Raw genomic sequence first — 57,671 nt, 5'->3', positions numbered from 1 at the left:
AAAGAAGCGGAAGGTGACATCAGTGGTCGTGTATCGACGTCAGGCTCACTGACAGATCAAGGCGGTTGGCAAGTTAGCTTACCTGAGCTAGATATTGACGGTATCTTGCGTGGCTATCCATTGCATGTTGAAGGTCAGCTAGAAGCTTCGGATAAGAATGGTAAAGGTGAAGACATCCAGCTTAACACCCAAGGTTTAGTGCTGTCTCATGGCCCGAACCAATTGCGTGCAAAAGGTAACATTAACAAACAGATACTGATGGATGTTGAGGTTAACTTCCCCGACTTGGCAAAAACGGTACCGGATCTTGGCGGTAATATGAAGGGAGCCGTTGCTTTACGTGGCAGCTTGAAAGAGCCAGAAGCTAATCTCGACCTCGTTCTTAACCAACTGAGTTGGCAGAAGCATGCAACAGTGGAGAACATTACCCTGAAAGGTGATGTTACCCCTATGCCGACCCCAGAAGCGAACTTAAGTTTGGTCGCGAAAAACATCACTTATGATGATGTGAAGCTAGACAGTGCGGATCTTGAATTATCCGGTGATGAGAAGTTGCACCAATTGACCCTTGATGTCGTGTCAGATGTGGTGTCTGCGAGTCTAGAGATCGAAGGCTCCTTTAAACAGAAACCAGAAATGATTTGGGATGGCGCACTTCGCCAGTTAACACTGAGTTCACCACAAGGTCCTTGGAAGCTACAAAAATCGACGGCGGTTACCGTCAATATTGATAAGCAAATCGTAGATGTTCAAGCCCATTGTTGGTTACAAGCGAAGTCTAGTGTTTGTTTGACTGAAGATATCCGTGTTGGTAAAAGCGGTGAAGCTAAGTTGGCTATTACTAACTTTGATTTTGACCAAATCAAACCGTTCTTGCCGACAGAAATTAAGTTGCAAGGTTCCGTGAACGCTAATGCTTTCGCTAAATGGGCGTCGGACAACAAACCGGAAGTGACGCTGAATGTTGAGATGCCAAAAGGTCAGGTGGAACAAACGCTAGAGCAACCAATCCAAATTGGGTGGAACAGCGTGAGTCTTAAAGCGACATTGGCTAAAGATAAACTGGATGCAGAGTGGTTGCTCGATGTGACTGACAACGGTGATTTATCCGGAAAGGTGTCGCTCAATGATGTCTCATCAGAGAACCCGACGATAGGTGGCAAGATATCACTATCAACATTTAATTTGGATTTTCTCTCTCCATTGGTTGGGGAGTACAGTTTATTGAAAGCCAATATGAGTACCGACCTTACACTGTCAGGAGATGTGATGCACCCGCAAGTTAATGGTCAGTTCTTGATTGATCAAATGAAACTGCGAGGCGAAGTGACGCCGATTGATGTTGATTCTGGTCGGGTGGCAATTAACTTTACTGGGCACCAAGCTAGTCTAGATGCAGGCATCATGACTCCTGATGGTAAGCTTGAAATCAATGGTGATGCAGATTGGCGCGACCTTGATAATTGGCACACTAAAGCTCGAGTATTTGCAAAAGAGTTGGAAGTCGATATGCCACCAATGATCAGAATGAAAGTTGAACCGGATATGACCATCAATGTCACACCGAAACTTGCTAAAGTGGATGGGAATATCAATTTGCCATGGGCTCGCATTCTGATTGATGAATTACCGCCAAGTGCGGTTGGTGTATCTAAGGATACGGTCATCTTGAATAAAAACATGCAGCCCGTAGACGGGGATGAAACGTTTCCGTTCAATGTTGAGACAGACATCAATATTAAGATCGGTAATGACTTCCAATTATCGGCGTTTGGTCTCAAGGGGGATTTGCAAGGAGACTTGAGGGTTACTCAAAGAGATAAAGGCCCATCTATTGTTGGTGAAGTGAATATCATCGATGGTTCTTACCGTTCTTTCGGCCAAGATTTGCTGATTGAAGAGGGTAAGATCATTATGAGTGGGCCAGTTGATGAGCCGTATGTATCCATTAAAGCGATTCGTAACCCGGATAATACTCAAGATGGTGTGACGGCAGGAGTTCGTGTGACTGGTCCTGCTAGTGATCCTAAGGTGGAAATTTTTTCTGATCCTCCTATGCCTCAAGCGAATGCACTATCTTATTTATTACGCGGGCAAAATATTGATGCGGAATCGGATGGTAATGCCATGACGACAACCCTCATCGGTTTGAGTTTGGCGAAGAGTGGTCGAGTCGTAGGAGAGATCGGTGAAGCCTTTGGTGTACAGGATTTGCAACTCGATACGGCGGGCTCTGGTGATGATTCACAAGTTACCGTGAGCGGTTATATTCTCCCAGGATTACAGGTGAAGTATGGGGTCGGTATCTTTAATTCTTTGGGTGAGTTCACCATACGTTATCGTTTGATGAAAGATCTGTATATTGAAGCCGTGTCAGGGGTGGATAGTGCGGTCGATCTGCTTTATCAGTTTGAATTTGATTGATCATGGTCTGTGATCATCGCTAAGGAGTGATTATGCAGCAGCTAGTGTTTGTGTATGGAACCTTGCGTAACGGAGAGCGCAACCATCATTTTCTGAGTAACGCGGAGTTCCTAGGGCACCATGAAACGGATGCTCAGTTTGCTTTGTATGATCTTGGTCCGTATCCCGCATTATCAATTGGGCACAAGGCGGTGCAAGGTGAGGTGTACTTGATCGACGACAGCACTCTCATGGCGCTAGATAAGCTGGAAGATGTTCCAGTTGAATATCGCAGAGAGACTATCATTACGCCTTTTGGACAAGCTTGGATCTACTTGTATCAGGATACAGAGCAGTTGAGCGAAGAGGTGGCTTCTGGAGATTGGTGTCAGAGGGTGTGAACGATACTGAGAGCAGTAACGACAGCATGCAGTGGCAACAATACGGTATGCAGCGAGCGGAAGCGGGTGACTCAAAACTCTCCATGCAAGAGCTCAATAAAGGCGACGACTTATATATGGCGTACAGTAATGGCTATGAAAGCGGTCGAGCTAATTACTGCGCACAAGACGCTTTCACGCTCGGTGAAAGCAGGCTTTATTAGCGAGGCATTTGTGACGATTTAGATGATCGATTCCGTCGAGAATACGAATTAGGGCGCACATCTAAAGGCAGCAAACGCTATTCATGAGTGAGGAGTAATGATGAGACTATTTGCGATTGGCGCTATGCTGCTTTTTCTCAACGCTTGTGCGCAAACCACACTACCCAGCTCTGTTAACGCGACAGACTGGCAAGCTTTCGGCAAACAAACGGCACTTAATGGCTCTCTTGAGTTGTCTGAAGAGCGTATTGCCAAGTTAGATGACACTAACCGTGCTACTCCTGAACTTATCATGGCCTACCAAACTGGCTACCAAGAGGGTAAGGAAGAGTATTGTCAGCAAAGTGCTTATATTCTCGGAGTACTAGGCACACCTTACTTAGGCATCTGCGATGATCTAGACCCATTTTTCCAATATGATTATGAATCAGGCAGACGGTCGACGGCCGGTGGGTATTAAACAAAGTTATGACAACGAAAAAGCGCTGCCGATTGGCAGCGCTTTTGTTACCTGATACCTGCGATTATTTTTTTTGAGCACGCTGGTAAGACTCAATAATTTCTGCTTTTGCTGCTTCTACATCAGCCCAGCCATCGACCTTTACCCACTTTCCAGATTCAAGCTCTTTGTAGCGCTCAAAGAAATGTGTGATTTGTGCTTTTAATAGCGCTGGAATATCACCCACGTCTTGAATATGTTCGTATTCTTTGGAAACTTTTGAGTGAGGAACGGCAACCACTTTGGCATCTTCACCTGATTCATCGGTCATTTTCAGCACACCGACCGGGCGGCAACGAATCACCGATCCAGGGATCAATGGATAAGGGGTTGGAACCAATACATCAACAGGGTCACCATCGAGAGAAAGCGTGTCGTTTACGTAACCGTAGTTGCATGGGTAGAACATTGGTGCTGACATGAAGCGATCGACAAATACCGCACCAGACTCTTTATCGACTTCGTACTTGATGGGGTCTGCATTTGCAGGAATTTCGATGACGACATAAATATCGTCAGGAAGGGATTTACCAGCGGGTACGTTGTTTAAGCTCATTTGAATATTCCTTTTCATTGAAGGCTAAGTATAATCTGGCTAATATTTACGCAATTTACTTTAGCGATAAAAACACGGCGGGTAAAGGCCTGCCGTGTTGGGAGTATTCGATCCTCAGCGATAAAATTAGACTTCGTCGCGATTTAGCTCAAGAAATTCTTCGACTTTTCTTACCATATTTTTTGAACCAACGAAGAATGGCACACGTTGGTGAAGTTCGGTTGGCTGTAAATCCAGAATGCGGTTCACGCCATCGGAAGCAATCCCGCCAGCTTGTTCAATTAAGAATGCCATCGGGTTACATTCATAAAGCAGGCGCAGTTTGCCTTGAGGGTGGCTTTGCGTACTAGGGTAAAGGTAAATCCCACCTTTTAATAAATTACGGTGGAAGTCCGCAACCAAAGAACCGATATAGCGAGACGTGTATGGACGCCCATCTTCAGGTTCATTCTCCTGACAGTATTTGATGTATTTTTTAACACCAACAGGGAAGCGAATGTAGTTGCCTTCGTTTATTGAGTAGATCTGACCGTCTTCTGGGATCATCATGTTCTCATGAGACAGGCAGAAACTGCCAATGGATGGATCGTACGTAAACCCGTTTACGCCATTGCCAGTGGTGTAAACCAACATGGTGGATGAACCATAAATCACGTAGCCAGCGGCGACTTGTTTGTGACCAGGTTGCAAGAAATCTTCTTCTGTTGCTGGTGTACCGATAGGGGAAACTCGGCGGTAAATGGAAAAGATGGTACCGACTGACACGTTCACGTCGATGTTTGATGAGCCATCGAGTGGGTCCATTAATACCACGTATTTTGCGTTTTGGTTGAGTTCTCGATTGAAGGCAACCGCTTCATCTTCTTCTTCACTGGCCACGCCACATACTTGGTCGCGAGCTTCAAGCGCCGCTTTGAACTTGTCGTTCGCATAAACATCGAGCTTTTGCTGGGCTTCACCCTGTATGTTTTCTGTACCGACTGCGCCAGTGATATCACCAAGGCCGGCCGCATTGATTTCGCGGTTTACGATTTTGGCAGCCAAACGAATGGAAGCTAAAAGAGATGAGAGATCGCCGCTAGCGTGGGGGAAGTCCACTTGCTTCTCTACGATGAATTCGCCTAAGGTGCGCATTCCTGACATGGTTAATCCTTACTTTTCAATTCAGTGGGGGCTCGCACAATGGGACATCTCTTTATGAATGTTAAACTATTGTGCTAATTGTAAGTTTAATTCGCAGATCTTTTTAATGGTAATGAAGTAACGGTTTGAGATCTCAATTTATTTGTAGAGCTACCCTAGCTTTCATCTCAGAGTTCGCTGACAGTACAGTCTGTATCCAGCCTTGTCAGATTTGTGAAAGGGACTGCAAGAAGAAGGTGAAAGACACTCGCTTTTCTTACAGTTATCACGATAATGAAAGAATTAAAAAACGCATTACAAGGTTACGTTTATGCACATTCATATCTTGGGTATCTGCGGCACGTTTATGGGCGGCGCGGCAATTTTAGCGCGTCAGCTAGGTCATAAAGTGACGGGTTCGGATGCCAATGTTTATCCACCAATGAGTACCCTGCTAGAGTCTCAAGGTATTGAAATAATTGAAGGATTTGACCCTTCTCAACTTGACCCTCAACCCGATCTCGTGGTGATAGGCAACGCGATGAGCCGTGGTAACCCATGTGTTGAGCATGTACTCAACACCAATATTCGTTACACTTCGGGTCCACAGTGGTTGCAAGAGTTTCTATTGCACGATCGTTGGGTTCTGGCGGTATCGGGTACCCATGGTAAAACCACCACTTCAAGCATGTTGGCTTGGATCCTAGAAGATTGCGGTTACCAACCGGGCTTCCTTGTTGGTGGTGTGCTAGGTAACTTTGGCGTGTCGGCTCGCTTGGGTGAAAGCATGTTCTTCGTTGTCGAAGCGGATGAATATGACAGTGCTTTTTTCGATAAACGATCTAAGTTTGTTCATTATCACCCACGCACGCTGATCATGAATAACCTTGAATTCGATCATGCAGACATCTTCGACGATCTAGAGGCGATTAAGCGTCAATTCCATCATTTGGTGCGTACTGTTCCGGGTAACGGTTTGATCTTGGCGCCAAAGCAAGATCCGTCTCTGCAAGAGGTGATCGAGCGCGGTTGTTGGACAGAAAAGCAGTTCTCTGGTGTCGATGGTGATTGGCAAGCACACAAATTGGTTGTCGATGGTTCTAAATTTGAAGTGTCACTGCAAGGCGAGAAAGTAGGCGTCGTGGATTGGGACCTCGTTGGTGACCACAACGTAGATAACGCATTAATGGCGATTGCTGCTGCGCGTCATGTTGGTGTTACTCCTGAGCTTGCTTGTCAGGCGCTTGGTCGCTTTATCAATACGAAACGTCGTTTGGAGCTAAAAGGTGAAGAGCAGGACGTGACGGTTTACGATGATTTTGCTCATCACCCAACAGCGATTGAACTGACGCTGGGCGGTTTACGGAACAAGGTAGGCGAACAGCGTATTCTTGCCGTACTGGAGCCTCGCTCTGCGACCATGAAGCGCGGTGTTCACAAGAATACACTCGCGGCGTCATTGCACAGCGCAGATGAAGTGTTCCTATTCCAACCGGATGACATTGGTTGGTCGGTACAAGACATTGCTGACCAGTGTCAACAATCTGCGTTTGTCGGTACAGAGATGGATAGCTTTGTCGCGAAAATCGTCGAACGAGCACAACCGGGTGACCAAATTCTTGTGATGAGCAATGGTGGCTTTGGTGGCATCCACGGCAAGCTTCTAGAACAACTGAAACAAAAAGCTTAATGACATTTATGCAGCAAAAAGTAACCCCTAAAAAAGCCATCACATTAGCATTAACGGGCGCTTCTGGTGCCCCGTATGGCCTTCGCCTTCTCGAGTGTCTTGTTGCAGCGGATTACCACGTGTATGTGTTGATCTCTTCTGCAGCTCGTGTGGTGATGGCGACTGAGCATGATTTGAAACTACCAAGCGGCCCTGAAGCGGCACAAAAGGCATTAGTAGAACATCTCAACTGCAACCCAGATAATTTAACGATTTGTGGTAAAGATGATTGGTTCTCACCAGTGGCATCAGGCTCCGCAGCGCCGAAACAAATGGTGGTGTGCCCATGTTCAGCGGGTAGCGTCGCGGCGATCGCACACGGTATGTCGGATAACCTGATCGAACGTGCCGCGGATGTGGTGATGAAAGAACGTGGACAGTTGCTGCTTGTGGTGCGTGAAACGCCATTCTCAACCCTACATCTAGAGAACATGCACAAGCTATCGCAGATGGGCGTGACCATCATGCCTGCTGCGCCGGGCTTCTACCATCAACCGAAGAGCATTGAAGACTTGGTTGATTTTATGGTAGCGAGAATTCTTGATCACTTAGGTATTGAACAAGGTTTAGTGCCACGTTGGGGTTATGACCAACGTTGATTGTGTAATCAATCAAAGACCTTTACAATCCATCCAACTCATCGGGGAGCAAACTCATTTGGCATTGAACTCATCAATGCACTTGGGCGCTGAGACCTAATCGCTGAACGTTGTTGAGCAGGAAGGGACCCGTATTACCTGAACCAGATAATGCTGGCGTAGGAATTGAGCCTGGATATTGGAAGTCCTAAATACCTGCCTCAACCCTGTGCCGCTCAACTTTTCGACATGCAAATGGAGAGCGAGCCGTGAAAACCACTCTTAGTCTGATTGCCCTTGCAGCCATCACTTCAACTTCAGCGTTTGCCGCTGAAAACACCCTAACTGTCTATACGTACGACTCTTTCGCTGCCGATTGGGGACCTGGTCCTAACGTCGAAAAGGCATTTGAAGCCAAATGCGGATGCGATGTTAATTTCGTTGCACTGGACGATGGTGTTTCCATTCTTAACCGCCTTCGTTTGGAGGGAAGCAACAGCAAAGCGGATATCGTGTTAGGTTTGGATAATAACCTAATGGCGGAAGCAAAAAAGACTGGCCTGCTGACTGAGCATAACGTTGATACTTCTAAAACCACGCTGCCTAACGGTTGGCAGGATAAAACCTTCGTACCTTATGATTACGGCTACTTTGCTTTTGTGTACAACAAAGATAAGTTAGCAAATCCGCCAAAGAGCATGCAGGAGTTGTTGGAAGAGCGTGATGATCTGAAAGTCATTTACCAAGATCCTCGCACTTCGACGCCGGGCCAAGGCTTGATGTTGTGGATGAAGTCTATCTATGGCGATGACGCCACCCAAGCGTGGAAGCTGCTAGCGAGTAAAACCGTTACCGTTACCAAAGGTTGGTCCGAGGCGTACTCCATGTTCTTGAATGGTGAGTCTGATCTTGTGCTGTCGTATACGACTTCTCCCGCCTACCATTTGATTGCGGAAGACGATGCTAAGTACGCAAGTGCCAACTTTGCTGAAGGTCACTACATGCAAGTGGAAGTGGCGGCCAAGGTAAAAAGCTCACAGAATTCTGAGCTAGCCGATCAGTTCATGAACTTCATTTTGAGTGATGAATTCCAATCGGCAATGCCAACGGGCAACTGGATGTACCCAGTGACTGATGTTGAGCTGCCAAAAGGTTTTGCAACGCTCAGCGTACCAAACAAGTCACTGAGCTTTAGTGCTGATGAAGTTGCAAAAAAGCGTAAGTCCTGGATTCGTGAGTGGCAAAGCGCATTGACGTTTTAATATAGGTTCTACTTTTGAATTCTGTACCGAAAATAGGTTTAGGGGTCGCGATGATTATCACGGCCTTTGTTATTTCTGCCCTAGGTGCTTTGATTATTCAAGCGCCTTCTCTTGATGTGTCGATGGTTTGGAGTGATCCTTACTACCAACATGTCACCAAGTTCAGCTTCTACCAAGCATTTCTCTCTACCGTGTTGAGCGTCGGCTTTGCCATTCCCGTCGCTCACGCACTTTCTCGTCGTGAGTTCTTTGGTAAGTTTCTACTGTTAAAATTGTTTGCTTCCACCTTGGTTCTGCCAGTTTTGGTGGGTGTATTTGGTTTGCTGGCGATTTACGGCAATAGTGGCCTGATTGCAAAAGGACTACAAAGCCTTGATGCTGATCTACCGTTTTCCATCTATGGACTGAACGGTATTTTGCTTGCGCATGTGTTCTTCAATATGCCTTATGCGGCGCGCCTACTTTTGCAGGCATTGGAATCCATTCCTTCAGAGCAACATAAACTGTGTGCACACCTTGGTATGACTCATTGGGACAAATTCCGCTGGGTGGAATGGCCACGTCTAAGGCAACAGTTAGCTCATGTGAGTGGCTTGGTGTTTATGCTGTGTTTTACCAGCTTTGCCACCGTGATGGCATTAGGCGGCGGACCGAAGTCAACGACGATTGAACTTGCCATTTACCAAGCGATTAAGTTCGACTTTGATTTGCAAGCTGGGGCGCTGTTGGCGCTGTGGCAAATGTTGTTATGTGGCTTACTCGCGATTGGCGTACAGAAGTTGACGAAGCCAGTCTCGGTAAGCGCTGGAAGCATATCAGTACAGCAATATTTAACGAAGGATCATGGATGGTCAAAAGCTTGGGATTGCTTTTGGATCATGGCTGCCTTTTTACTTGTCATACCGCCGCTTGTGATGGTCGTATTCAGTGGTATCAACCAACAAGTTTGGTCGGTATTGAGTGATGAACGCTTTTGGTCTGCATTGTGGAATTCACTCAAAGTTGCCGTGTTAGCGAGCTCTCTGGCTGTTGCTGCTGGCGTGTCAATTTTGCTTACTAGCCGACGTTGGCGTTTGCAATACAAGAACAGCCGCGCCGATCAAATTGAACTAATTGGCACCATCATCTTGGTGACGCCTGGATTAGTTATTAGTACTGGATTATTTCTATTGCTACGATCATTTACCGATGTATTCAGCTTAGCATTTTTTGTGGTTATTCTGGTGAATGGTTTAATGGCACTGCCGTATGTGATTAAAACCTTGTCTCAACCGATGTTACACATTGAGCAGCAATACCAGTACGTTTGTGCCAGCCTAGGCATGCGTGGTTGGCAACGTTTTAAAGTGGTGGAGTGGCAAGCATTACGCAAGCCATTTGCTCATGCGTTTGCAATCAGCTTTATGTTTGCGATTGGCGACTTAAGCGCGATTGCTTTGTTTGGTGGACAAGAATTTAGAACCTTGCCGTTGTATCTATTCCAATTGTTAGGCAGTTATCAAATGGAGGCGGCAGCGGTGGTCTCAGTCACGTTGTTATTGCTCAGTGTGGGCTGTTTCGCCGTGATTGAAAAAGTGTTGAAAACGAAGGGGAGAGCGTAATGTTAGTATTGGATGATGTGCAGTATACCTATCAACGTGATCTGTTTTGCTTTGAGCTAGAAATTCAACGTGGACAAATCGTGTCACTGATGGGACCGAGTGGGGCGGGTAAATCAACGTTACTTGCACTGTTGGCTGGGTTCATCAATCCAGACCAAGGCGATATTTTGGTTGATGGTGAGTCCATCGTACGCAAAGAACCGTACCAGCGTCCGTTCTCTATGTTGCTCCAAGAACACAATCTATTCGCTCATCTGTCAGTAAGAGACAACATTGGTTTAGGTCTGCATCCGGGATTAAAGCTCACGGTAGACCAAAAGCTTCTTGTGGAGCAAGCCGCAAAGCAAGTTGGTGTAGCAGAGTATCTTGACCGATTGCCAGAGCACCTTTCTGGCGGTCAGCGTCAGCGTGTGGCACTGGCGCGCTGTTTTGTTCAGCCGCATTCGATGTGGCTTCTTGATGAGCCTTTTTCTGCGTTAGACCCTGTGCTGCGTGAGGAGATGCTAACATTGGTTAAGCAGCTTGCTACTGAGCGTGGCATTACTGTCTTGATGGTGACGCACCACCTAAGTGATGCAAGAGCCATTGCCAGTCATTTTGCTTTTGTTGCTAGTGGTCAGGTAGAAGCATCTGGTGAGATTGCTGAGTTAAATGCACAACATGGCAGTGATGCGTTGAGCATTTTTGTTCGAGCGGCAGGATAAACACTATGATAAGGACGGATAAAAAAGGTTGATGCAAGCATCAACCTTTTGTTTTTAGGTTTGAATGGCTCACGCTAGCCTTGAGGCTTCACAACCATGACGTTGATTGGTGAGTATTCAACGACTTTGCTCGCGACCGAACCAAGCATCACTTTGTTGATTTTAGAGCGCTTGTGGCTTGGCATAATGATAAGGTCAGCACCTAAACGCTCTGCGTAGTCGAGAATGGTTGCGTAAGGTTTCCCTTCTGCAACGTGTACTTTGTAAATCACCTCATCGTCAATGTGTTGGTCAGCAAACGCTTTTAGCTGTTGCTTCACATCTTGCTTCATTTCCGCAGCCGCATCTTTCGGAAAGTAGCTTGCGACCATCGACATGTGGATACCGGGTACGACGGTTAGAAGGTGAACTTCTGCATTGGCTTGTTTTGCTTGCCAAACGGCTAACTCAACCGCACGGTCAGAAAAGCCTTGGTCGTTGAGATCAACAGGAACAAGAATTTGTTTGTACATTCAATGTCTCTCATCACGGCCCCTTGCCTCGGGGCCAAATCAGTTATGCGCTCAGTTGTTCCTTACGAGCACGATGTTTCTGGTTCATAGCAAGTACCAGTAAGAGCAACAAACACGGTACAAATACCCACTCTTTCATTGGGCGATCCGCATTTTGAATGACCGATTTGATCTCCCAATCGAAATCGATACCTGATGATTCAGCAGGGCTACCAAATTCGACCATATCTACGATCATTTTCCCGTCGCTCTCTGTCAGCATCAGTCCCATTGAAGCAATGCGTTCTTCAGCGGTGGTTGCTTTATCATCAAATGGCAGGCGAACGGTTTTCTCAATGTTATCGCCTTCTAAGTTTTGTCCAGCAACACGTAACTCAATGGATTCTCCTACATTCAGGCCCTGTGTGACTTGAATTATCTCAACACCAGGTGAAAGAACTTTCGCTGGATAGAGCATGTCCCACCAAAAACCAGGACGCAGAAATGAGAAAGTCAGTACTAATAATAGAATGGTTTCCCACCATTTGTTTTTTGTCAGCCACCAACCTTGCGTTGCCGCAGAGAAAATCAGCATCGCGATAATGGAAGAGATCACCGTCAGCGCTAAGTGCCACCAAGTATCAATGCCCATTAGCAGCAGTTGTGTGTTAAAGACAAACATGAACGGCAGAATTGCGGTTCGGATATCGTAGGTAAAACCTTGAATACCAGTTCGAATCGGGTCGGATTTCGCTATCGCCGCGGCTGCAAATGCTGCCAAACCCACTGGCGGAGTATCGTCGGCAAGGATACCGAAGTAGAACACGAACAAGTGCACTGCAATCAGTGGGATGATAAGACCATGCGCCGCACCGAGGGTAACGATCACTGGTGCCATTAAAGTAGAAACAACAATGTAGTTTGCTGTTGTAGGCAGACCCATACCAAGAATTAAGCTGATCACGGCGGTAAATAGCAGCATCAGAATTAAGCTACCACCGGAAATAAACTCGACAAAATCGGTCATGACTAAGCCGATACCAGTTAAGGTTACTACGCCAACAACGGTACCAGCTGCCGCAGTCGCCACGCCGATTCCGATCATATTGCGTGCACCGGAAACCAAACTTTGTGCGAGATCGACAAAACCATCTTTGGTTTGCTCAACTAAATCACCTTGTTTTGACAGCACCGCCATCAACGGGCGTTGAGTGAGCAAAATGAAGATCATGAATACCGTAGCCCAGAATGCGGATAGACCTGGTGAAAAACGTTCTACCGTCAAACACCAAACCAATACTACGATAGGCAGTAGGTAGTGTAGACCTGACTTAATAGTAGGACCCGGATCTGGCACTTCTGTTAGCTCGGCATCAATTTCAATCGCACCGTCTTTGATGTGGTTCGCGGAAATCTTCACCAAGCCAACATAAGCAATCAGCAGAGCAACGGTTACGATAGGCGTTGCTGCATCACCGAATACGTCTTTGGTCCAACCGATACCGTAGTAAACCAGAGCGCTGATCACACTCAAGCCCAAAATGGTGCCAGTAAATGACAGTAAGCTCTGTAGCATGGTTGGGTTATGACGGCGAGGAAGGCCAGTCATACCTGCTTTACACGCTTCAAGGTGAACGATGTAAATCAATGCGATGTAAGAGATAAGCGCTGGAAGTAGGGCGGCTTTAATTACTTCAACGTAAGAGATACCTACGTATTCCACCATTAGGAATGCCGCGGCACCCATGATTGGTGGGGTTAACTGGCCATTAGTTGACGCTGCGACTTCTACCGCACCTGCTTTTGTCCCCGGGAAGCCGACACGCTTCATCAGTGGAATGGTAAAGGTACCGGTTGTTACTACGTTGGCGATGGAAGAGCCAGAAACCAGACCAGATAGACCGGATGCGACAACGGCCGCTTTTGCCGGGCCGCCTTTCATGTGACCAAGCAGCGAGAAGGCGACTTTAATGAAGTAAGCGCCTGCGCCAGCTCGTTCTAGCATGGCACCAAACAGGACGAACAAGAACACGAAAGAGGTTGAGACACCCAGTGCAACGCCGAATACACCTTCTGTGGTTAGCCAGAGGTGCGACATCGCTTTGTTTAAGCTTGCGCCTTTATGGGCAATCACATCTGGCATGTATGGACCGGCAAAGGTGTAAGTCAGAAATACCGCAGCAACGACCATCAATGGTGGTCCTAGAGCGCGACGAGTTGCTTCAAGTAACAATGCCATACCTGTTACTGAGACAACGATGTCAACCGTTGTTGGTGCGCCAGAGCGCCCTGCCAACTCAGTGTAGAAAATATAAATGTAAGCCGCAGCAAAGCTGCCTGCTAATGCAAGAATCCAGTCGATGAGTGGAATATGGTCGCGCGGTGAATTTTTCATTGCCGGGTAAGCTGTGAAAGCAAGAAAAGTGGCAAAAGTAAGATGAATTGCACGCGCTTCAGTATCGTTTAGTACGCCAAAATTAAAAATAAATGGCAGCGGAGAGGCATACCATAATTGAAATAGTGACCAACACAGTGGAACAAACCATAAAATTTGTCCCTGCAAACCCGATGGGCTGCGAGCACCTGTGTCTGCCTGAGCCACCATTTCTTGCACATCTTGTGACGGAGTATTATTCGTCGACATGTACTTTTCCTTATTATTGATGGTCATGTCAGTTCTTTGTTTCGAGAACCCCGCTTCGCCTCTATCAGTGTAGTGAATAGAGTGAAGTTTGCTTTCGAGTGTTTTGCTACTTGAGCCAATGCAATCGTTTTTTAAACGGTGGCTAGTAAGCGGTTTTCTTAGGTATGTGAGTGTGCTCCGTCGAGGGAGGAGCGATTTAGAATGCTGGTCGAACGAACTCTACCAGCACACTCATTCAGGCAGAACCCCATCTTTTTCTGCCTGAATGTTGGAGTCAGTAGCTACTTATTAGAGTAGGCCTACTTCTTTGTAGTATTTTTCAGCTCCTGGGTGAAGAGGAATAGAAAGACCTGCTTTCACCATGTCCTCTTTCTTCAGGCTAGCAAATGCAGGGTGTAGGCGTTTGAAGGTGCTGAAGTTCTCGAATACCGCTTTTGCAACGTTGTATGCGACTTCATCTGAAACATCAGAGGTCGTTACCATTGTTGCTGCAACACCAAAGCTGTTTACATCGCCTTCTGTACCGCGGTACATGCCAGCAGGTACTGTGCTGAATGCGTAGTATGGATTGCCTGAAACGATCTCATCGATCTTTTCACCGCTTGCGGAAACAAGTTTCGCATCACAAGAGGTCGTCGCTTCTTTGATGGAACCATTTGGGTGACCAACCATATAGATGAATGCGTCGATCTTGTTGTCACAAAGTGCTTGAGAGCGCTCAGAACCTTTTAGCTCTGATGCAAGCTTGAAGCTGTCATTTGTCCAGCCCATTGCATCCATTACCACGCCCATAGTCGCTCGGTCGCCAGAGCCTGGGTTACCAATGTTGACACGCTTACCTTTTAGGTCTTGAACATTTTCGATGCCAGAATCAGCACGCGCGATGATGTTAAAAGGTTCTGTATGAAGAGAGAACATGGCGCGTAGCTTTTTGTAAGGGCCTTGTTCTGCAAACTTACTCGTACCGTTGTAACCGTGGTATTGCCAATCCGATTGCACGATACCAAAGTCTAATTCGTTAGCACGAATCGTGTTTACGTTGTAAATAGACCCACCAGTTGATTCTACTGAACAGCGAATATTGTGGTCTTTACGACCTTTGTTTACCAGTTTACAAATAGCACCGCCGGTAGGGTAGTAAACACCGGTTACAGAGCCCGTACCGATTGTAATAAACTCTTGAGCGTTAACTGCGCCAGCGCCCATTACTGCTGCGGCAATAGCGCCAACTTTGAGAAGTTTGTTAAATGCCATCAATTTCACTTCCTTATATTCATTATTAACCCAGAAATAACCACGAATGATTTCTGGAGTTTCCTGCTGGGAAACGGCAACCTTTTCGACTGAATAGTTTGAAAAAGTGAACGAATAATAACAAAAAAAAAGCAGAAAATTATCTTATTGTTAAAGCTTATAGCGAATTAACCTAATGTGAATGAGAGTAAAGAGGGCCTGTTACTAGTGTGTAATTTCTTTTATAACAATTGCTTATGAAAAATTGGAGGAGGGTAGCAAAAAAATCAACAGTGTGATCGGTGTCGCATTTTTAGGGGCGGGGAGGAATCAGAACATTAACATAGTGCCAGGACTATAAAATGCTATTTATTTCATAGCCCTAGCGTTAGTTAACCGGCGTACTCAAAAAGTTCGCATACAGACTCAAACAATTGCTCTGTCGAAACAGTTTTTGTTGGTGTGATGAAGATTGTGTCATCGCCAGCAACAACGCCAAGAATGCCTTCTGATTTACCGAGAGAGTCAAGCAAGCGAGCAATCAACTGCGCCGCGCCAGGACCGGTGTGAATAACAACTAATGCTGCATTGTGGTCGACGTCTAAAACCAACTCGCGTAGCGAGCTACTTACCGTCGGTACGCCCAATTCGGCGGGTAGGCAGTAGACCATCTCCATTTTCGCATTGCGAGTTCGCACTGCACCGAATTTGGTTAGCATGCGAGACACTTTGGATTGGTTGATGCTTTCAAAACCTTGCTGCTTTAATGCATCTACGATCTCACCCTGTGAACCAAAGCTCTCTTCTTTTAATAAGGCTTTAAAAGCGCGAACTAAGTTATCTTGTTTCTCTGAATTGCGCATAGTCGTTATGATTCTCTTTTTTTGAAACAGCGATTTTGCATATTCTCGCATAGATATTCACCTAGTACCAAAAAAGTCACAGTATTATGTTAATGTCATCACTGTAAACTTTATATAGGATGAAATACCTTAAATTGCTGGTGCAACAACGAGAACTTTGAGGTCACTGTTGTTTTTTCTACAGAATAAAAGAATAATCAAGCCTTTATTTGTAGCACGCCAGTAGTGAGTTGCGCGAGGTCGCAAAGCTGGCGTTAATTGATTGTAATCAAGTTGTGATTCAGATAATTTGACGCTAGTTGGTTACAAAACACCCTACGAATACGTTTATAAGAGAAATACTCTCAAGGAGAACTACATGAAAGTAGCCGTAATTGGTGCCGCTGGCGGCATTGGTCAAGCCCTAGCCCTTCTGCTTAAGAACCGCCTTCCTGCTGGTTCTGATTTAGCCCTATACGATATTGCTCCAGTAACTCCTGGTGTGGCCGCTGATCTTAGCCACATCCCAACGCCAGTATCTATCAAAGGTTACGCTGGGGAAGATCCTACTCCTGCACTTGAAGGTGCGGACGTAGTACTCATCTCTGCTGGTGTTGCTCGTAAGCCTGGTATGGATCGTGCGGATCTATTTAACGTAAACGCTGGCATCGTAAAGTCGCTAGCGGAGAAGATCGCAGTTGTGTGTCCAAAAGCATGCGTAGGTATCATCACTAACCCAGTGAACACAACGGTACCAATCGCGGCTGAAGTTCTAAAGAAAGCCGGTGTTTACGACAAGCGCAAGTTGTTTGGTGTAACAACACTAGACGTAATCCGTTCAGAAACATTCGTGGCTGAGCTAAAAGATAAAGATCCTGGTGACGTTCGCGTTCCTGTTATCGGTGGCCACTCTGGCGTAACCATTCTTCCTCTACTTTCTCAAGTTGAAGGTGTGGAGTTTACCGCTGAAGAAGTAGAAGCACTCACCAAGCGTATCCAAAATGCGGGTACAGAAGTAGTAGAAGCAAAAGCGGGTGGTGGTAGTGCGACTCTGTCTATGGGTCAAGCGGCATGTCGCTTCGGTCTAGCGCTTGTACGTGCACTGCAAGGTGAAGAAGGTGTGGTAGAGTGTGCATACGTGGAAGGCGGTAGTGAACACGCTCCTTACTTCGCGCAGCCTGTGAAGCTAGGTAAAGACGGTGTAGAAGAAGTACTAAGCTATGGTGCATTGAGCGACTACGAGAAGTCTGCGCTTGATGGCATGCTTGAAACGCTAAACAGTGATATTAACATTGGTGTTGAATTCGCTAAATAAGCCTTTTTTATTTAAAGAAGGTCATTTAAAGAAGAAAGTCGATCTTAGGATCGGCTTTTTTGATCCTTTCGCCTTAACTTGCGTAGCAGAGTCAGATCCAAGCAACGTTGTGAAGGAGAAGATGATGGAAGCAAGTCGAATCCGTAAAGGTATGGTTGTGGAGTGTCAGCAAGGTGTAGGAACCATTATGGTTGTTGATCAAGAATCTGAGACCGTATTACTGGCTAAGCAAGGCTCTGAGGAGCAATTGGCGGTCAGTTTTGATGAGATAGAAGACAACCCACAGCTTCATGGTAATTGTGAGCAATACTATTGACTTTTAATCGGTTAGATTGCGAATAAATACGACAGATAACAAAAAGGAAGCGCATAGCACTTCCTTTTTACTTTAGGATCTTTCTATTTTATTTAGCGTTAGCTCGTACGCTTCACGGCCATGTGTGCTAGCGTGATGAGTGCTTGCTTGTAATCTGACTCAGGAAGGACAGTAAGCTCAGCGATGGCTTTATCAGCTTCATCCAACGCTTTCTGCGTCGTGTATTCAAGCGAGCCCGTTTGTTCCATGACCGCAAGGATGTCGTCTAAACGTTCCATGCCGTTGGCTTTCTCAATCGCTTCTCGAATCATCAGGGCGTTTTCTGGCGTCGTGTTGCGCATGGCGTGAAGCAAAGGAAGTGTTGGTTTACCTTCAGCCAAATCATCACCAACATTTTTACCCATGTCCTCACCGTCAGACGTGTAATCCATCACGTCATCGATCAGTTGGAATGCAGTGCCTAAGTATTTGCCGTAATTCTGTAATGCGAGTTCCACATCTTCTGGTGCATTATTTAGGATGGCACCAATTTGTGTGGCTGATTCAAACAAACGTGCTGTCTTAGAGTAGATGACTTGCATGTAGTTATTTTCAGTCGTGTCAGGATCATTACAGTTTATTAACTGTTGAACCTCACCTTCTGCGATCACGTTTACTGCTTCACTCATGAGCTTGAGGATCTTCATGGATCCTAGTTCAGTCATCATTTGAAACGAACGAGTATAGATAAAGTCCCCAACCAGCACGCTCGCCGCATTACCAAATGCCGCATTGGCTGTCGCTTTTCCACGACGCATCTCTGATTCGTCGACCACATCGTCATGCAGCAAAGTTGCTGTATGGATGAACTCGATAAATGCAGCAGCCATAGTATGGCCGCTACCTTGGTAACCCAGAGCGCGCGCTGACAATATTGCCAGAAGCGGTCTAAGACGTTTGCCTCCACCACTGACGATATAAAAACCGAGTTGGTTGATTAAAGAGACATCAGAATTGAGTTGGGCTTGAATTGTTTCATTCACTTTTGCCATGTCATCGGCAGTAAGCGCTTGGATAGTTTTAAAATCCATCGTATATCCGGCTGAAGTTAGACCCTGCAAGGCTTATTCGAATTATATAATTGTCGAATAATACACTAAAAAACGTTGATTAATACATTACTAAAGGGCATGATTGCCGCACTTTTCTTTGGCGATTAGCTTTTCGCCAATTTTTTCAAAATATGGCTTGTCATAGGGGCATCTCTTCTGTAGAATCTGCGCCCTATTGATGATTAGTTTAGCGCACACCCTAGCTCAAATAATGATTGCAGGCTGTGCGGAAAAAGCGGAGTAAAATATGTACGCTGTTTTCCAATCTGGTGGTAAACAACACCGTGTAAGCGAAGGTCAAACTCTTCGTTTAGAGAAATTAGACGTTGAAACTGGTGCAACTGTAGAATTTGATAAAGTTCTTCTTGTTGCTAACGGCGAAGACATCAAAGTTGGTGCTCCTCTAGTAGAGGGCGGCAAAGTTGTTGCTGAAGTTGTACAACACGGTCGTGGCGATAAAGTTAAAATCGTTAAGTTCCGTCGTCGTAAGCACTCTCGTAAGCAACAGGGTCACCGTCAGTGGTTCACTGAAGTGAAGATCACTGGTATCAACGCTTAATCTATTAGGAGAGTTTAACAATGGCACACAAAAAAGCTGGTGGTTCTACTCGTAACGGCCGCGATTCAGAAAGCAAACGTCTAGGTGTTAAGCGTTTCGGTGGTGAATCTGTTCTTGCAGGTAACATCATCGTTCGTCAACGTGGTACTAAATTCCACGCTGGTAACAACGTAGGTATCGGTAAAGACCACACTCTATTCGCTCTTACTGAAGGTAAAGTGAAGTTCGAGGTTAAAGGTCCTAAGAACCGTAAGTTTGTAAGCATCGAAGCTGAGTAATTTGACCTTTAGGCTAATTATTTAAGCTTGATAGCTGAATTCAAAAGCCCTGCCGATTCGGCGGGGTTTTTTATTTGTAGCAGTCGACATATCGAAGTTTCTCGTCCGAAACCAAATGGGCTCGGTATCTTTGGGAGCTTAGATCTGTCATCTGCTAGAATTTGATTGATGGCACATGAGATTTAATCCACGCACGAAGTAGTCGGAGTAAAAGATGAAGTTCGTAGATGAAGCGGTAGTAAAAGTTCAGGCTGGTGACGGCGGTAGCGGCGTTGTTAGTTTCTGGCGTGAAAAATTCATCACTAAAGGTGGCCCTGATGGTGGCGACGGTGGTGACGGCGGTGATGTATACATTCAAGCCGATGAAAACCTAAATACCCTGATTGATTACCGTTTCCAGCGTTTCTATGAAGCAGAGCGTGGTGAGAATGGTCGCGGCGGTAACTGTACAGGTAAACGTGGTAAAGATATTACGCTGCGTGTTCCGGTTGGTACTCGCGCTGTTGATATCCACACAAACGAAATCGTTGCAGAAGTGGCTGAACACGGTAAGAAAGTGATGGTTGCGAAGGGCGGGTGGCACGGTCTTGGTAATACACGTTTTAAATCTTCAGTAAACCGTGCTCCTCGTCAGAGAACGCTGGGTACAAAAGGTGAGATTCGTGAAATTCGCCTAGAGCTACTGCTATTGGCCGATGTTGGTATGCTTGGTTTACCGAATGCGGGTAAATCAACGTTCATCCGTGCGGTATCAGCAGCAAAACCAAAAGTGGCAGATTATCCATTTACGACGTTGATCCCAAGCTTGGGCGTAGTCAGTGTGGTTCCTGAAAAGAGCTTTGTGGTTGCCGATATCCCTGGTCTAATCGAAGGGGCTGCAGATGGCGCTGGCCTAGGTATTCGTTTCTTGAAACACCTAGAGCGTTGTCGTGTATTGCTACACATGATTGATATCATGCCGATTGATCAGTCAGATCCTATCCAGAATGCACTCACTATCATTGATGAGCTAGAGCAATACAGTGAGAAGCTAGCAAACAAACCTCGTTGGCTAGTATTCAACAAAACGGATCTTATGCCGGAAGAAGAAGCGGATGAAAAGATCCAAGAGATCTTGGATGCGCTAGGTTGGGAAGACGAGTTCTACAAGATCTCGGCGATCAATCGTAACGGGACTAAAGAGCTTTGCTACAAGCTAGCTGAGTTTATGGAAAACCTACCTCGTGAAGAGGAAGAAGTTGCTGAAGAAGATAAAGTGAACTTCATGTGGGATGATTACCATAAAGATGCAATGGCTGGTAAAGACGTGATCACTGAAGATGAAGATGATGATGATTGGGATGACTGGGACGACGAAGAAGACGACGGTCACGTTGTTTACGTCCGCGACTAATCATTAGCAAATTCATTAAAGCCGCAATATTTATTGCGGCTTTTTTTGTATCTAAATCATGTTTACGGAATGTGATTTACGGCACAATAACACGCCGTTTAGGGAAAAGGATTGAGATGTCTTTATGACAATGGAAGTTATGTCGTCAGAAGAACTGATAATAGCAAATCAAAGAAGCATTTCACGACTTGTCGCACAAGCTGGACAAATGCTGTTAGCCCATGGTGCAGAAAGTACCTTGGTGAGCGACATTATGCGTCGCATTGGTCTCGCTTGTGGGGTCAATGAAGTTGAAGTGGCGCTATCAGCAAATGCATTAGTCGTAACCACACTCATGGATGATCATTGCATCACTACTGCTCGAACGTGTGTGGACCGTGGGATTAATATGCGGGTTATCACGCAGATACAGCGTATTTGCATTATGATAGAGCGCGGCCTGCTTGATGTAAAAATGGCGCAGAAAAAGCTCAACACTATCAGCCCTGAGCGCTATAACCGCTGGTTAGTTGTATTTATGATTGGCCTTTCCTGTGCTGCATTCAGCCATTTAGCCGGAGGCGATTGGGGCGTATTTATCATGACATTTTTCGCCTCAGCAGGCGGTATGATTGTTCGTCAAGAGATTGGCCATCGCCACTTCAATCCATTACTTAATTTTTCTGTTACGGCTTTTGTCACCACACTCATTTCTGCTCAAGCGGTGATTTTTAATATTGGTAATTTGCCAACCGTTGCTATGGCATCTTCTGTCTTAATGCTTGTTCCTGGTTTCCCATTGATTAATTCCGTCGCAGATATGCTTAAAGGTCACATCAACATGGGTATTGCTCGATTCACCATGGCGAGTCTGCTAACTTTAGCGACTTGTCTTGGCATTGTTGCGGCGATGGAAGTCACCGGAATTTGGGGGTGGATGAGCTAATGAGTTGGTTTGAACTTGTATTTGGTCTGCTCAACGATATGTTTTTTGCTGCCATTCCAGCAGTAGGGTTTGCCATGGTATTTAACGTACCACACAAGGCACTGAAGTATTGTGCTGTCGGTGGTGCGATTGGTCATGGTAGCCGTTATTTGATGTTGCACTTCGGTTTACCAATCGAATGGGCCACTTTTTTTGCTGCGACGTTAGTTGGCATGATCGGTGTTCACTGGTCCCACCGTTTTCTTGCCCACCCGAAAGTGTTCACCGTGGCGGCATTGATCCCGATGGTGCCGGGCGTGTTTGCTTACAAAGCCATGATCGCCATGGTGGAGATCAACCATTTGGGGTACTCACCTGAGCTTATTGCAACGTGTATGGAAAACTTTCTTAAAGCCATGTTTATTATTGCAGGCTTAGCGGTTGGCTTAGCGGTTCCTGGGCTGTTATTCTATCGCCGCAGACCCATTGTATAAGGATCTAATATGATCATCAGTATGATTGCCGCGATGGCAGACAATCGAATTATCGGCAAGGACAACCAAATGCCTTGGCACCTTCCTGCTGATTTTGCCTGGTTTAAACGTTGCACTATGGGTAAACCTGTCGTGATGGGACGCAAGACCTATGACTCGATCGGTCGTCCCCTCCCTGGTCGTTTGAATATTGTGATAAGCCGAGATGCATCCCTGTTGATAGAAGGCGTCACGACGGTGACATCGATTGAGCAAGCGCTGGAAGTTACAGGTGATGTCGAAGAAGTCATGATCATTGGTGGGGGCGCCATTTACGCAGCATGCTTACCGATGGCGAACAAGCTATATGTGACTCATATTGAAGCCAAAATTGATGGCGATACTCAGTTCCCGGATTGGGGCACTGATTTCAAAGAAACGTACTCAGAAGTGTATAGAGCGGATGAGAAAAACGCTTACAACATGCGTTTTACGATTCTAGAGAAATAATCCGCACAATGAGAAAAGCACCGTTAATGCGGTGCTTTTTACTACTTTGGGCCCTGAGCTGGAGTGCTTAGTCTAGCGCCTCTTGTGTGAAAACTTGCTTATCTTCCCAACGAATCATTGTCAGCGAGCCCCCCCATACACAGCCAGTATCAAGACCAATCACTTGCTCGTTAATATGACCTTGTAATGCAGCCCAGTGGCCAAACAGCACGGTTTTTTCAAGATTTATACGTTGTGGTAATTTGAACCAGGGCACTAACTCGTCTTCCTGTACTTCTTGTGGAGGGAGCTTACAATTCATATCTAAGCGACTGTCAGGAAAGCAAAAACGCATACGCGTAAAGGCATTGATGGTATAGCGATAACGATCCAAACCTTGTAGGGAGTCATCCCAAAGATCAGGTTGGTTGCTGTACATATTCTCTAGCAACCATGGCAACCGTTCGCTCCGAATAATGCTCTCCACTTCACGAGCGCATTGTCTTGCGGTGGCTAAATCCCATTGGGGGGAAATGCCAGCATGGCACATGACAAACTCATCATGTTCAGCAAGTAATGGTTGTTGGCTAAGCCAAGTGAGCAGTTCATCTTTGTCTGGCGCCGAGAAAATTGCGGCGGTTTTGTCTTTCTCTTTGACTTTTTTTAGTCCTACAGAAACGGCCATTAAGTGTAGGTCATGATTGCCTAATACGACTTTGGCACTGTCGCCAAGCGATTTAACAAAACGTAGTGTTTCTAATGATTTAGGCCCTCTGGCGACTAAGTCACCAGCAAGCCAAAGTTGATCTTTTTGCGCAGAAAAAACGACACGTTTTAGTAGCTGTTGTAGTTCATCAAAACAGCCTTGGATATCACCAACGATATAGGTAGCCACTGAATCTCCGATTAATTTAGGACATTGGGAACAGCAAGACGGAATGGCTCAACGTCAACGAGAAACTCTTGTCCTTTTTCATCTAGCATCACGTAGTGTCCTTGCATTACGCCAACCGGTGTTTCTAGTGCGGTGCCACTGCTGTAAGTGTACTCATCGCTACCATCGATAAATGGTTGTTGGCCCACCACACCTTCGCCTTCTACTGTCATCTGTTTGCCATCGGCGTTGGTGATTAACCAACGGCGGCTCACTAATTGCACCGTTTGTTGGCTGAGATTTTTGATGGTGATGATGTAGGAAAATACGAAGCGCTGTAGCTCGGGGCTGGACTGCTCTTCAATGTATTTGGTGTGAACTTGAATCTTTATGCAAGGTTGAATGACGTCCATGTGCACTCCTTGATAAGCATAATAATAAGCCAAACCGGGCTAGGGCTGGCTTATCGTTTGAGTGATTAGTGCTGTGGGTTATCCGCAAGCCAGTTCGCCATGGCGACGAATTGTTGTAGCGTCAGGTTTTCTGGACGCATACTAGGATTGATGCCTAGTTCTTCCAGTGTTTCTGTGCTTAGTAGAGATTTGTAGCAGTTGCGTACGGTTTTACGGCGTTGGTTAAAACCTTCACGACACACGCGCTCTAACAAGCGTAAATCTTTTGCTGGGTGTGGCAGCTCCTCGTAAGGCACCAAGCGTACGACCGCTGAATCTACTTTTGGTGGCGGAACGAAGGACTCTGGCGGCACTTCTAATACCGGAACCACTTTGCAGTAGTATTGCGCCATCACAGTCAGACGACCATATGCTTTGCTGCCAGGACCCGCTGCTAAACGGTTAACCACTTCTTTTTGAAGCATAAAGTGCATGTCTTGAATGTCTTTATGGAACTCAAAAAGATGGAACATCAATGGAGTAGAGATGTTGTACGGCAAGTTACCGAAGATACGTAGCTTGTTGTTCGGCTTCACTAACTGTGTGAAGTCAAAGCGCATCGCATCGCCTTCATGAATGGTCAGTTTGTCTGCCAGCTCAGGATGGTTGCGTAGACGCTCGGCTAGATCGCGGTCTAATTCAATAACCGTGAATTTGTCGACTTCACGGCCGACTGGTTCAGTAATTGCGCCTAGACCAGGACCGATCTCAACCAGATTTTGCCCTGGTCTTGGGTTAATTGCCGATACGATGCCATCAATAATGTATGGATCGTTCAGGAAGTTTTGACCAAAACGTTTACGCGCTTTGTGTCCTAAATGGACATCATTTCTCATTGTTTCTTCTCTACCAATTCTATCGCATGCGTGAGCGCTGTTCGGAAGCTCCCTGTATCCGCTTGACCTGTCCCTGCCAGTTCTAATGCAGTACCGTGATCTACCGAGGTTCTTATAAAAGGTAGACCAAGAGTAATGTTTACTGAACGACCAAAGCCTTGGTATTTTAATACCGGCAATACTTGGTCGTGGTACATGCCTAAAACAGCATCAGCATCGTTTAAATACTTTTCATTGAAAATGGTATCTGCCGGTAGTGGACCGATCAGATTGATGCCTTTTTCTTGTCGAATCTTTTCCAATGTCGGAGTGATGGTCTCGATTTCTTCACGACCTAAACAGCCATCTTCTCCCGCATGTGGATTTAGCCCGCAAACATAGATGTTTGGTCGTGAGATGGCAAATTTTTCGACAAGGTCGTTATTAAGAATATCGATGACTTTCTCTAATCGCTCTTGTGTGACGGCTTTGGACACGTACGCCAAAGGAATATGCGTAGTGACAAGCGCGACGCGCAATCCTTCGGTCGCCAACATCATCACGACCAAGGGGGTGTTGGACTTCTCTGCGAAGAACTCAGTATGGCCACTAAAGGCAACACCAGAGCGATTGATCACCCCTTTATGTACAGGACCGGTGACAATAGCATCAAATTCATCATTCATACAGCCCAAAGCGGCTCTTTCTAGCGTTTTTAATACGTAATGGCCGTTGGCTTCATTGAGTTGACCTGAAACGACGTTTTCCGACATTTCGATATGGTCAACGATGAGCGTCCCCGCTTTTTGTGCTTTAGGGGCTTCTTCTGGATGGTAATCATATAGTTGGACATCAATGCCAAGCAGATTAGCACGTTCCATCAACATGTTTTTATCGGCACAGACGACAATCTGGTGTGCCCAGTCTTCCTTAGACAGGGCAAGCACTAAGTCTGGGCCGATGCCCGCAGGTTCCCCTGCGGTTACGACGATTCTGCGAATCGGATTAGTTGTCATCATTGTCATCCACGATTTCAACAAACGCACTTGCGCGTAGCTCTTGCATCCATGCGCCTGCTTCTTCATTAAATTTACGGTTAAATAGAATACGGTAAGCTTTGTTCTTCATCGCTGAGTCAGTTCGGTCAACTTGACGGCGCTCTAGGACTTCAACAATGTGCCAACCGTGCACGGTTTTGAATGGTTCACTGATAGAGCCAACAGGTAGCGTTTCTACTTGGTGTTTGAACTCAGGCACATACAGGTCGGGCGTTTGATAGCCAAGTTCGCCATCTTGTGCTGCAGAGCCTGGATCCTGGCTGTATTGTGTTGCGAGTTGAGCAAATGTGGCTTCACCAGCTTTAATACGGCGAATAAATTCATTCAACTGTTTTTTCACGCCCTCATCACTTAGGATAACGGTTGGTTTGATCAGAATGTGGCGTGCATTGACTTCCGTTACTGCAACCGTCTCTAGGCCTTTTACATCCTCAATTTTAAGAATGTGGAAGCCTACACCACTGCGAAATGGACCAATAATGCTGCCCTTATTCTGCATTTTGATTTGATCGGCAAAGATGGTTGGCATTTCTTCTTTACGCATCCAACCCCAATCACCACCTTGAAGTGCTTTTGGCCCCTTAGAGTAGGCATAAGCCATTTCAGCGAAATCAGCGCCTTGGTTTAAATTTTTAACCAGTGCTTTTGCTTCCGTTTCGACTGCGGATTTATCTTGATCATCAGAGAATCTTAGCTGGATGTGGCCAATTTTGTACTGAACGGTAGCGTTGGTCTGTTGTGCAAGTTGATCCGCTAGGGTATCGACTTCCGCTGGAAGTATGTTAATGCGACGGCGAACCAGTGCATTGCGAGCTTCTGATGCCGCAAGTTCTTTGCGAATTTGTTCACGGAATTCAGGGTAGCTTAGGCCCTCTGTTCGAACTGATGCAACGAGCTGTTCTACGCTCTGGTTATTGCTACTGGCAATTTCTGCAATCGCTTGGTTTAGGCGGTTATCATCAATACGCACACCGATACGTTCTGCCTCTTGGCCTTGCAGCGTATCCATGATCAATTTCTCAACCACTTGGTCTTTTAGGACGCTTGCTGAAGGTAGGCTTTTTCCACTTTGGCGCGCATTGGCTTGCAGCGTTTTTAGTGCCGTATCAATGTCACTTTGTAAGATCACACCATCATTAACAATGACTGAAACCTTATCAAGCTCGACTGGTGCTGCTGTTGCACCGCAAGAAAGTAGGGTAGTGAATAGGATTGATTTCCAAATTTTCATTTAAAATTCCGTCAGTATTTTAGATTAAGCGTCTTGGTTTATTTTTAAGACGCTTAAATCGATTAATTGTTCAGATCGAATGGGCGACCGTACTTGATCGCATTATCAGAGCCATCAAGCTCTTTTGCTGCCGTTGTTGCGCGTTGATTGGTTGAAAAGCCTTGAATACCGAAATTCACACTGATGTTGTTCTCGTATTCTGGAGAAGCGCCATCGGCACCAATAATGGCATTATCCCAACCGAGTAGTTGGTTAGAGTACGTAAAGCCAATGTACCAACAATCAGATTGATAGCGTAGGCTAGCAAGCCATTCCAATGAATTACTTTCATTGAGGTCATAGTAATATTGACCGCTCGTTGACCAATTTCTATCTATGTCATAGGCAGCGACTAAGCCCGCTTGGGAAATGCCTTCTCTGGTGATTAAGTCCAAGTTTTTTAAGTCGATAGAACTTTTAATGTAATCGAGAGTAACGTATCGATAGTTGGCTTGAATAAAGCCACCTGCGAACTGGTATTCCAACGTGCTGTTAGCCAACTGCATTGAGTTCAAGTCAATATCGTACTGAATGCCACCGTGGTAAAACAGGTAATCGTTATAGTTAAAATCAGTCTCAATTGCCCAAGATGAATAGTTGGTTGCCGAGGTACTCGATTCATTATTCTGATTTTTCTCATTGAATTTTGCATCAGTATTAAAATAATAAATCTGACCAAATGAGATATTCAGACGCTCTTTGTAATCGTCATCGAAGAAACGTGTACTTGCCCCGTAGCTTAGCTGATTTGCCGCTGCGATAAAATCGACACCACTGTACCGGCGGCTGCGGAACAAACCGTAATAATCCATTTGTAGTCGTGTTGTGTCGTAATCGTAGATGTTATTTTGGTCTTCTTTCGGCACATACAAGTACTGCAGTTGTGGCTCTAAGGTTTGGGTATAGCCTTTAATCCAGCTGGTATCTCTTTCTAAATATATCTGAGTATGAGAGCGAAACTCTGGAATCACACTAGAGACGTTTTTATCCAATCTTCTTTTTAACGTCTCGTCGGTTAATGCATCGATATCTTGATTGTAATATCTTGATAGTAATCGAGCTTCTGTCGTCCAGGTAGCCCAGGCCGTAGAAAGTGGGATGGTCAAACCGGGGGCAACAAATATACGAGTAGCGTCGGGTTTAGTGGTATCGTCACTACTAAATTGGCTTACTTGGCTTTTAACATCAAAGTTGACGTAATTCCCCCACAGCGGTGTGTAATAATTTAAATCGAGTTGAGGCATCAAGCGGTAAGGCTTGTTTTGGTCTTCTAGAAGGATTTGGAAGTCACGAGCGGTCAGCGAGACATCCCAAAAATCAGTGCGATATTTTACCTGACCTTCTTGAATTAACTGCCCATCTTCACGGTTACCGAGATCAGAGCTTAAATCACGGAAGTAATCAATATCACTCACCTTTGAGTAATCGGCTTTGACCACCCAATGTTGATTGATGATGCCATCGTGCTTAAACTGATATCCCCAGCGAGATTTGTCTTGGTATTTTTTATCACGGTTCATGTACTCGATTTTGATTTCACCCTGACCCCAACCGTCAGTGAGGTAGCGAAAATCGGTATCGAGCTTAGTGCCACGCTGTTGCATGTATAACGTGGTCAACGTCATGTCATATTGAGGGGCGATATTCCAATAAAACGGTACTTCGACTTCTAGGCCGTCACTTGAACCATAGGACAAGGACGGAAATAGGAAGCCCGTTTTACGTGTGTCACCAATCGGCATCGTCAAATATGGCACATAGAAGACTGGCACATCTAACACCTCGAAGCGAGGATGGTGCAATGTCGCCATTTCTTCGTCCTGATCAACGTCAATGCCCGACGCGACCAAACGCCATGAATTGTCTCCTTGTGGACAAGAGGTAATTGAGCCATCTTCTAACTCATAAACCGACTGACCTGTGCGAGCTATGTATGCAGCGGTGCCTCGACCTTGCTGACAAAGAAATTGATAATCGGTGTTTTCAAGGGAGAAGGTGTCTTGATTGATATCGTTGGTCACGCGATCAGAGCGTGCTTTTACCTGACCGTCGTTAAAGGTCACATTGCCTTCAGCGACCACCACGTTGTCCTGCTGATGAAGTGTGACGTTATCTGCGGTGATTTTTTTCTGACCTTGCGTGACTTCTACGTTACCTGAATACTGAGCTTTGTCACCGTTAATCACTTGCAGGTGGTCTGCCTGAACAACAACAGGCTCATTGAGTGCGTCTTCCTCACCACTTGGCTCAACCAAACATTGATCTGTGGTGGGCATTTCCTGCACACTATCTTGTATATTCACTTCAGCTTGAATTGTGGGTACAAACAAGGCGGTGCTGATAGAGGCTGCTAAACATGTGCGGGAGAAATGTTGCATTGAATTGAACTTTCCTGTGTCACTAATACTCGTGGCTATAGGGCTGGTTGTCCCCTTGCTATATAACCAAATGAATCAACTATCGTTGGCATTTATCCCAGTGTGTGGGTTCACTGTGGCATAATGTCGTTAAAGATAGCTGCAAAAGGTGAGCAGGCGAAAAAGCCTGACCTAAATAAAACTAATTCCATTATCATAAAGGAAATCGCTGCGTCCGGCACTATAAGACCGCTGTCGTCGATAAAAATTCATTGATAGAGAACACATAATGCATATTTTTGGCAAAATATTGGGTGCCTTCTTTGGCTTATTGCTTGGTGGCCCGTTTGGTTTATTGCTTGGTTTATTCATTGGTCACCAATTTGATAAAGCACGTCGACTGAGCAAAGCGGGATTTTCGACGGGAGGGTTTGGTAAAAACCCAAGCCAGGCGCAGCGACAAGAAGAGTTTTTTAAAGCGGCTTTTGCCGTTATGGGGCATCTTGCTAAAGCCAAGGGGCAAGTGACAAAAGAAGAGATTCAGCTGGCTTCTGCGATGATGGATCGCATGAGTTTGCATGGTGAACAACGCCGAGCGGCGCAAGAGGCGTTTCGTGAAGGTAAAGAGAGCGACTTTCCACTTGAGGATGTGTTGGTTCGGGTGAAGATCTCCTCTTCTGGCCGTTTTGATCTGCTGCAATTCTTCCTTGAGTTACAGATCTCGGCTGCGTTTGCTGATGGTGAAATACACCCAAGTGAACGCAATGTGCTGCACAAGATCGCGCGCGGGTTAGGGTTCTCTTCTGAACAGCTTGAGCGTCGTCTGCATATGCAAGAGGCGGCATTTCGTTTCCAAAGCCAGGGCGGCTTTCATGGACAGCATCAAGGTCAGTACCAGTCATCGGATTGGCAACAAGCCTCCCAGGCTGAGAAGTTGGCAGATGCCTATGAGATTTTGGATGTGGCTTCGGATGCGGACAGCAAGACGGTGAAGCGCGCTTACCGTAAGTTGATGAACGAGCATCACCCAGATAAGTTGATGGCCAAAGGTTTGCCGCCAGAGATGATGAACGTTGCGAAAGAAAAATCGCAAGAAATTCAAAATGCTTACGATTTAATTAAGAAAGTCAAAGGCTTTAAGTAGCCGGACGTTTTCTATCAAATATTGGATTCTAAAAAGGGCACTCAGTGCCCTTTTTAGTTTCTGGCTTGCTAGTGTCTTTAGGTTTTAAGTTATGGCGGTCCAAAAGCTCGTTGAACTCAAGCGAGCCGTTCAGTCGGCTTCGTTTAAGTCCCAATTGTATTCGTATTTCACTTTCCCAGAGAAGCTTTTGTACTGTGGTGCATACTGAACGATATGGCGGAATACTTGTTTTTTACCTCCAAAATCATCGGCAAACCAATCATAAAGTGAAGACAGTTGGGCGGTGTTACCTTGAACAGAGACGCCTTTTCTGCTGTTGATAAATGCTTTTGCTGCGCTATTGAGTAGCGCTTGTGTGTTGTCTGCGGTAAATGCTTGTGTTTGCAGATTTGGGCAGCCTAAACTTGCGCAGTTCACGGCGTAGTGGGTTCTTGAATCATTCCAAATTGGCCGCAAAATGCGATGCTCAATGTCGTTCAAAGTCAGAACTTTGCCGTTAATCACCACGACATCATCCCCCCAAGGTCCAAAGCTAAATAGCCCACCAAGCTTAGTAATCGATTTGACTGGGTAGTTGTCTAGAATTAGCTGTACCGTGATGGCATTGTAGAGATTTACCCAATACGCGTATTGCTCTGCTTGGTTGTATTGTAAAGGATTGAGATTTGCTAAGCGCTGGATGTAATGCTTTAACTTAGCTTTGTCAGCGGAAGAGACTTTGCTGTAGCGAAACAAAGTGTTCTCGCCTTGCTTAACTAAATAAGTATCGAGTAATTGCTGCCACTCTTGATGAGAAATCTGGGCTTGGTTCGCTTGATTCGATTGCTGCCAATACGGCCACAAATCCGATTTTGGCGCGGAAAATGTCGAGAAAGAAACGAGAGCACACATTAGTAACAACAGACGTGTCATAGGGAGTCCTTTGGGTTAAACCTTGTTGATAGTGTAGACCTGTATACGGACAGAGTTCTTTCGTGAGGCTATGAAAATAAGAGAAAAAAGGCTGGCAAGCGCCAACCTTTTAGTTTGTGTCGATTGAGATGTGAGTTAGCGCAGAAAGCTTGGGATTTTCGCCTCGTACTCGGCAATCTTATCTTCATGCTGTAGGGTAAGACCAATGTTGTCTAAGCCATTAAGTAAGCAGTGACGACGGAACTCATCGATTTCGAAGTTATACTCTTTGCCGTCGGCTCGGACTTTTAGTGCATCTAAATCTACTTCAATTTCTGCACCGATGTTGGCTTCAACAAATTGGAAAATCTCATCCACTTCTTGCTCGGTTAGACGCACAGGCACCATTTGGTTGTTGATCGAGTTGCCATAGAAAATATCAGCAAAACTAGGGGCGATCATTGCTTTGATGCCGTAGTCCGCTAGGGCCCAAGGTGCGTGTTCACGTGATGATCCGCAGCCAAAGTTTTCACGTGCGAGCAAGATAGATGCGCCTTGGTAGCGTGGTGCATTCATCACGAATTCTGGGTTTGGTTGCTCACCAGCGTCATCGAGGAAACGCCAGTCATGGAACAAGTGTTTTCCAAATCCAAGGCGTGAAACCTTTTGTAGAAATTGTTTTGGAATGATGGCATCAGTATCGACGTTGGCGGCATCTAGAGGTACAACCAACCCAGTGTGTTGCTTAAAACCTGACATGATGGTTCTCCTCTAGTCCTGTTTATCAAAAAAAGTTAATTCACGAATATCAACAAAGTGACCAGCAATTGCTGCTGCCGCTGCCATTGCAGGGCTAACCAAGTGGGTTCGACCATCACGGCCTTGGCGACCTTCAAAGTTACGGTTTGATGTGGATGCGCAGCGCTCATGGGGACCCAAACGGTCGTTGTTCATTGCTAAACACATTGAACAGCCAGGTAGGCGCCACTCAAAGCCCGCTTCTTTAAAGATTATATCTAGGCCTTCTGCTTCCGCTTGCGCTTTTACTTGCTCAGAACCAGGAACGATAAGCGCTTGAACGTGAGACGCTACTTTGCGACCTTTCGCTACTTCAGCGGCTGCGCGCATGTCTTCGATACGTGAGTTGGTACAAGAGCCAACGAAGACTTTATCGACATTGTAATCAGACAGTGCCTTGCCAGCTTCTAGGCCCATGTAAGCCAGTGCTTTCTCTGCCGAGGCTTTCTCTACTGGGTCGGTGAAGCTTTCTGGTGCTGGGATGGCTTGGTCTACAGCGATAACTTGGCCAGGGTTGGTGCCCCAAGTCACTTGTGGCTTGATATCTGCTGCATTTAGGGTAACTACCGCATCAAATTGAGCATTATCGTCAGTTTTTAGTGTCTTCCAGTATTCGACTGCGGCATTAAAGTCGGCACCTTGAGGTGAGAATTTGCGGCCTTTAATGTATTCGAATGTGGTGTCATCTGGCGCAATCAAACCAGCTTTAGCACCTAGCTCAATCGCCATGTTACATACGGTCATGCGGCCTTCCATTGAAAGGTCAGTGATCGCTTCACCGCAGAATTCAACCACGTAGCCTGTACCGCCAGCAGCTGTGGTTTTACCGATGATCGCTAGCACGATATCTTTAGCGGTGATGCCTGGAGCCACTTTGCCTTTCACTTCGATCTTCATCGTCTTAGCGCGCGCTTGTTTTAGCGTTTGAGTTGCCAATACGTGCTCCACTTCTGAAGTGCCGATACCAAAGGCTAGCGAGCCAAACGCGCCGTGAGTTGCGGTATGCGAGTCGCCACAAACAATGGTCATGCCCGGTAGGGTAATGCCAAGTTCAGGGCCCATTACGTGCACGATGCCTTGATATTTGTGGTTGATGTCGTACAAGGTGATGCCGAATTCTTCACAGTTTTTCGATAGCGTTTCCATTTGGATGCGCGCCATCTCACCAGAGGCATTGATGTCTTTCGTGGTAGTCGATACGTTGTGGTCCATCGTGGCGAAGGTTTTGCTCACTTGGCGAACTTTACGACCTTTTTCGCGCAAACCATCAAACGCCTGTGGAGACGTCACTTCGTGCACTAAGTGGCGGTCGATGTACAAGATAGGGGTTTCCCCTTCAGCTGCGACGGCAACATGTGCGTCGTAGACTTTTTCGTATAGTGTTTTGCCCATTGTCACAATCCTGTGTGAGGCTCCCGATAATGGCTCATCAGGAGCAAGTAATTATTATGAATTTGGTCTGTATTAAGAGTTCAAGATGTACTCTGCGATCTTGTCACCCATCTCTGAGGTTGAAAGTGCAGGATTGTTTCCGGCAAGATCACCGGTTAATTGGCCTGCTGACAGGGCTTTTGATACCGCAGTTTCAATATCTTGCGCCGCCGCCTCTTCCCCTAGGCTGTAACGCAGCATTAGCGCGGCCGAGAGAATTTGCGCCACTGGGTTTGCCATGTTTTTACCAGCGATGTCTGGTGCGCTGCCACCAGCAGGTTCGTATAGGCCGAACTTGCTTTCGTTAAGACTCGCAGACGGTAGCATGCCCATGGAACCGGTGATCATGGCACACTCATCAGAGATGATGTCACCGAAGATGTTTGAACACAGCATTACGTCAAACTGTGCCGGGTCTTTGATTAGCTGCATGGTTGCGTTATCAATGTACATGTGTGATAGCTCTACATCTGGGTAGTCTTTTGCGATTTCTTCGACCACTTCACGCCATAGGATAGAGCTTTGTAGGACGTTCGCTTTGTCGATTGAGCAAACTTTCTTGCGACGTAGACGCGCAGACTCAAAGGCAATTTTTGCAATACGTTCGATCTCAAAGCGGTGGTAAACCTCAGTATCGAAGGCTTTCTCTGTTGGACCTTCACCTTCGCGGCCTTTTGGTTGACCGAAGTAGATGCCACCTGTTAACTCACGAACTACCACGATGTCAAAGCCGCGATCTGAGATGTCTGCACGTAGTGGTGAGAAGGCTTCAAGGCCTGAGTGAATTTGTGCTGGGCGTAGGTTACAGAACAGTTGGAAGTGTTTACGTAGTGGCAGTAGGGCGCCACGTTCAGGTTGGTCATTTGGTGGCAAGTGTTCCCACTTAGGACCGCCAACTGAACCGAATAGGACTGCATCAGACTCTTCACACGCTTTCACTGTACTTTCTGGAAGTGGACAGCCGTGATTATCGATCGCGATACCACCTACATCATGCTCGTCACGCTCAAAGGCAATGCCGTGTTTCTTTTCGATTGCATCCAACACTTTATGTGCTTGCGCCATCACTTCTGGGCCGATGCCGTCGCCTGGTAAAACGGCAATTTTGTATGATTTGTCTGTCATGTTAATCCTTTAATTTTTATTAGCTTACTTGGCTTTTTGAAAGCGAAATAGGTGGGCATTGAGCTGCGGGGCCCAAGCGTCGATTAAACGGTGGCAAATTTCTTTTGTTTCATTTCTTCAATCTTGTCTGCACGGTGAATGCTATTGATGACGTGCAGCAATGCTTGGCCCGATGCTTCTACGATGTCAGTGGACACGCCGGTTCCGTGGTATTTACGCCCTTTGTAGTTGGCGATGATGTCTGCTTGACCAAGACCATCTTCACCTTCACCTTTTGCGGTTAGGTCAAATTTGTCTAGCACGATGTCATAACCTGTCACGCGGTAAATACATTGGTATAACGCATCAACTGGACCATTACCGACGGCGGCTTCACACATTTCTTCATCGCCGCATTGTATCTTGATGCTGGTGGTTGCCATTACGCTGCCAGATTGCACGCTCAGGTAACTCAATTTGTAGAAATCGTCCTCCTCGCGCAAATTGGAGAAGTGCATCAGTGCTTCTAGGTCGTAATCGAATACTTGGCCTTTGCGGTCTGCTAGTTTCAAAAAGTCTTCGTACAATGCGTCTAGGTTGTACTCTTCCTCTTTGTAGCCCATCGTATCCATATGGCTCTTCACGGCGGCACGGCCACTGCGGCTGGTTAGGTTAAGTGCTTGGTTTTTAAGGCCTATCGACTCTGGCGTCATGATTTCGTAGGTGTTCTTGTTCTTTAGCATGCCATCTTGGTGGATGCCCGAAGAGTGGCTGAATGCGTTCGCACCCACGATCGCTTTGTTGCTTTGGATTGGCATGTTACATAGTTGGCTCACTAGCTTACTGGTACGGTGAATTTCATCGTGCTTGATTCCAGTATGAACGCCTAAGAACTCTTGACGCGTTTTGATGATCATCGCGATCTCTTCCAGAGAGCAGTTGCCTGCACGCTCACCAATGCCGTTGATGGTGCCTTCTACCTGACGTGCACCTGCTTGTACAGCGGCGATAGAATTGGCAACAGACATACCTAAATCATCGTGACAGTGAACCGAGATGATGGCTTTGTCGATATTTGGGACGCGATTAAATAGCGTTTGAATGATGCCGCCAAACTCACTCGGTACGGTGTAGCCAACGGTATCAGGAATGTTGATGGTGCTTGCGCCTGCGTCGATAGCCGCTTCGACCATGCGACATAGGTTGTCGATTGGGGTGCGACCTGCGTCTTCACAAGAAAACTCCACGTCATCGGTATAGTTACGTGCGTGTTTTACGGCTTTCACGCCCATTTCTACCACATCGTCGTAGCTGCGGCGTAGCTTGTCTTGAACGTGAACGGTTGAAGTCGAGATGAAAGTGTGAATCCGGAACGCGTCAGCCACTTTTAGTGCTTGCGCAGCGGCATCGATGTCTTTTGCAACGGCACGAGAAAGTGCGCAGACTCGACTGTTCTTGATGTGCCTTGCAATGGTTTGTACTGATTCGAAATCTCCTGGAGAAGAGACTGGGAAGCCCGCTTCGATAACATCAACGCCGAGCCTTTCAAGCGCATAGGCAATCTGCAGTTTTTCTTTAACCGTTAAGCTTGCTGACAACGCTTGTTCGCCATCACGCAGTGTGGTGTCGAATATAATGACCTGATCGTTCATGTTTGCTTCCTTCATGATTTCTGCATTTTTGTGCAGGTTAATCGTTTACTTCCGGTATTTAGATATAAAAAAACCCGCATTTGCATGCGGGTTTCTAAGAACTTGGTGTGGTTATTTCTCTTCCACAACCTACCCGCGCGAATTGGTCACGATCAGGAGGAGGTTAAGCAGGATAGAAAAATGTGCTGACATAGTTGTTAAGCATTCCACAATATTAAGTTAACAAATTAGTACCGCACTCAATGGGGTACGTCAACCCTAAAGTCGATTTTTTGTTCATATCCGATGAGTCGATGCGTTTTTGGGCAGTGCTTTGTATTTGGGGGCTGTTGGTTATGGTTTCATATTGTGGGTAATGATTGTGTCAAAAGTGGGACTGTTTGCATAGCGTTGCTGTAGTAATGCGAGGCAAATATCGCTAATTTTAAGTGTTATCATAAATTTACTATTTGTAACTTTTTCAATTGGTTAACTTTTGCTTTTCTTTTCGATGGAGATCGAGTTATTCGCTTATTGAATGTCTATTAATGGCCATCCACTTCCAGAGATGAATGAGTGGCGAAAGCAGTTAGATAGCTACGACAACAAAGGATTGATTTGGCGTCAACGTTCGGATCAACGTTGGGACTTTGAAGATTGGCAAAGGGATGACTTATCTCTGTCATATCCGGAGTAGTATGCTTGCACTTTGACCCACTTAAAGCGGCGACCAAATTTAGGTTGCCGCTTTTTTGAGGAGAGGTCTTATCAGGATTTGCTCTTTATCGCAAAAGTGGTGAAAAGTTGCTCACTTCTGTGGCATTGGTAGATATAGTGTGGTGACTGATCTGTGAAACCGTGAAAGGAGTCATGTGTTGAAAAGAGGATATATTCATTCAGCCGTGTATTTGGCGTGTTTGATGTTGTCGGGGTGCCAACTTTTAGTTCCTCATTCTCAAGTGGATGCAGTCACTCCGATGGCTGCGAAGAATCACGTACAAAGTGTGCAGTTGATCGATCAGCAAATGGATCGCTACTTGAACCAAGATGGCAGGGAGTTATTCTTGAGCCAAGTTATGGTCGCGTTGGAATCAGACAGTCGCACTAAGTTTAAAGGTAAAGATCCTGAGACCTTTTCTTGGTGGAAGATTCGTGTCAAACCCAAACAATGGAAAAGTGCGGAAATCACTAGCCTTGTGGACGTTGGTGTCGATATCTCTCATTCATTTGAGTTTATGGATGTCACTTACCGCTCAAAAACTACGCTTAATTTTCTTGCCAAGCCAAGTTTAACAGCACAAGTGCTTGGAACCCTGAGCAAAGATGAAGCGTTTAATGTTATTGCGAAGGTTGAAGGTGAACCTTGGTTATTGGCAGAGCAAAATGGGGCGATTAAAGGTTATGTTCATGAAGAATACGTACGTAGCCATGTCGTCAACCGAGATATTCTTTCGATTAAGCCTAACCCATTATTGGCCAGTAGTGCGAAAAGCATGGACACCCAAACGGTGAATGAAATTTTCGGTCGCTATACATGTCGTGATTTAAGTTATGAATTAACCAAAGATGATGATATTGCCACGGCTTCGTTTAGAGCCTGCCGCAAGCAGAGAAAAATCTGGTATATCGATGTTCCGATGATAGGTACGAATCAACCTTAGCATTATGGCTTCCCCCCTTTGCCCCTGATGCATCATGTCAACGGGGCAATTTCTACCTTTGCTTAACTCATATCCTCCATATTCTTTCACTCATTATTCTTGATGGTATCCCGTTATCCATTCACCACGTTACCGTTATGCCGTTGCTTTGGCTCGCATACTTCGTGAATGATTTTTAATTCAGCACCACGGGTTCTTCAAATCGTTGCTTCGCTAGCAAACCAAGTCAATCTGGTTAAATCAAGCATCTCGAGGTGACTTGAGTAAATGTGAGCGATAAAGGCAATGACACTGCTAATATCCGCAAAATAGTAGTGATGCTCGCTGATATATTTTGGCTTAAGAAGAGTAAGGCTGAGCGTGTCAGATATTCTAATATGGCCAAATTGAGTCTGAGTTATTCATCGTGACCCTTGGTTTTGGTTTGGAATGATAGCTCTAATGAATGGGTTGGCGGAGGGTTAATGCAACTCATTGGTATGCTAAATGTATTATCAGAAATGCCTAAAATGACGTTTTATAGTTTTTTATGTTTTTACTAAGTGTTTGATTTTAGTTAATTAAATACCTAACTTGCTAAAATTTAGTGATTAAATCTCAATCTAGTTGCGAAACCTTGACTGATTCGTTGATAGTACGGTTCAAGTCGGAAGTATCCGAAATATAAATATAATGAAAATTGGGTTTTCTATTTCTCACTAATGAGTGAATTCTCGCGGCCGTAATTGGCGTGAGAAAACGTTCTATTCGTTATGAACTCATTGAACCAAATTGATGATTACAAAAGAGGCGCACTCCATGTTAGAAAAAAAAGACGCGATGAGCGCAATTGCTAGCTACCGTATGGAAAGCACATTGCGTGGTGTTGATTTAAACTTACTGACCGTATTTGATGCTGTGATGCAAGAACAAAATATCACTCGTGCAGCACACAACCTCGGCATGTCACAACCTGCAGTAAGTAACGCGGTTGCGCGTCTAAAGGTCATGTTCAATGATGAGCTATTCATGCGTCAGGGGCGTGGTATCCAACCCACTCAACGAGCGCGCCAATTGTTTGGTCCGGTTCGTCAAGCGCTGCAATTGATCCGCAATGAGCTGCCAAGTTCAGTATTCCAAGCAGAATCATCAACTCGTCTATTTAAACTGGCGATTTGTAGCCCATGTGATATGCGCTTCGCACCAAAGATCATGGAGAACGTCCATGAGCAAGCGCCAAGTGTTCAGCTACATCTAGATGCAGAGTTTGATCGTCTTCTGTCTGAGCGTATGCGCTACCAGGAAATCGACTTCGTTATCGACTACGCTCGCTTTGATGACCAAGGTTTTTCAAGCACAGAAATCTTTAAAGACGAATTGGTTGTGATTGCTTCTAAAACACACCCACGTATTCAAGGTGGCGTCTCAACAGAGCAACTGATCAATGAAAAACACGCGAAGCTATCACGTGTGCATGGCCAACGTAGCTTCTCAGAGCAAGCATACCGCGAACTTGATTGCCAAGCCGCTTACGAAGGTTCAAGCCTTAGCAACTTGCTTTACGTTGTAAGCCAGTCGGAGCTGGTGACCATTGCACCTCGTTGGATGGCAGAAAATACAATTAACAGCGACCAACTCCAAATCTTAGACTTCCCATTTGAAAACAAAGAAATCAGTGGCTACCTAAGCTGGCATGAATCGAGTGAGAAAGACAAAGGTCATATCTGGCTTCGTGATCTACTCATGATCACGTGTGGTGAAGTCGTCGCATTGAAATAAGTTTTATCATCGTCTGAACAACTGGTCAGATTGGATTTGTAATCATCAATTTTTACAATTCCTTGGCCCCGAGAGATGCCAGTCTTTAGGGGTCTTTTTATTTTGTCTAATTAGTATACGAAACAGCAGCTTAAGTTGTTCAAATTTTCGGCCGTTTAGGGCGTGCTAAACTCTTATTAGTGATAGTCGTCTCTTAATAATAATAAGTTTGATAATGGTCAGTTGCGTTTTTAAGCTCCGAGGTTACACTTGTGCGCTCAATTAGCTTACAACTGTAAGCCAAAAGGTAATGTAAAGAAATGGCCAAGTTAGATTTTCATATTGTTAAACGTATTCGTGAACAAATTGCGAAAGGTAGTACTCGTGTTGCACTCAAACATAAAGTGGGTGACACATGGGAAGGTATTACTTGGGAGCAATTTGGTCAGCAAGTGGATGCTTTATCGCTTGCACTTTTGGCTCAGGGATTGGGAGTCCAAGATAAGGTCGGCATTTTCTCAAACAACATGCCACAATGGACCATCGCTGATTTCGCTGCGCTGCAATTGCGCGGTGTAACAGTACCTATTTACCCAACTAATACGGCGGCACAGTCTGCATACATTATCGATAACGCTGATGTAAAAGTGCTGTTCGTTGGTGAGCAGCCACAATTTGATGCCGCCGTCAGCATCTTCGAAGAGTGTAAGCAGCTTGAGTTAATTGTCGCGATGTCTGACGACATTGAACTGGGTGAGCATAGTTTTGCTATGACTTGGAATGACTTCATCACTCAAGGCGATGAAAGCCAGCAAGCGGAGCTAGAAACTCGCTTAGACCAAGCTCGAGAAGAAGACTTACTGACGCTTATCTACACCTCTGGCACAACAGGCCAACCGAAAGGTGTGATGCTAGATTACGCTAACATCTCAGCGCAACTGGAAGGGCATGACCAACGTTTGAGCCTGACTGAAGATGATGTGTCGCTGTGTTTCTTACCGCTATCACACGTATTTGAGCGTGCGTGGACTTTCTACGTACTCTACAAGGGCGGCACAAATTGCTACCTACAAGATACCATGCAAGTGCGTGATGCATTGAGCGAAGTGCGTCCAACTGTCATGAGTGCGGTGCCTCGTTTCTACGAGAAGATCTTCTCAGCGATTCATGAAAAAGTATCACGAGCACCATTCCATCGTAAGATTATGTTCACTTGGGCGGTGAACATGGGCGCGAAGATGGCTGCGTGTCATCAAGAAAATCGTAAGCCATCGCTAGCATTGCGCAAGTCGTACGCATTGGCAGATAAACTGGTTCTGAGCAAGTTACGTGCGCTACTAGGCGGCCGTATTAACTTTATGCCATGTGGCGGTGCGAAACTGGACGAGACGATTGGTCGCTTCTTCCATGCGATTGGTATCAACGTGAAGCTTGGCTATGGTATGACAGAAACCACAGCAACGGTGTCATGTTGGGATGACCAATGTTTTGATCCTAGCTCTATCGGTATGGCAATGCCGGGGGCTCAAGTTAAGATCGGTGAGAACAACGAGATCTTAGTGCGTGGCCCAATGGTGATGCGCGGTTACTATAAGATGCCAGAAGAAACGGAGAAGACATTTGATGAACATGGCTTCTTGAAAACGGGTGATGCGGGTTATATCGACGAGAATGGTAACCTCTTCATTACTGACCGTATTAAAGAGCTGATGAAAACGTCTAACGGCAAATATATTGCGCCACAAGTGGTTGAAGGCGCGATTGGTAAAGATCACTTTATTGAGCAAATTGCGGTGATTGCAGATACTCGTAAGTTCGTATCTGCGCTGATCGTACCGTGTTTTGACTCTCTAGAAGAGTACGCTAAAGAGCTCAATATTGCTTACCATGACCGTGTAGAATTGATTAAGAACCATCAAGTGGTCGAAATGCTTGAAAAGCGCGTCAATGACCTACAAAAAGAGCTCGCTAAATTTGAACAAGTTAAGAAGTTCAAACTATTACCGAAAGCTTTCTCGATGGATGATGGTGAATTGACTCCAACACAAAAATTGCGTCGTAAGGTCATTAATGACAAATACCAAGACGAAATCGAAGAAATGTACAATGATAAGTCAGATAAAAAGTAACTTACGCTGACTTAGATTTCTGATTGATGAAATTATCCCCAGTTGCCTGATATTGTGCGGCTGGGGATTTTTTATAATGGCCTTTTCCTTTTCTTCCCATACCTTCCTGATGTAAACGCACTCAAAATAAATATTTTAGTAAAATTATCTGCTTTATTTATTTTGTTTATATCTGTATTGCTCTAAATCCATCTCTCTTTATAGCGTGCATCCCTGTCTTTATTCTGCTTTGCAGCATCTTGTTCAAAATTCGATCTCTATCGTGTTAGACCCAATGATAATAAAACGTTACATTTGTTGTGTTAACCTGTGATTTGTTATGACAAGCACAGAGCATAGCTGAAAACGTGGAAGTATTTCGATTAGGCTACGAATAAGACCTAGACTATGTAAAACCAGACCGATCCGTTGGCCTTACGGTGGGGAGACTGGTAAGGAGAGCAATTATGACAGTAATGTTGTCAGGGGCAGAGATGGTGGTGCAATCTCTGATAGAAGAGAATGTAGAACAGATCTTTGGGTATCCTGGTGGTTCTGTACTGGATATTTACGATGCATTGCATGCCAAGACTGATCAAATCAAACACGTATTAGTAAGACATGAACAAGCCGCGACTCACATGGCGGATGGTTATGCTCGAGCAACGGGTAAGCCGGGTGTGGTATTGGTATGTTCGGGACCAGGTGCGACCAATACCATCACGGGTATTGCAACTGCGTATATGGACTCGATCCCAATGATCGTCATATCAGGTAACGTGCCAAACAACCTAATTGGTAATGATGCTTTCCAAGAGTGCGACATCGTGGGTGTCTCTCGTCCGGTAGTAAAGCACAGTTTTTTAGTTAAGAAAGCCGAAGACATTCCTGAGACAATCAAAAAAGCCTTTTATATTTCGACCACTGGCCGACCAGGTCCAGTTGTGATTGATTTGCCAAAAGACATATTGAATCCTCAAATCAAGCTTCCTTACGAGTATCCTGAAAGCATCTCAATGCGCTCGTACAAACCAACCACGTCCGGTCACAAAGGACAAATCAAAAAGGCACTGAAAGCACTGCTTGAAGCCAAAAAACCAGTACTTTACGTAGGTGGCGGTGCGGTTATTTCTGGTGCGCATGAGCATATTCAAGAGTTGTCTGAACAATTGAATCTCCCCGTCGTCAGTACCTTAATGGGGTTAGGTGCCTTCCCAGGTACACACAATAACGCGTTGGGTATGCTTGGCATGCACGGTACTTACGAAGCGAATATGGCAATGCATGAAGCGGATCTGATCTTTGGCATTGGCGTACGCTTTGATGATCGTACGACCAACAACTTAGAAAAGTACTGTCCGAACGCTAAAGTGATGCACATCGATATTGATCCTTCATCTATTTCCAAGAACGTGAAAGTGGACTTACCGATCGTTGGTTCGGCCGAAAAAGTGTTGGAGACCATGGTTGGCCTGTTGAGTGAACAGGGCGATGGTAACGATGAACAAGCGCTAGCTGCGTGGTGGGAGGACATTCAAGGTTGGCAAAAACGAAATTGCCTAGCTTACGAAACCTCACCTGAGCGCATCAAACCACAACAAGTGATCGAAACATTGCACAAGCTCACTAATGGTGATGCTTATGTGGCGTCTGATGTTGGTCAGCACCAAATGTTTGCCGCGTTGTACTATCCATTCAATAAGCCACGCCGTTGGATCAACTCTGGTGGTCTAGGTACGATGGGCTTTGGCCTGCCTGCTGGTATGGGCGTTAAATTTGCCATGCCCGAAGAAGAAGTGGTGGTGGTGACTGGTGATGGCAGTATCCAGATGAACATTCAAGAACTGTCGACGGCAATGCAATACGATATTCCAGTGAAGATCATCAACTTGAACAACCGATTTTTAGGCATGGTAAAACAGTGGCAAGACATCATTTACCAAGGTCGTCACTCTAACTCATATATGAGTTCTGTTCCTGATTTTGCTGCAATTGCAGAAGCTTATGGTCACGTCGGTATTCGTATTGAGACGCCAGATCAGCTCGAAGCTGGTCTACAAAAAGCGTTAGATATGAAAGATCGCTTGGTGTTTGTTGACATCAACGTAGACGAAACCGAGCACGTATACCCAATGCAAATCAAAGGCGAGGGTATGGATAAGATGTGGCTAAGCAAAACGGAGAGAACGTAATATGAGACACATTATTTCTTTGTTAATGGAAAACCAACCAGGTGCTTTGTCTCGCGTGGTTGGCCTATTCTCCCAGCGCGGCTATAACATCGAGTCTCTAACGGTCTCTCCAACGGACGATGAAACGTTATCGCGGCTGAATATCACCACGACCTCAGATGAAATGCAGCTAGAGCAGATCCAGAAGCAATTGAATAAGCTGATAGATGTGTTGAAAGTGCAAGAGGTGACGGAATTTGATCATATTGAGCGTGAGCTTATGATGGTAAAGGTCAAAGCGAGTGGCTTTGCTCGTGCTGAAGTCAAACGCACTGCCGATATTTTCCGAGGCCAGATTGTCGATGTGACCGCTTCTCAGTATACCGTCCAACTAGCAGGGACGAGTGAGAAGCTTGATGCCTTTATTCAAGCAATCTCCGAAGTTACCGATGTGGTTGAAGTGGCGAGAAGTGGTGTGGTTGGCATTGCCCGTGGAGAGCGCTTTCTAAAGCCTTAGTGAAGTAAAATGTTATTGTAGAGAAGCCACCCTGAGAGGTGGCTTCTTTATGATCTTTGACTTTGTTAAGCAATATCGATCGCAGTCTCAATGCGCTGCATTGAATTGAGTAAGTGATTATCAAGCAGGCTTATTGCTTCTTCGCTGTTCTTTGCGAGTACCCGTTTCATTATCATCTCATGTTCCTTCATGTTGAACGGATTGCCACTTTCTGAGTTCAACGTTGCCATGGCGAAGTAGCGGTAGCGTTTGATCTGATTAATTAAATCACTGAAGAACTCGAACATGTTCTTTGAATCTGCGCCTTCAAGTAGAGATATATGAAACTGAAGGTGACGCTCTTCCCACTCTTTCCAGCAGAACGTTTCATTAAAGCTCAAACGTGATAATTCGTCATATGACGTCAGTACATCTAATTCCCAGTCTTCATTTCCAGCTAAAATGGCCTTTTTAAGTAATACCGAAGAGACAACACGGAGGCTTTCATACAGGTCGTTTAGTTCTTCTTTACATACTGGAGCAACCCAGCAGCCTTTTTGCGGTTCAAGTTTTACGTACTTACTCCAAGAAAGTTGCACCAATGCTTCGCGAATTGGTGACGCACCGACATTGTATTTCTCTTTCAGTTCAGCAACCACAAGCTTTTGACCTGGTTTGAGTTCCCCAGTCAGGATGTCCTGACAGATCAGTTTTGATACTTTGTCGGTAAGGGTGGGACTAGACACAAGCAACCTCATTGAATTTTTTTATCGTATCGACAAGTAAACAGTACGCAGTTCTGTTATTTTGATAATACAGTGTACTGATTATGAGGGCAAGGTAATATATATAAAAAAAGAGGGCCGAAGCCCTCTCTTTATTTAACTAATGATTTAATCATTCAGTCTTATAGAACGTGTACAGACGCAGTGTTTGTAGTGCCTGAAGCTACTAGAGCACCAGAAACCATAACGACGATATCGCCTTTGTTGCCTAGACCAGATTCTAGTGCTAGCTCTTTACCCGCTACGTAGAATGCGTCAGTGCTATCGATAGAATCAACAACTACTGGTGTAACACCTTTAGTAAGAACTAGCTGTGCAGCCGTTTTAGTGTTAGTTGTTAGTGCTAGGATATTTGCAGTTGGGAAGTACTTACGTACTGAACGTGCAGATTTACCACCTTCCGTTGCAACAACGATTAGTGGAGCAGCCAGTTTCTCAGCTGTGTCTACCGCACCTTTACATACTGCTTCAGTGATACGTAGACGTGGGCTATCTAGACGAGAGCCAAGCTCAGCTTTTAGTACAGAGTCTGTACGTTTAGCGATTTGAGCCATGATTGTTACTGCTTCTACAGGGTACTTACCTTTAGCCGTTTCACCAGAAAGCATTACCGCGTCAGTACCGTCCATTACTGCGTTCGCTACGTCGCCAGCTTCCGCACGTGTTGGGCGTGGGTTGTTGATCATAGAATCAAGCATTTGAGTTGCAGTGATAACCATCTTACGAGCACGGTTACACTTCTCGATCATCATTTTCTGAGCGAAGATTACTTCTTCAGCTGGGATTTCAACACCTAGGTCACCACGAGCAACCATGATGCCGTCAGAAAGCTCTAGGATCTCGTCGAAGTTATCAACACCTTCTTGGTTTTCGATCTTAGAGATGATGTGGATGTTCTCACCGCCGTTTGCAGCAAGTACTTCGCGGATTTCTTGAACGTCAGATGCTTTACGGATGAAAGAAGCAGCTACGAAATCAACGCCTTGCTCACAACCGAATTTAAGGTCGTTCTTATCTTTTTCAGATAGAGCAGGTAGGTTTACAGAAACGCCTGGTAGGTTAACACCTTTGTTTTCGCCTAGAGCACCGTTGTTAAGTACTTTACATTTAACTTCAGTTTCAGTTGTAGAGATAACTTCCATCTCGATTAGACCATCGTCTACTAGGATAGTGTTACCTGTGTTTAGGTCGTTAGCAAAACCAGCGTAAGTTACTGCAACTTTGTCTTTGTTACCTACAACTGAAATATCAGTTGTGAAAGTGAATTCTTGACCAGCTACTAGATCAACGTCGTTGCCGTCTTCTAGTTTGATAGTACGGATTTCTGGACCTTTAGTATCTAGAAGGATAGCTAGCTGTTTGCCTGTGTTCTTCATTACTTCACGGAAGTTCGCGATACGAGTGCCGTGCTCTGCGTAGTCACCGTGAGAGAAGTTAAGGCGCATAACATTCATGCCTGAGTTTACTAGTTCAGTTAGTTTCTCTACAGATTCGGTTTTAGGGCCAATCGTACATACGATTTTGGTCTTTTTCATGGAAGATACTCTCCGGTAAGTATAGTTACAATTTGAAAGTCGGTTATTTACTCTGAAGTTAGGGCGCACTTGATGACATTTAGTGCCTGCCATCTACCGATTTTCCGCCACATTATTGGAACTTCAGGTTCTGAAAGTCTTTCACCAAGTTTAGTCATTTTATGACTAAAAGTTCGGCGTTTTTGGTTACCTTTTTGTGACTAATACCGCTTTATATGCAGAAAGTTGCAAAAAAATAACCGTCATTTCTGTAATTTTTTTTCTTTTCGGTGGCGAATTCTACCACTGAATGAATCCAATATCACTGTTTAAGAATTGTCTTAGAACAAGGTTTCATCGAGAAATATTAATTTTTTGGATCGAAATAAATAGACTAAAAAATTTCGATTTGACTATAATAAGTTTCAAGTCGAAACTTTTAAGTAAAGCGTAAATGTCGAAACGAAACACTCAATTAAGAAGGCATGCCATTTCTAACTTGGTAAATGAGCTTGGGGAAGTCAGTGTTGATGAACTAGCACAAAAGTTTGAAACCTCAGAAGTCACGATTAGAAAGGACTTAGCGTCTTTAGAGAAAAATGGACAACTTTTGCGCCGTTATGGTGGCGCTATCGCCATTCCAACAGAAGTGATTCATGAAGAAATGAGCCCTAATGTTTCGATTCGAAAGTTAAGTCTAGCAAAAGCAGCCGCAGCACTGATTCGCGACCATAACCGAATTGTCATCGACAGTGGTAGCACGACGGCCGCGCTGATCCAGCAATTGAATGACAAACGTGGTCTAGTGGTGATGACGAATTCTCTGCATGTGGCGAACGCGCTCAATGAATTAGAGAGTGAACCCACTCTGTTGATGACTGGCGGTACCTGGGATACGCACTCGGAGTCCTTCCAAGGAAAAGTGGCAGAGTCAGTATTACGCGCTTACGACTTTGATCAGTTGTTTATCGGTGCGGATGGCATCGACTTGGATCGAGGCACAACCACTTTTAATGAATTGCTTGGCTTAAGCAAAGTGATGGCCGAAGTGTCACGTGAAGTTATCGTCATGATTGAGTCTGAGAAAGTGGGGCGTAAGATCCCAAATCTCGAACTTGCTTGGCACCAAATCGATGTTCTGGTGACCGATACTGAGTTACAACCAGAGCATAAGACACAGATAGAACAACATGGCGTGAAGGTTATTTGCGCCTAAAAACAGAGTCCTATTTCACTTCCCTTTGAGTACAGGCCTTTGCTTGCTGCCTCTATTTAAACCATGGTCAGGGAAGAACAAAACTACAAACGGAGAGAAACACATGTGTGGAATCGTAGGTGCAGTGGCACAACGAGATGTCGCTGAAATTTTGGTTGAGGGTCTACGCCGTCTGGAATACCGCGGTTATGACTCTGCGGGTGTGGCGATTGTCGATAGCGAAACCAACCTAACTCGTATCCGTCGTTTAGGTAAAGTTCAAGAGTTAACCGATGCCGTAGACGCTGCGGAAGTGATGGGTGGCACAGGCATCGCACATACACGTTGGGCAACCCACGGAGAGCCTTCCGAAGTTAATGCTCACCCACACATGTCTGGTGATATCACAGTGGTTCACAATGGCATCATTGAAAATCATGAAGCGTTGCGAGAACTGCTTCGTTCACGTGGTTACGTGTTTGAATCTCAAACCGATACAGAAGTGATTGCCCATATGGTGGAATGGGAGCTTCGTACATCGGAAACCTTACTTGAAGCAGTGCAAAAAACGGTGAAGCAACTGGAAGGTGCTTACGGTACGGTCGCATTGGATCGTAAAGATCCTACCCGTATCGTCGTGGCTCGCTCTGGCAGCCCAATCGTAATCGGCTTCGGTGTTGGCGAAAACTTCCTCGCTTCCGATCAGCTTGCGCTACTGAACGTAACTCGCCGCTTTATGTACCTAGAAGAAGGTGACGTAGCCGAAATTACTCGTCGCGAAGTATCGGTTTACGATGCGACGGGCGAGCGTGTAGAGCGTGAGGTCACGGAATCCAATGCAGAGCATGATGCGGGTGACAAAGGCCAATACCGTCACTTCATGCAAAAAGAGATCTACGAACAACCAACGGCATTAATCAACACGATGGAAGGGCGTATCACAGCAGATTCAGTCGTGACAGAAGCGATTGGCGTGAATGCGGCAGAAATCCTGAGTAAAGTAGAGCACGTACAGATCGTTGCATGTGGTACATCTTACAACGCTGGTATGACAGCACGTTACTGGTTTGAAGATATTGCAGGTGTTAGCTGTGACGTAGAAATTGCCTCTGAATTCCGTTACCGAAAGTTTGTGACGCGCCCAAATAGCCTATTGATCACGCTTTCTCAATCTGGTGAAACAGCCGATACACTGGCAGCACTTCGCCTAGCGAAAGAGAAAGGCTACCTGGCGGCAATGACTATCTGTAACGTGGCAGGGTCTTCTTTGGTGCGTGAATCGGACTTCGCCTTCATGACCCGTGCCGGGGTAGAAATCGGTGTGGCTTCAACCAAAGCCTTTACAACTCAGCTTACTGCATTGCTGATGCTAGTAACGGCACTTGGTAAGCAACATAACCGCATCAGTAAGGAGAAAGAAAAAGAGATCGTCGAAGCATTACATGCACTACCGAAGCAAATCAATGCGGCGCTATCTTTCGAGAAAGAAATTGAAGAACTAGCGACGGATTTTGCGGACAAGCACCATACATTGTTTCTCGGTCGTGGTGAGTTCTACCCAATCGCGATGGAAGCGTCTCTAAAACTGAAAGAGATTTCTTACATCCACGCAGAAGCCTACGCCGCAGGAGAGCTAAAACACGGCCCTCTCGCACTGATTGATGCAGATATGCCAGTTATTGTGGTTGCACCAAGCAATGACCTGTTGGAGAAGCTAAAATCGAACGTGGAAGAAGTTCGCGCTCGTGGTGGTTTACTGTACGTATTTGCTGATGCTGACGCAGGTTTTGAAGGTGATGAAACCATGAAGATCATTACCATGCCTCACGTTAGCGAAATCACAGCTGCGATTTACTACACCATTCCAATGCAGTTACTGTCTTACTATGTCGCGCTGATCAAAGGTACCGACGTAGACCAACCTCGTAACCTAGCGAAAGCGGTAACGGTGGAATAAATCTGCCTGACAAGCCAAATCCGAACTGGGACGGCAGCATATCGGTTGACTCAATCCCCCCACTTGAGTCAAGCAATAAAGGCAGACGTTGGCGCTGCCTTTTTCTTTTAGACGCTATGATGGCCGGACATTATTCTCTGCCACCTTTCCATGCTACCGACAAGAGTCTCTTCACTTAATTACATGTATTGGTTGAACGTGTTTGTTATCTGTATTTAACCTTCTATCCTTAATAATTGAAATTGAAATTGAAATTGTCAGCTGCTAGCTGCTAATGGACTTTGTTATAGACAATTAGGTGAATTTACGGTGAAAGAAGGTCAGTCGAAAGTTCTTCGAAATATCTTGTTGGTTTGCACGCTTGTCGCTGTGCTTGCTGGGGGCGGTTACTGGTATATCTTGCATCAAGATCAATACCCATCAACCAATGATGCCTATGTTCATGCCAATATCGTTTATATCTCGCCACAAATATCAGGAAAAGTGCTCCGAACGAACGTAGAGGACTATCAGTATGTCACCAAAGGTATGCTGCTTGTGCAAGTCGACCCGATGCTCTTTCAAGCAAGGTTGGATGAAGCCCAGGCCGCTTATCAAATGGCGATTCAAAGTAATGAAGCAAAAAACGATGCCATATTGGCAGCGAGTGCAAATGTACGTAGCGCTGTGGCTCAGCTCGCTGATGCTCAATCAAGCTACCATCGGGTGAAAGATTTGGTCGGAAAACAACTGCTGCCAGCACAGCAGCTAGATGATGAAAGAGCGAAACTATCCTCGGCAGAGCAAAATGTGGCGGCGGCTCGAGCGAATATGGCTGAGCTAGTAAAATCTCAAGGAGCAAAAGGAACCGCCGCTCCTGAGGTGAAAAAAGCGGCGGCGGCGTTAAGCCAGGCAACACTCTCTCTTTCCTATACCAATATCTTTGCCCCTTTCGATGGTCACCTCGGAAAGGTCAGTATCCATCCTGGAAGTATTATTGCAGCAGGGCAAGCCTTGATGCCGTTGGTCGTGAATAATACATTTTGGGTAGAAGCAAACTATAAGGAAACGCACTTAAATCGCATACAGGTTGGTATGCCAGCACAGATTGTTTTGGATCTTTATCCTGATGTTGAGTTTTCTGGGACAGTAAAAGCGATATCTCCAGCGAGTGGATCTTCTTTCTCTCTTCTTCCTCCGGAAAACGCAACGGGTAATTGGGTAAAAGTGCCACAGAGATTCCCGCTTTTGATTCACTTGGAAAAGCAAAATCCACATCCTAATAAGCCTTTGCGAGTTGGCGCGAGTGCCGAAGTAACGATTAATACCGTATCCAAGCCCCCTAAACCGTAGCGCTAAGGATGCGTAATGGAAGCGACGAAAAACACCACGCCTTCGATTGAACTCTCTGAACAACAGCGAACGATTGTTACGATAGCTGTCATGTTATCCGCGATCATGGTTCTGCTTGATATGACGATTGCGAATGTTGCATTACCCAATATGATGGGGGCATTGAGTGCGACATCAGATGAAGTCACATGGGTACTCACCTCTTACTCAATGGCTGAAGCCATCTTTATCCCGTTAGCGAGTTTTCTGTCATTAAAATTTGGCGTTCGTAAGCTCCTTCTAATTTCTGTGATTGGTTTCATCGTGGCATCGGCGCTTTGTGGTCAATCGGATTCTATGGCCGAGATGGTGACATTCAGAATAATGCAAGGCGCATTTGGTGCTTCTGTTATCCCACTGTCCCAGTCGACAATGATTCAAATTTATCCAGAAAGCCAACGCGGTAAAGCCATGGCGTTGTTTAGTGTGGGCATTTTACTCGGACCAATTTTAGGCCCTGCACTGGGCGGCGTGATAACACAACACATGGATTGGCGTTGGATATTTTATGTCAATGTCCCCATCGGAATGATTTGCGTCGCTTTGCTATTCTTTTTTGTTAAATTGGACGGGCGTGGGCAGACTAGTATCGATTGGCCAATGGTGTTTTCAATGGCACTTGGCATTGGGCTGCTGCAAATGGTGTTAGACCGGGGGAATCAAGAGAATTGGTTTGCCTCAAATATGATTCTTTTTGCTTCGATAATCAGCGCTATCGCCATCATTTATTTCGTTGCACGATCTTTTATCACCAAGGGGGAAATTGCCCCAATGTGGTTGCTAAAAGATCGTAACTTAGCGCTGTCTTGCCTGATTATGGCGGCGTTTTCGATGGGGATGTTTGGTATTACGCAGTTAAAGCCGATGATGTTGCAAGAGTTACTCAACTATCCAACAGAGATGACTGGATTTGTGATGGCTCCGAGTGGCATCACATCAGCGATTGTTTTGATCGCCATTGCTCGATTTATGGATACATTGGACGCGCGTTTACTGATATTCATTGGGCTAGTTTTAAACATTATTAGTGTCTATTTGCTCACTCAGTATTCTATGGGGATTGATCTTTACTGGGTATTATTGCCGAGTATCATTCAAGGTGCAGGGATGGGCTTGGTATTCGCGCCACTAAGCCAACTTGCTTATGCGACTCTGTCGCCTAAGGATAGTGTGGGCGGGGCTGTGGTGTTCAACCTCTGCCGAACGATAGGGAGCTCGTTTGGTATCTCCATCGTCAATACTTACTTTAGCCAAACACAGCAACGAGAGTGGCACGCTCTTGGTGAAGGGATCACAAGGACAAATCCTGTCGTTCAGCAATTGGCAGAAGCGCAAGGGGAGGCGGTAACTGATCCCAACTTCTTAATCAATATACAATCTCTATTGCACCAACAATCGACATTACTGGCGTTTATTTATACATTTGGTTTCATTTTGGTCGTGTATATTGTGATCATCCCACTTTTAACCTTGTTCAAGACAAGAAAAGTGACATCTTGAGCAGGTAAGTTAGCACTTATGCACTGAGGATGAATTCGTATTTTTCGTATTGGCTATCTTTCTTTTTGGCGTAAGTTGAGCTCATTTACTAATTTACGGATGAGTAGAGTGACTTACAAACATGACATCAGAGAATTTTTAAGATTAGCAATTCTCGTTTCTAATTAATGTGTTACACGCCCGGTCAGCACAGGTGATAGGCGTGATGCTCGTGTTGAAAAATGTAAGTTTTTAAACATCTTCTAAGATTAACTTTTCAAAGAAAACGCCAGTAATCCATACTGTTGCTCTCTTTTCCCAATCTTGCATTGCACTTACCGTTGTTCACGTCCCAAGAGAGGCTTGTTCATCAGGGGGAGTGGGCGGAAACCTCAGTCCATTTCTACCCCTTATTGGACTTCACCTCCGTCGGCATGCTATTTCTTTCACGGTACATTTTTTTCCACAAATAAAACCCATAGACTGCGCCAATTCCATACTGAAGCCAATTGATCGCTCCAGAGAGATCACCAACCAGTGAGGCAGGTGTCAAGTCGGAAGTAAATAACTCCTCAATAAATAGTACAACGCCAATGTTGCACAATATCCAAAACCACCATTGCTCAACATACCGTTTGGATGTCAAAAACATCGCCGTAACCGTCAACACAGTTGTCAATGAATCCATACCAATACTTGGATCGGGCGCTATCAACTTGCCACCAAAAATCGCCTGAATGAATTGCGGTAAATGATTGAGAAATATATAGTAACCCCACCAAAACACCAAGATGCTGATAAGAGTGAACAGCCAATTTTTGGCAGAAAACACCTTAATCTCTATCTGGTTATTTTTGCTCTTCTCCAAGTTTTTTTTCCACGCGAATAACCCATATATTTGTATCGGTAGCAGTAAGAAAAGGTTCTGGATAACTTGCCCGTACAGATCATTGGTGTAAGCTATCCACGCATAAGTAATGGTATTTATAAGTATAAACGTATAAACGATCACCTCACCTCGCGCTTGATATATCGAGGTAAGTACCCCTGATAAGGCACAAACTAAACCAATGATGGCTGTGAATGAAAATAGTTCCTTGACCGTGCCGCCGATGAAAAGTGGACTGAAAAACGAAAAGAGACTACCAAGAGCAAAAATGATCACAAACCATTTTTGAAACAAGGTTAAATCGGTCCAAAACCGTACACGACCAGCAACCATAAACGCTCCTTCTTATTACTGATGCCGCCAGTACTTCTCAAAACGACATATCACACGCAATCGTGGCCAATCATCGCTTCTTGATGATTATCTCAGTGTTAATTGTGGCAAAAATTGATGATTTGGGTGTCAAAAAATTAAGCCTTGTGACGAATGAGCAATTGATGCTTAGGAGACATTCTTTCTCTGACTCGCGCCATTTTTTGAGTCGGTGGAGAAAATGGTACATCATAACCCCTCCCAACTTTTCTCGAACTCATCTTACTTTATTCTAAATAAGGTAACAAAATCATAAGTCTATGTTCTTAATAGCTAAGTTCACTTAAAGACTTAGACCAATGACCAAGTCTGGTTACAAAACTGACCACCCATGATCCCAAAGCTAATGAAGCTGACCGTTCAGGGGAAAACAACATTCAAATGACCAATTACCCTGATATGGTAATTGGTCATCATCCTTAAGCATTCCGTTCTGTCCCTGTGTTACTCGCTGAATCTCATGGCTCTATGGTCAGTTAGCATCATTTAGGAATCTAAATTATCTATATATTAATAACTTGAACCTAAGGGAACGGATGTTGGTTATATTTTTGTTGGTTCAGGCGGTGAGTTTTTCTGTGGTCCGGCTTTCTGTCGCTCTAGTACTTGCAGTGGCTTAATGAGACTAGACCGCCAATTAGGGAGCTAGCAGGTACTTAGGGCTTGAGCTTTTATTTCGGGCTACCGGGTATCGATTTGATCCAATAATCCCCATTAGCAATGAGTTCCTTGCTATCAGTTTAGACCTGATTTACTTCCACAATTCTGAGAATGGCTCGTGACAATTTTGGCTGCTCGTAGAGGAATACGAGCTGTTCCTGGCGCCTTACCTCAATGGCACGACGTTGGGGGCGTATGACTTCCCGCTCTTTCACACGATGTACAATGTCTTTGAGAAGGGGCAACCGATGAGCGAGTTAGACCATCCGTACTCGGTCGGGCAGACATTGGCATACGATCGGGCGATTACCTTTGCCATTACCCATGATATCCCCAACAACGATGTCTTCCTTGATCAGGTTATGGATGAGGCTCATGAGATTTACGCCCATTGCTACATCTTGGAACACAATCTGCACTGGGTTCTTGATACCTCGTTCCACGAAGACGACTGTCAGATCTACCGTGAGAACGCAGCTGAGGGCTTAGCCACCATTCGGCACATGGCTTTGAATATGCTGCGGCAGGAAAAGGACAAGAAAGCCACCATCCGGCGTAAGCAGAATATCGCGGCAATGAATACCACTTACCTTGAAAAGGTATTGGTTGCGGGGCTGCAAGCACATCAGATTGAAAATTGAGCATTCACGCCCTCACCCTGTCTCGTAAGTAGGCTTCGATCTGGTATCTTTGTCCTTCGATCAACTGCTTGTAACTCATGGTAATTACTTCTATTTGTTTGACGACGATAGAGTACCACCGACAGGCAGTTGATCTCTTCTCACCGTTTAACCATGAGTGGTGCACTTATTATCTGAATTCGGGCTCTCGTTTTAAATGGTTGCACATCAATACAAGCTTATCTACCTTTAATATAAATGAACGAGTATGGTTCTTTATCAAGGGGGGTAGCATGGTAAAAGTTAGGTTATCTCAAGCGATAGTCGCCGGCTTTTGGGCAACAGTTGCCCTATCAGCTATGATGCTCGTTAAGCAGATGATGGGGATCATGCTCGACGTCAACCCTGTTATGGACTTGGCATTACTTTATGCCAATGCTACTAATTCTACTCCTAATGTATTAATTGGCTGGTTGATGCACTTTGTATTAGGATCCTTGATATGGGGCATAGCTTACGCCTTGTTATCACCACATTTTCCAGGCGGCCATCTAATCCGTGGTTTAATATTCGGTGTGCTCGCATGGTTGGCTATGATGCTAATATTTATGCCTTATGTAGGACACGGATTTTTTGCAATGGGATACCACGAGGGCTTTATGCCGGCCATGGCCACGCTGATGCTTCACCTGGTTTATGGGGCAGTCCTCGGGAAGGTCTATGGGCACCTTACAGCTGAATCGGCTAAATAAACAAACTGTGGGCAAAATGGACGCTGCGATCCAACTGAACTTCATCATCGGTGGTGGCATGGCAGGACGTCATTTGGCCACTGATCTCGGGCTCGTCTGCTACACTTTAAAAGCATATGCTAGAACAATGAGTTAAAGCGCTAAGGTAGTTCCACGGTAGTCCAGAGGGCTAAAAACGAAAAAAGCCTGACAGCGAAAACGCTCTCAGGCCTTATGGAATATGGTGGCCCTCCCAGATTTGAATCTGGGGCTTAAGGCTTTGTTTTTTATTCTTTGCGGTTTTTGTTGTTTGTTACTATCGGTGTTACATAAATAAAAAGTCACTCAATCAATCAGCATTAACATAGCAAGTGATCCCATCGTCGCTATCAATTTCTATATTGCCTCCGCATCGAGGACAAGGTTCACCGTACGTCCATTTGAGGATGTTTGTGGTTCGACACTCTGGACATTCATCAAGTGTTTCTAATTCGTAGGGCAAGGGAAGATGCGAGACTACTTGATCAAATAATGTCTCACAGGTTGAGCAATAGAATGTTTGGGTAGGGCCACTCATCATGGCACTTTCTCCACCAGCAACGGTTGCTTTAAGGTCGCAAGTGGAGCATTTATATGGTCGTAGAGTCGCCATGCTGTTTTCCATCAATGCTTTGTACTTGGAGTTTAGCTACTAAGACAAATATTGCTCAAACTTAACTTTCTATGGGTTAACCACAGTGGCTTAAGTTTAGGTTGTTTGTCTACATCGAATCATTTTTGGACATTATGATTGAGGCAAACTGGCAGCTCGGAACACTCAAAATCTGAAAAAAGTAGCACATGCGTAGCACAGTGGTTGAAAAGCAAAAGGCCTGAGAACAAATTAATGCTCTCAGGCCTTTCTGTATATGGTGGCCCCTCCCAGACTTGAACTGGGGACCAATCGATTATGAGCGAAGTCCCGAACCCATACGCCGTGGAATCAACATAGCATCGCTGCCCCGAACCTCATCT

The 57,671-nt window shown here is 45.4% G+C and carries 50 protein-coding genes and 1 pseudogene (1 of these 51 running past the window's edge); 30 read left to right on the top strand and 21 right to left on the bottom strand.

Annotated features, from left to right (window positions below):
- The 4 genes from tamB to ACVA54_RS13760 all read left to right on the top strand — a co-directional run.
- On the top strand, positions 1-2,424 hold the 3' portion of the coding sequence (gene tamB, locus ACVA54_RS13775) for an autotransporter assembly complex protein TamB (RefSeq protein ID WP_446649698.1). Its footprint begins 1,371 nt before the window's first position; 2,424 of the gene's 3,795 nt are visible here — the last part of the coding sequence; the start codon falls outside the window, past its left edge; it ends in the stop codon at positions 2,422-2,424.
- Positions 2,425-2,456: 32 nt separating this feature from the next.
- Positions 2,457-2,804 carry a gamma-glutamylcyclotransferase family protein gene (locus ACVA54_RS13770; protein WP_099079957.1) on the top strand — a complete coding sequence of 116 codons (348 nt, stop codon included), beginning with the start codon at positions 2,457-2,459 and terminating at the stop codon, positions 2,802-2,804.
- A complete protein-coding gene (locus ACVA54_RS13765) occupies positions 2,801-3,007 on the top strand; it encodes a DUF2799 domain-containing protein (RefSeq protein WP_253252695.1) in 207 nt (68 codons plus the stop codon). Before ACVA54_RS13770 ends, ACVA54_RS13765 begins: the two co-directional genes overlap by 4 nt.
- 100 nt (positions 3,008-3,107) lie before the next feature.
- Complete coding sequence (locus ACVA54_RS13760; protein ID WP_099079956.1) at positions 3,108-3,467, top strand: DUF2799 domain-containing protein; 360 nt, start codon at positions 3,108-3,110, stop codon at positions 3,465-3,467.
- 64 nt (positions 3,468-3,531) lie between these two features.
- Here the strand turns inward: ACVA54_RS13760 and ppa are convergent, their stop codons facing one another.
- Both ppa and fbp read right to left on the bottom strand, forming a co-directional pair.
- A complete protein-coding gene (gene ppa / locus ACVA54_RS13755) occupies positions 3,532-4,062 on the bottom strand; it encodes an inorganic diphosphatase (protein WP_099079955.1) in 531 nt (176 codons plus the stop codon).
- Between the two features lie 126 nt (positions 4,063-4,188).
- Positions 4,189-5,205 carry a class 1 fructose-bisphosphatase gene (fbp, locus tag ACVA54_RS13750; RefSeq protein ID WP_099079954.1) on the bottom strand — a complete coding sequence of 339 codons (1,017 nt, stop codon included), beginning with the start codon at positions 5,203-5,205 and terminating at the stop codon, positions 4,189-4,191.
- 310 nt (positions 5,206-5,515) lie between these two features.
- On the opposite strand from fbp, the gene mpl reads away from it, so the two are divergent.
- The 5 genes from mpl to thiQ all read left to right on the top strand — a co-directional run bounded on the left by mpl (position 5,516) and on the right by thiQ (position 11,058).
- Positions 5,516-6,874, top strand: a complete 1,359-nt coding sequence (gene mpl, locus ACVA54_RS13745; RefSeq protein ID WP_099079953.1) for a UDP-N-acetylmuramate:L-alanyl-gamma-D-glutamyl-meso-diaminopimelate ligase — start codon at positions 5,516-5,518, stop codon at positions 6,872-6,874.
- Entirely contained in the window at positions 6,874-7,512 is a 639-nt protein-coding gene (locus ACVA54_RS13740; RefSeq protein ID WP_172438143.1) for a flavin prenyltransferase UbiX, read from the top strand. Before mpl ends, ACVA54_RS13740 begins: the two co-directional genes overlap by 1 nt.
- Before the next feature lie 248 nt (positions 7,513-7,760).
- The gene (gene thiB, locus ACVA54_RS13735) at positions 7,761-8,753 is read left to right on the top strand and encodes a thiamine ABC transporter substrate binding subunit (RefSeq protein ID WP_099079952.1); all 993 of its coding nucleotides are present in this window, start codon (positions 7,761-7,763) and stop codon (positions 8,751-8,753) included.
- A 14-nt stretch (positions 8,754-8,767) separates the two neighbouring features.
- Complete coding sequence (gene thiP, locus ACVA54_RS13730; protein ID WP_119464024.1) at positions 8,768-10,354, top strand: thiamine/thiamine pyrophosphate ABC transporter permease ThiP; 1,587 nt, start codon at positions 8,768-8,770, stop codon at positions 10,352-10,354.
- Positions 10,354-11,058, top strand: coding sequence for a thiamine ABC transporter ATP-binding protein (gene thiQ, locus ACVA54_RS13725; RefSeq protein WP_099079950.1), 705 nt, complete (start codon positions 10,354-10,356; stop codon positions 11,056-11,058). Before thiP ends, thiQ begins: the two co-directional genes overlap by 1 nt.
- A 74-nt stretch (positions 11,059-11,132) precedes the next feature.
- Here thiQ and ACVA54_RS13720 read toward each other — a convergent pair whose 3' ends face one another.
- The 4 genes from ACVA54_RS13720 to argR all read right to left on the bottom strand — a co-directional run bounded on the left by ACVA54_RS13720 (position 11,133) and on the right by argR (position 16,289).
- Positions 11,133-11,570, bottom strand: coding sequence for a universal stress protein (locus ACVA54_RS13720; protein WP_099079949.1), 438 nt, complete (start codon positions 11,568-11,570; stop codon positions 11,133-11,135).
- Positions 11,571-11,613: 43 nt separating this feature from the next.
- Positions 11,614-14,193 (bottom strand): TRAP transporter permease, encoded by a 2,580-nt coding sequence (locus ACVA54_RS13715; RefSeq protein ID WP_119464025.1) that lies wholly within the window; start codon positions 14,191-14,193, stop codon positions 11,614-11,616.
- Between the two features lie 288 nt (positions 14,194-14,481).
- Entirely contained in the window at positions 14,482-15,447 is a 966-nt protein-coding gene (locus ACVA54_RS13710; RefSeq protein WP_099079947.1) for a TAXI family TRAP transporter solute-binding subunit, read from the bottom strand.
- Between the two features lie 371 nt (positions 15,448-15,818).
- On the bottom strand, positions 15,819-16,289 hold the full coding sequence (argR, locus tag ACVA54_RS13705) for a transcriptional regulator ArgR (RefSeq protein ID WP_099079945.1): 471 nt from the start codon (positions 16,287-16,289) through the stop codon (positions 15,819-15,821).
- A gap of 358 nt (positions 16,290-16,647) precedes the next feature.
- On the opposite strand from argR, the gene mdh reads away from it, so the two are divergent.
- Entirely contained in the window at positions 16,648-17,583 is a 936-nt protein-coding gene (gene mdh, locus ACVA54_RS13700) for a malate dehydrogenase (protein ID WP_099079944.1), read from the top strand.
- A 124-nt stretch (positions 17,584-17,707) separates the two neighbouring features.
- Positions 17,708-17,899 (top strand): hypothetical protein, encoded by a 192-nt coding sequence (locus ACVA54_RS13695; RefSeq protein WP_172438142.1) that lies wholly within the window; start codon positions 17,708-17,710, stop codon positions 17,897-17,899.
- Between the two features lie 98 nt (positions 17,900-17,997).
- Here the strand turns inward: ACVA54_RS13695 and ispB are convergent, their stop codons facing one another.
- Positions 17,998-18,969: an octaprenyl diphosphate synthase gene (ispB, locus tag ACVA54_RS13690; RefSeq protein ID WP_446649697.1), complete on the bottom strand. Its 972-nt coding sequence runs from the start codon at positions 18,967-18,969 to the stop codon at positions 17,998-18,000.
- A 268-nt stretch (positions 18,970-19,237) separates the two neighbouring features.
- Between ispB and rplU the strand changes: the two genes are divergently transcribed.
- The 6 genes from rplU to folA all read left to right on the top strand — a co-directional run bounded on the left by rplU (position 19,238) and on the right by folA (position 23,107).
- Complete coding sequence (rplU, locus tag ACVA54_RS13685; protein WP_000271393.1) at positions 19,238-19,549, top strand: 50S ribosomal protein L21; 312 nt, start codon at positions 19,238-19,240, stop codon at positions 19,547-19,549.
- Between the two features lie 20 nt (positions 19,550-19,569).
- Positions 19,570-19,827 (top strand): 50S ribosomal protein L27, encoded by a 258-nt coding sequence (gene rpmA / locus ACVA54_RS13680; RefSeq protein ID WP_005383095.1) that lies wholly within the window; start codon positions 19,570-19,572, stop codon positions 19,825-19,827.
- 214 nt (positions 19,828-20,041) lie between these two features.
- Positions 20,042-21,220: an Obg family GTPase CgtA gene (gene cgtA / locus ACVA54_RS13675; protein ID WP_119464027.1), complete on the top strand. Its 1,179-nt coding sequence runs from the start codon at positions 20,042-20,044 to the stop codon at positions 21,218-21,220.
- Between the two features lie 124 nt (positions 21,221-21,344).
- The gene (locus tag ACVA54_RS13670; protein WP_099079941.1) at positions 21,345-22,145 is read left to right on the top strand and encodes a threonine/serine exporter family protein; all 801 of its coding nucleotides are present in this window, start codon (positions 21,345-21,347) and stop codon (positions 22,143-22,145) included.
- Positions 22,145-22,618 (top strand): threonine/serine exporter family protein, encoded by a 474-nt coding sequence (locus tag ACVA54_RS13665; protein ID WP_172438141.1) that lies wholly within the window; start codon positions 22,145-22,147, stop codon positions 22,616-22,618. The genes ACVA54_RS13670 and ACVA54_RS13665 overlap by 1 nt, the downstream gene beginning before the upstream one ends.
- Positions 22,619-22,627: 9 nt before the next feature.
- Positions 22,628-23,107: a type 3 dihydrofolate reductase gene (gene folA, locus ACVA54_RS13660; RefSeq protein WP_099079939.1), complete on the top strand. Its 480-nt coding sequence runs from the start codon at positions 22,628-22,630 to the stop codon at positions 23,105-23,107.
- 67 nt (positions 23,108-23,174) lie between these two features.
- On the opposite strand, the gene apaH is transcribed toward folA, so the two are convergent.
- From apaH to lptD, 6 genes are all read right to left on the bottom strand, one after another.
- The gene (apaH, locus tag ACVA54_RS13655; protein WP_099079938.1) at positions 23,175-23,981 is read right to left on the bottom strand and encodes a bis(5'-nucleosyl)-tetraphosphatase (symmetrical) ApaH; all 807 of its coding nucleotides are present in this window, start codon (positions 23,979-23,981) and stop codon (positions 23,175-23,177) included.
- 11 nt (positions 23,982-23,992) lie between these two features.
- The gene (apaG, locus tag ACVA54_RS13650; RefSeq protein ID WP_099079937.1) at positions 23,993-24,373 is read right to left on the bottom strand and encodes a Co2+/Mg2+ efflux protein ApaG; all 381 of its coding nucleotides are present in this window, start codon (positions 24,371-24,373) and stop codon (positions 23,993-23,995) included.
- A 65-nt stretch (positions 24,374-24,438) separates the two neighbouring features.
- Positions 24,439-25,248, bottom strand: a complete 810-nt coding sequence (gene rsmA / locus ACVA54_RS13645) for a 16S rRNA (adenine(1518)-N(6)/adenine(1519)-N(6))-dimethyltransferase RsmA (RefSeq protein WP_099079936.1) — start codon at positions 25,246-25,248, stop codon at positions 24,439-24,441.
- Positions 25,245-26,243 (bottom strand): 4-hydroxythreonine-4-phosphate dehydrogenase PdxA, encoded by a 999-nt coding sequence (pdxA, locus tag ACVA54_RS13640; RefSeq protein ID WP_099079935.1) that lies wholly within the window; start codon positions 26,241-26,243, stop codon positions 25,245-25,247. Before pdxA ends, rsmA begins: the two co-directional genes overlap by 4 nt.
- A complete protein-coding gene (gene surA, locus ACVA54_RS13635) occupies positions 26,233-27,516 on the bottom strand; it encodes a peptidylprolyl isomerase SurA (protein ID WP_446649696.1) in 1,284 nt (427 codons plus the stop codon). Before surA ends, pdxA begins: the two co-directional genes overlap by 11 nt.
- A gap of 62 nt (positions 27,517-27,578) precedes the next feature.
- Positions 27,579-29,933 carry an LPS assembly protein LptD gene (gene lptD / locus ACVA54_RS13630; RefSeq protein WP_446649695.1) on the bottom strand — a complete coding sequence of 785 codons (2,355 nt, stop codon included), beginning with the start codon at positions 29,931-29,933 and terminating at the stop codon, positions 27,579-27,581.
- Between the two features lie 268 nt (positions 29,934-30,201).
- On the opposite strand from lptD, the gene djlA reads away from it, so the two are divergent.
- Positions 30,202-31,056, top strand: coding sequence for a co-chaperone DjlA (djlA, locus tag ACVA54_RS13625; RefSeq protein ID WP_446649694.1), 855 nt, complete (start codon positions 30,202-30,204; stop codon positions 31,054-31,056).
- Between the two features lie 129 nt (positions 31,057-31,185).
- Here djlA and ACVA54_RS13620 read toward each other — a convergent pair whose 3' ends face one another.
- The 5 genes from ACVA54_RS13620 to leuA all read right to left on the bottom strand — a co-directional run bounded on the left by ACVA54_RS13620 (position 31,186) and on the right by leuA (position 36,932).
- On the bottom strand, positions 31,186-31,968 hold the full coding sequence (locus ACVA54_RS13620) for a DUF547 domain-containing protein (RefSeq protein ID WP_446581010.1): 783 nt from the start codon (positions 31,966-31,968) through the stop codon (positions 31,186-31,188).
- Between the two features lie 135 nt (positions 31,969-32,103).
- Positions 32,104-32,706: a 3-isopropylmalate dehydratase small subunit gene (leuD, locus tag ACVA54_RS13615; protein WP_099079930.1), complete on the bottom strand. Its 603-nt coding sequence runs from the start codon at positions 32,704-32,706 to the stop codon at positions 32,104-32,106.
- A 12-nt stretch (positions 32,707-32,718) separates the two neighbouring features.
- The gene (gene leuC, locus ACVA54_RS13610; protein WP_099079929.1) at positions 32,719-34,137 is read right to left on the bottom strand and encodes a 3-isopropylmalate dehydratase large subunit; all 1,419 of its coding nucleotides are present in this window, start codon (positions 34,135-34,137) and stop codon (positions 32,719-32,721) included.
- A gap of 72 nt (positions 34,138-34,209) precedes the next feature.
- Positions 34,210-35,301 carry a 3-isopropylmalate dehydrogenase gene (gene leuB, locus ACVA54_RS13605; RefSeq protein WP_099079928.1) on the bottom strand — a complete coding sequence of 364 codons (1,092 nt, stop codon included), beginning with the start codon at positions 35,299-35,301 and terminating at the stop codon, positions 34,210-34,212.
- An 83-nt stretch (positions 35,302-35,384) separates the two neighbouring features.
- Positions 35,385-36,932, bottom strand: coding sequence for a 2-isopropylmalate synthase (leuA, locus tag ACVA54_RS13600; protein ID WP_099079927.1), 1,548 nt, complete (start codon positions 36,930-36,932; stop codon positions 35,385-35,387).
- A 517-nt stretch (positions 36,933-37,449) separates the two neighbouring features.
- Between leuA and ACVA54_RS13595 the strand changes: the two genes are divergently transcribed.
- The 6 genes from ACVA54_RS13595 to ilvN all read left to right on the top strand — a co-directional run bounded on the left by ACVA54_RS13595 (position 37,450) and on the right by ilvN (position 45,105).
- Entirely contained in the window at positions 37,450-37,608 is a 159-nt protein-coding gene (locus ACVA54_RS13595) for a hypothetical protein (RefSeq protein ID WP_446649693.1), read from the top strand.
- 223 nt (positions 37,609-37,831) lie between these two features.
- Positions 37,832-38,572, top strand: a complete 741-nt coding sequence (locus ACVA54_RS13590) for an SH3 domain-containing protein (RefSeq protein ID WP_446617575.1) — start codon at positions 37,832-37,834, stop codon at positions 38,570-38,572.
- A 798-nt stretch (positions 38,573-39,370) separates the two neighbouring features.
- Positions 39,371-40,330 carry a LysR family transcriptional regulator CalR gene (calR, locus tag ACVA54_RS13585; RefSeq protein ID WP_446649692.1) on the top strand — a complete coding sequence of 320 codons (960 nt, stop codon included), beginning with the start codon at positions 39,371-39,373 and terminating at the stop codon, positions 40,328-40,330.
- Between the two features lie 299 nt (positions 40,331-40,629).
- A complete protein-coding gene (locus tag ACVA54_RS13580) occupies positions 40,630-42,438 on the top strand; it encodes an AMP-dependent synthetase/ligase (RefSeq protein WP_099079922.1) in 1,809 nt (602 codons plus the stop codon).
- A gap of 446 nt (positions 42,439-42,884) precedes the next feature.
- Positions 42,885-44,609 (top strand): acetolactate synthase 3 large subunit, encoded by a 1,725-nt coding sequence (locus ACVA54_RS13575; protein ID WP_099079921.1) that lies wholly within the window; start codon positions 42,885-42,887, stop codon positions 44,607-44,609.
- A 1-nt stretch (position 44,610) separates the two neighbouring features.
- Positions 44,611-45,105: an acetolactate synthase small subunit gene (ilvN, locus tag ACVA54_RS13570; protein ID WP_099079920.1), complete on the top strand. Its 495-nt coding sequence runs from the start codon at positions 44,611-44,613 to the stop codon at positions 45,103-45,105.
- A 65-nt stretch (positions 45,106-45,170) separates the two neighbouring features.
- On the opposite strand, the gene ACVA54_RS13565 is transcribed toward ilvN, so the two are convergent.
- Together ACVA54_RS13565 and pykF are read right to left on the bottom strand one after the other, a co-directional pair.
- A complete protein-coding gene (locus ACVA54_RS13565) occupies positions 45,171-45,842 on the bottom strand; it encodes a GntR family transcriptional regulator (RefSeq protein ID WP_446640086.1) in 672 nt (223 codons plus the stop codon).
- Between the two features lie 149 nt (positions 45,843-45,991).
- On the bottom strand, positions 45,992-47,404 hold the full coding sequence (gene pykF / locus ACVA54_RS13560; protein WP_099079918.1) for a pyruvate kinase PykF: 1,413 nt from the start codon (positions 47,402-47,404) through the stop codon (positions 45,992-45,994).
- 433 nt (positions 47,405-47,837) lie between these two features.
- Here pykF and ACVA54_RS13555 point away from each other — a divergent pair, with 433 nt between their 5' ends.
- The 4 genes from ACVA54_RS13555 (at position 47,838) to ACVA54_RS13540 (ending at position 53,406) form a co-directional block, all read left to right on the top strand.
- Positions 47,838-48,599, top strand: coding sequence for a DeoR/GlpR family DNA-binding transcription regulator (locus tag ACVA54_RS13555; protein ID WP_119464033.1), 762 nt, complete (start codon positions 47,838-47,840; stop codon positions 48,597-48,599).
- A gap of 103 nt (positions 48,600-48,702) precedes the next feature.
- Positions 48,703-50,535, top strand: a complete 1,833-nt coding sequence (gene glmS, locus ACVA54_RS13550) for a glutamine--fructose-6-phosphate transaminase (isomerizing) (RefSeq protein WP_099079916.1) — start codon at positions 48,703-48,705, stop codon at positions 50,533-50,535.
- A gap of 309 nt (positions 50,536-50,844) precedes the next feature.
- Positions 50,845-51,867, top strand: coding sequence for an HlyD family secretion protein (locus ACVA54_RS13545; protein WP_099079915.1), 1,023 nt, complete (start codon positions 50,845-50,847; stop codon positions 51,865-51,867).
- A gap of 15 nt (positions 51,868-51,882) precedes the next feature.
- A complete protein-coding gene (locus ACVA54_RS13540) occupies positions 51,883-53,406 on the top strand; it encodes a DHA2 family efflux MFS transporter permease subunit (RefSeq protein ID WP_099079914.1) in 1,524 nt (507 codons plus the stop codon).
- Positions 53,407-53,788: 382 nt separating this feature from the next.
- Here the strand turns inward: ACVA54_RS13540 and pnuC are convergent, their stop codons facing one another.
- A complete protein-coding gene (pnuC, locus tag ACVA54_RS13535) occupies positions 53,789-54,607 on the bottom strand; it encodes a nicotinamide riboside transporter PnuC (RefSeq protein ID WP_446640081.1) in 819 nt (272 codons plus the stop codon).
- Between the two features lie 1,103 nt (positions 54,608-55,710).
- Here pnuC and ACVA54_RS13530 point away from each other — a divergent pair.
- Together ACVA54_RS13530 and ACVA54_RS13525 are read left to right on the top strand one after the other, a co-directional pair.
- Positions 55,711-55,947, top strand: a pseudogene (locus ACVA54_RS13530) (transposase); the annotation flags it as partial.
- A gap of 272 nt (positions 55,948-56,219) precedes the next feature.
- Entirely contained in the window at positions 56,220-56,678 is a 459-nt protein-coding gene (locus ACVA54_RS13525; RefSeq protein ID WP_446617561.1) for a DUF6789 family protein, read from the top strand.
- Positions 56,679-57,671: the final 993 nt, after the last annotated feature.

The organism is Vibrio sp. PNB23_22_6 (genome assembly GCF_052877535.1).
Note: the sequence above shows the minus strand (reverse complement) of the source record. Positions and strands in the feature narration are given on the sequence as shown.

Excerpts from the sequence above, each read along its gene's own strand:
- folA (WP_099079939.1), top strand. The coding sequence starts at position 22,628 with ATGATCATCAGTATGATTGCCGCGATGGCAGACAATCGAATTATCGGC.
- ACVA54_RS13720 (WP_099079949.1), bottom strand. The coding sequence starts at position 11,570 with ATGTACAAACAAATTCTTGTTCCTGTTGATCTCAACGACCAAGGCTTT.
- ACVA54_RS13665 (WP_172438141.1), top strand. The coding sequence starts at position 22,145 with ATGAGTTGGTTTGAACTTGTATTTGGTCTGCTCAACGATATGTTTTTT.
- ACVA54_RS13710 (WP_099079947.1), bottom strand. The coding sequence starts at position 15,447 with ATGGCATTTAACAAACTTCTCAAAGTTGGCGCTATTGCCGCAGCAGTA.
- ACVA54_RS13595 (WP_446649693.1), top strand. The coding sequence starts at position 37,450 with ATGTCTATTAATGGCCATCCACTTCCAGAGATGAATGAGTGGCGAAAG.
- ilvN (WP_099079920.1), top strand. The coding sequence starts at position 44,611 with ATGAGACACATTATTTCTTTGTTAATGGAAAACCAACCAGGTGCTTTG.
- djlA (WP_446649694.1), top strand. The coding sequence starts at position 30,202 with ATGCATATTTTTGGCAAAATATTGGGTGCCTTCTTTGGCTTATTGCTT.
- ACVA54_RS13740 (WP_172438143.1), top strand. The coding sequence starts at position 6,874 with ATGACATTTATGCAGCAAAAAGTAACCCCTAAAAAAGCCATCACATTA.
- lptD (WP_446649695.1), bottom strand. The coding sequence starts at position 29,933 with ATGCAACATTTCTCCCGCACATGTTTAGCAGCCTCTATCAGCACCGCC.
- rsmA (WP_099079936.1), bottom strand. The coding sequence starts at position 25,248 with ATGAGAAATGATGTCCATTTAGGACACAAAGCGCGTAAACGTTTTGGT.
- leuB (WP_099079928.1), bottom strand. The coding sequence starts at position 35,301 with ATGACAGACAAATCATACAAAATTGCCGTTTTACCAGGCGACGGCATC.
- leuC (WP_099079929.1), bottom strand. The coding sequence starts at position 34,137 with ATGGGCAAAACACTATACGAAAAAGTCTACGACGCACATGTTGCCGTC.
- leuA (WP_099079927.1), bottom strand. The coding sequence starts at position 36,932 with ATGAACGATCAGGTCATTATATTCGACACCACACTGCGTGATGGCGAA.
- ACVA54_RS13555 (WP_119464033.1), top strand. The coding sequence starts at position 47,838 with ATGTCGAAACGAAACACTCAATTAAGAAGGCATGCCATTTCTAACTTG.
- pnuC (WP_446640081.1), bottom strand. The coding sequence starts at position 54,607 with ATGGTTGCTGGTCGTGTACGGTTTTGGACCGATTTAACCTTGTTTCAA.
- ispB (WP_446649697.1), bottom strand. The coding sequence starts at position 18,969 with ATGGATTTTAAAACTATCCAAGCGCTTACTGCCGATGACATGGCAAAA.
- leuD (WP_099079930.1), bottom strand. The coding sequence starts at position 32,706 with ATGTCAGGTTTTAAGCAACACACTGGGTTGGTTGTACCTCTAGATGCC.
- ACVA54_RS13580 (WP_099079922.1), top strand. The coding sequence starts at position 40,630 with ATGGCCAAGTTAGATTTTCATATTGTTAAACGTATTCGTGAACAAATT.
- glmS (WP_099079916.1), top strand. The coding sequence starts at position 48,703 with ATGTGTGGAATCGTAGGTGCAGTGGCACAACGAGATGTCGCTGAAATT.
- ACVA54_RS13760 (WP_099079956.1), top strand. The coding sequence starts at position 3,108 with ATGAGACTATTTGCGATTGGCGCTATGCTGCTTTTTCTCAACGCTTGT.
- ACVA54_RS13770 (WP_099079957.1), top strand. The coding sequence starts at position 2,457 with ATGCAGCAGCTAGTGTTTGTGTATGGAACCTTGCGTAACGGAGAGCGC.
- pdxA (WP_099079935.1), bottom strand. The coding sequence starts at position 26,243 with ATGACAACTAATCCGATTCGCAGAATCGTCGTAACCGCAGGGGAACCT.
- ACVA54_RS13590 (WP_446617575.1), top strand. The coding sequence starts at position 37,832 with ATGTTGTCGGGGTGCCAACTTTTAGTTCCTCATTCTCAAGTGGATGCA.
- thiQ (WP_099079950.1), top strand. The coding sequence starts at position 10,354 with ATGTTAGTATTGGATGATGTGCAGTATACCTATCAACGTGATCTGTTT.
- ACVA54_RS13670 (WP_099079941.1), top strand. The coding sequence starts at position 21,345 with ATGACAATGGAAGTTATGTCGTCAGAAGAACTGATAATAGCAAATCAA.
- rplU (WP_000271393.1), top strand. The coding sequence starts at position 19,238 with ATGTACGCTGTTTTCCAATCTGGTGGTAAACAACACCGTGTAAGCGAA.
- pykF (WP_099079918.1), bottom strand. The coding sequence starts at position 47,404 with ATGAAAAAGACCAAAATCGTATGTACGATTGGCCCTAAAACCGAATCT.
- mpl (WP_099079953.1), top strand. The coding sequence starts at position 5,516 with ATGCACATTCATATCTTGGGTATCTGCGGCACGTTTATGGGCGGCGCG.
- ACVA54_RS13575 (WP_099079921.1), top strand. The coding sequence starts at position 42,885 with ATGACAGTAATGTTGTCAGGGGCAGAGATGGTGGTGCAATCTCTGATA.
- cgtA (WP_119464027.1), top strand. The coding sequence starts at position 20,042 with ATGAAGTTCGTAGATGAAGCGGTAGTAAAAGTTCAGGCTGGTGACGGC.
- surA (WP_446649696.1), bottom strand. The coding sequence starts at position 27,516 with ATGAAAATTTGGAAATCAATCCTATTCACTACCCTACTTTCTTGCGGT.
- ppa (WP_099079955.1), bottom strand. The coding sequence starts at position 4,062 with ATGAGCTTAAACAACGTACCCGCTGGTAAATCCCTTCCTGACGATATT.
- apaG (WP_099079937.1), bottom strand. The coding sequence starts at position 24,373 with ATGGACGTCATTCAACCTTGCATAAAGATTCAAGTTCACACCAAATAC.
- ACVA54_RS13565 (WP_446640086.1), bottom strand. The coding sequence starts at position 45,842 with ATGAGGTTGCTTGTGTCTAGTCCCACCCTTACCGACAAAGTATCAAAA.
- argR (WP_099079945.1), bottom strand. The coding sequence starts at position 16,289 with ATGCGCAATTCAGAGAAACAAGATAACTTAGTTCGCGCTTTTAAAGCC.
- fbp (WP_099079954.1), bottom strand. The coding sequence starts at position 5,205 with ATGTCAGGAATGCGCACCTTAGGCGAATTCATCGTAGAGAAGCAAGTG.
- mdh (WP_099079944.1), top strand. The coding sequence starts at position 16,648 with ATGAAAGTAGCCGTAATTGGTGCCGCTGGCGGCATTGGTCAAGCCCTA.
- ACVA54_RS13715 (WP_119464025.1), bottom strand. The coding sequence starts at position 14,193 with ATGTCGACGAATAATACTCCGTCACAAGATGTGCAAGAAATGGTGGCT.
- rpmA (WP_005383095.1), top strand. The coding sequence starts at position 19,570 with ATGGCACACAAAAAAGCTGGTGGTTCTACTCGTAACGGCCGCGATTCA.
- ACVA54_RS13525 (WP_446617561.1), top strand. The coding sequence starts at position 56,220 with ATGGTAAAAGTTAGGTTATCTCAAGCGATAGTCGCCGGCTTTTGGGCA.
- calR (WP_446649692.1), top strand. The coding sequence starts at position 39,371 with ATGTTAGAAAAAAAAGACGCGATGAGCGCAATTGCTAGCTACCGTATG.
- ACVA54_RS13695 (WP_172438142.1), top strand. The coding sequence starts at position 17,708 with ATGGAAGCAAGTCGAATCCGTAAAGGTATGGTTGTGGAGTGTCAGCAA.
- ACVA54_RS13540 (WP_099079914.1), top strand. The coding sequence starts at position 51,883 with ATGGAAGCGACGAAAAACACCACGCCTTCGATTGAACTCTCTGAACAA.
- ACVA54_RS13620 (WP_446581010.1), bottom strand. The coding sequence starts at position 31,968 with ATGACACGTCTGTTGTTACTAATGTGTGCTCTCGTTTCTTTCTCGACA.